At 64.5% G+C, this 55,435-nt stretch carries 57 protein-coding genes and 1 pseudogene (1 of these 58 cut by a window edge); 10 read left to right on the top strand and 48 right to left on the bottom strand.

Translation table 11 applies throughout. The features are described 5' to 3' along the window. The 26 genes from FFS35_RS15575 to FFS35_RS15450 all read right to left on the bottom strand — a co-directional run. Positions 1-187, bottom strand: partial view of a type II toxin-antitoxin system Phd/YefM family antitoxin gene (locus FFS35_RS15575; protein ID WP_010409116.1) — the 5' portion only. 80 nt of this gene lie to the left of the window's left edge; 187 of the gene's 267 nt are visible here — the first part of the coding sequence; the start codon lies at positions 185-187; its stop codon lies beyond the left edge, outside the window. A 268-nt stretch (positions 188-455) separates the two neighbouring features. Then, positions 456-932 carry a DUF736 domain-containing protein gene (locus FFS35_RS15570; protein WP_024310589.1) on the bottom strand — a complete coding sequence of 159 codons (477 nt, stop codon included), beginning with the start codon at positions 930-932 and terminating at the stop codon, positions 456-458. A gap of 187 nt (positions 933-1,119) precedes the next feature. Then, entirely contained in the window at positions 1,120-1,578 is a 459-nt protein-coding gene (locus FFS35_RS15565) for a hypothetical protein (RefSeq protein WP_052192542.1), read from the bottom strand. 321 nt (positions 1,579-1,899) lie between these two features. Beyond that, complete coding sequence (locus tag FFS35_RS15560) at positions 1,900-2,421, bottom strand: DUF736 domain-containing protein (RefSeq protein WP_033967161.1); 522 nt, start codon at positions 2,419-2,421, stop codon at positions 1,900-1,902. 165 nt (positions 2,422-2,586) lie between these two features. Further along, positions 2,587-3,114, bottom strand: a complete 528-nt coding sequence (locus FFS35_RS15555; RefSeq protein WP_033967159.1) for a hypothetical protein — start codon at positions 3,112-3,114, stop codon at positions 2,587-2,589. A gap of 113 nt (positions 3,115-3,227) precedes the next feature. Next, positions 3,228-3,746 carry a hypothetical protein gene (locus FFS35_RS15550; RefSeq protein WP_010409110.1) on the bottom strand — a complete coding sequence of 173 codons (519 nt, stop codon included), beginning with the start codon at positions 3,744-3,746 and terminating at the stop codon, positions 3,228-3,230. Between the two features lie 22 nt (positions 3,747-3,768). Beyond that, on the bottom strand, positions 3,769-4,026 hold the full coding sequence (locus FFS35_RS15545) for a hypothetical protein (protein ID WP_062126511.1): 258 nt from the start codon (positions 4,024-4,026) through the stop codon (positions 3,769-3,771). Positions 4,027-4,055: 29 nt separating this feature from the next. Next, positions 4,056-5,876 carry a reverse transcriptase domain-containing protein gene (locus FFS35_RS15540; protein ID WP_231729953.1) on the bottom strand — a complete coding sequence of 607 codons (1,821 nt, stop codon included), beginning with the start codon at positions 5,874-5,876 and terminating at the stop codon, positions 4,056-4,058. 827 nt (positions 5,877-6,703) lie between these two features. Beyond that, positions 6,704-6,898, bottom strand: a complete 195-nt coding sequence (locus tag FFS35_RS15535; protein ID WP_010409103.1) for a hypothetical protein — start codon at positions 6,896-6,898, stop codon at positions 6,704-6,706. Continuing rightward, positions 6,895-7,443, bottom strand: a complete 549-nt coding sequence (locus FFS35_RS15530; RefSeq protein WP_035386550.1) for a hypothetical protein — start codon at positions 7,441-7,443, stop codon at positions 6,895-6,897. The genes FFS35_RS15535 and FFS35_RS15530 overlap by 4 nt, the downstream gene beginning before the upstream one ends. 22 nt (positions 7,444-7,465) lie before the next feature. After that, the gene (locus FFS35_RS15525) at positions 7,466-8,587 is read right to left on the bottom strand and encodes a phosphoadenosine phosphosulfate reductase family protein (RefSeq protein ID WP_010409098.1); all 1,122 of its coding nucleotides are present in this window, start codon (positions 8,585-8,587) and stop codon (positions 7,466-7,468) included. Positions 8,588-8,593: 6 nt separating this feature from the next. After that, entirely contained in the window at positions 8,594-9,310 is a 717-nt protein-coding gene (locus FFS35_RS15520; protein WP_062126508.1) for a hypothetical protein, read from the bottom strand. A 44-nt stretch (positions 9,311-9,354) separates the two neighbouring features. Further along, a complete protein-coding gene (locus tag FFS35_RS15515) occupies positions 9,355-9,864 on the bottom strand; it encodes a hypothetical protein (protein ID WP_010409093.1) in 510 nt (169 codons plus the stop codon). A gap of 64 nt (positions 9,865-9,928) precedes the next feature. Then, positions 9,929-10,243 carry a hypothetical protein gene (locus tag FFS35_RS15510; RefSeq protein ID WP_010409090.1) on the bottom strand — a complete coding sequence of 105 codons (315 nt, stop codon included), beginning with the start codon at positions 10,241-10,243 and terminating at the stop codon, positions 9,929-9,931. A gap of 16 nt (positions 10,244-10,259) precedes the next feature. Beyond that, positions 10,260-10,553, bottom strand: coding sequence for a hypothetical protein (locus FFS35_RS15505; RefSeq protein ID WP_010409087.1), 294 nt, complete (start codon positions 10,551-10,553; stop codon positions 10,260-10,262). A gap of 77 nt (positions 10,554-10,630) precedes the next feature. Then, a complete protein-coding gene (locus tag FFS35_RS15500; protein WP_062126506.1) occupies positions 10,631-11,437 on the bottom strand; it encodes a hypothetical protein in 807 nt (268 codons plus the stop codon). Between the two features lie 11 nt (positions 11,438-11,448). Then, positions 11,449-12,453 (bottom strand): hypothetical protein, encoded by a 1,005-nt coding sequence (locus tag FFS35_RS15495; RefSeq protein ID WP_062126503.1) that lies wholly within the window; start codon positions 12,451-12,453, stop codon positions 11,449-11,451. Positions 12,454-12,503: 50 nt separating this feature from the next. Then, positions 12,504-12,863, bottom strand: a complete 360-nt coding sequence (locus FFS35_RS15490) for a DUF3768 domain-containing protein (protein WP_062126565.1) — start codon at positions 12,861-12,863, stop codon at positions 12,504-12,506. A gap of 43 nt (positions 12,864-12,906) precedes the next feature. Beyond that, complete coding sequence (locus tag FFS35_RS15485; RefSeq protein ID WP_062126500.1) at positions 12,907-13,872, bottom strand: hypothetical protein; 966 nt, start codon at positions 13,870-13,872, stop codon at positions 12,907-12,909. Then, a complete protein-coding gene (locus FFS35_RS15480) occupies positions 13,869-14,063 on the bottom strand; it encodes a hypothetical protein (RefSeq protein WP_062126497.1) in 195 nt (64 codons plus the stop codon). The genes FFS35_RS15485 and FFS35_RS15480 overlap by 4 nt, the downstream gene beginning before the upstream one ends. 1 nt (position 14,064) lies before the next feature. Next, the gene (locus tag FFS35_RS15475) at positions 14,065-15,762 is read right to left on the bottom strand and encodes an ATP-binding protein (RefSeq protein ID WP_062126492.1); all 1,698 of its coding nucleotides are present in this window, start codon (positions 15,760-15,762) and stop codon (positions 14,065-14,067) included. Positions 15,763-15,855: 93 nt separating this feature from the next. Then, positions 15,856-16,041 carry a hypothetical protein gene (locus FFS35_RS15470; protein WP_024310655.1) on the bottom strand — a complete coding sequence of 62 codons (186 nt, stop codon included), beginning with the start codon at positions 16,039-16,041 and terminating at the stop codon, positions 15,856-15,858. Continuing rightward, positions 16,038-17,312: a hypothetical protein gene (locus tag FFS35_RS15465; protein WP_024310654.1), complete on the bottom strand. Its 1,275-nt coding sequence runs from the start codon at positions 17,310-17,312 to the stop codon at positions 16,038-16,040. The genes FFS35_RS15470 and FFS35_RS15465 overlap by 4 nt, the downstream gene beginning before the upstream one ends. Further along, entirely contained in the window at positions 17,309-18,514 is a 1,206-nt protein-coding gene (locus tag FFS35_RS15460) for a DUF87 domain-containing protein (protein ID WP_010408937.1), read from the bottom strand. Before FFS35_RS15460 ends, FFS35_RS15465 begins: the two co-directional genes overlap by 4 nt. Before the next feature lie 16 nt (positions 18,515-18,530). Beyond that, positions 18,531-19,085, bottom strand: a complete 555-nt coding sequence (locus tag FFS35_RS15455) for a hypothetical protein (RefSeq protein WP_062126489.1) — start codon at positions 19,083-19,085, stop codon at positions 18,531-18,533. Positions 19,086-19,098: 13 nt separating this feature from the next. Beyond that, on the bottom strand, positions 19,099-19,767 hold the full coding sequence (locus FFS35_RS15450) for a hypothetical protein (protein WP_035386547.1): 669 nt from the start codon (positions 19,765-19,767) through the stop codon (positions 19,099-19,101). 173 nt (positions 19,768-19,940) lie between these two features. Between FFS35_RS15450 and FFS35_RS15445 the strand changes: the two genes are divergently transcribed. Beyond that, positions 19,941-20,123 (top strand): CsbD family protein, encoded by a 183-nt coding sequence (locus FFS35_RS15445; RefSeq protein ID WP_016510257.1) that lies wholly within the window; start codon positions 19,941-19,943, stop codon positions 20,121-20,123. 452 nt (positions 20,124-20,575) lie between these two features. On the opposite strand, the gene FFS35_RS15440 is transcribed toward FFS35_RS15445, so the two are convergent. Then, a complete protein-coding gene (locus FFS35_RS15440; RefSeq protein ID WP_062126483.1) occupies positions 20,576-21,883 on the bottom strand; it encodes a hypothetical protein in 1,308 nt (435 codons plus the stop codon). A gap of 75 nt (positions 21,884-21,958) precedes the next feature. Here FFS35_RS15440 and FFS35_RS15435 point away from each other — a divergent pair, with 75 nt between their 5' ends. Then, entirely contained in the window at positions 21,959-22,483 is a 525-nt protein-coding gene (locus tag FFS35_RS15435) for a hypothetical protein (RefSeq protein WP_016510268.1), read from the top strand. Positions 22,484-22,546: 63 nt separating this feature from the next. On the opposite strand, the gene FFS35_RS15430 is transcribed toward FFS35_RS15435, so the two are convergent. The 12 genes from FFS35_RS15430 to FFS35_RS15370 form a co-directional block, all read right to left on the bottom strand. Beyond that, the gene (locus FFS35_RS15430; RefSeq protein ID WP_037447358.1) at positions 22,547-23,065 is read right to left on the bottom strand and encodes a thermonuclease family protein; all 519 of its coding nucleotides are present in this window, start codon (positions 23,063-23,065) and stop codon (positions 22,547-22,549) included. After that, the gene (locus FFS35_RS15425) at positions 23,062-23,307 is read right to left on the bottom strand and encodes a hypothetical protein (protein ID WP_079247040.1); all 246 of its coding nucleotides are present in this window, start codon (positions 23,305-23,307) and stop codon (positions 23,062-23,064) included. The genes FFS35_RS15430 and FFS35_RS15425 overlap by 4 nt, the downstream gene beginning before the upstream one ends. Beyond that, positions 23,304-23,912, bottom strand: a complete 609-nt coding sequence (locus FFS35_RS15420; RefSeq protein ID WP_231729971.1) for a hypothetical protein — start codon at positions 23,910-23,912, stop codon at positions 23,304-23,306. The genes FFS35_RS15425 and FFS35_RS15420 overlap by 4 nt, the downstream gene beginning before the upstream one ends. Positions 23,913-23,964: 52 nt before the next feature. After that, positions 23,965-24,609, bottom strand: coding sequence for a hypothetical protein (locus FFS35_RS15415; protein ID WP_010408914.1), 645 nt, complete (start codon positions 24,607-24,609; stop codon positions 23,965-23,967). 51 nt (positions 24,610-24,660) lie between these two features. Next, a complete protein-coding gene (locus FFS35_RS15410; protein ID WP_024310640.1) occupies positions 24,661-24,852 on the bottom strand; it encodes a hypothetical protein in 192 nt (63 codons plus the stop codon). Positions 24,853-24,936: 84 nt separating this feature from the next. Then, on the bottom strand, positions 24,937-25,251 hold the full coding sequence (locus FFS35_RS15405) for a hypothetical protein (RefSeq protein WP_010408907.1): 315 nt from the start codon (positions 25,249-25,251) through the stop codon (positions 24,937-24,939). 40 nt (positions 25,252-25,291) lie between these two features. Next, positions 25,292-25,783: a hypothetical protein gene (locus FFS35_RS15400; protein ID WP_016510938.1), complete on the bottom strand. Its 492-nt coding sequence runs from the start codon at positions 25,781-25,783 to the stop codon at positions 25,292-25,294. 15 nt (positions 25,784-25,798) lie between these two features. Then, the gene (locus FFS35_RS15395) at positions 25,799-26,737 is read right to left on the bottom strand and encodes a zincin-like metallopeptidase domain-containing protein (RefSeq protein WP_062126480.1); all 939 of its coding nucleotides are present in this window, start codon (positions 26,735-26,737) and stop codon (positions 25,799-25,801) included. A 125-nt stretch (positions 26,738-26,862) separates the two neighbouring features. Further along, complete coding sequence (locus FFS35_RS15390) at positions 26,863-28,911, bottom strand: ParB/RepB/Spo0J family partition protein (RefSeq protein WP_037447387.1); 2,049 nt, start codon at positions 28,909-28,911, stop codon at positions 26,863-26,865. Positions 28,912-29,075: 164 nt separating this feature from the next. Then, on the bottom strand, positions 29,076-33,290 hold the full coding sequence (locus tag FFS35_RS15385; RefSeq protein WP_062126477.1) for a strawberry notch family protein: 4,215 nt from the start codon (positions 33,288-33,290) through the stop codon (positions 29,076-29,078). A gap of 58 nt (positions 33,291-33,348) precedes the next feature. Then, entirely contained in the window at positions 33,349-34,188 is an 840-nt protein-coding gene (locus tag FFS35_RS15380) for a toprim domain-containing protein (protein WP_010408880.1), read from the bottom strand. A gap of 456 nt (positions 34,189-34,644) precedes the next feature. After that, positions 34,645-35,274, bottom strand: a complete 630-nt coding sequence (locus FFS35_RS15370) for a ParA family protein (protein ID WP_082824894.1) — start codon at positions 35,272-35,274, stop codon at positions 34,645-34,647. 222 nt (positions 35,275-35,496) lie between these two features. On the opposite strand from FFS35_RS15370, the gene FFS35_RS20580 reads away from it, so the two are divergent. Continuing rightward, entirely contained in the window at positions 35,497-36,414 is a 918-nt protein-coding gene (locus FFS35_RS20580) for a lytic transglycosylase domain-containing protein (protein WP_171007652.1), read from the top strand. Here the strand turns inward: FFS35_RS20580 and FFS35_RS15360 are convergent. The 3 genes from FFS35_RS15360 to FFS35_RS15345 form a co-directional block, all read right to left on the bottom strand. Further along, entirely contained in the window at positions 36,381-36,656 is a 276-nt protein-coding gene (locus tag FFS35_RS15360) for a hypothetical protein (RefSeq protein WP_010408871.1), read from the bottom strand. The two genes, FFS35_RS20580 and FFS35_RS15360, sit on opposite strands and share 34 nt — an antisense overlap. Positions 36,657-36,992: 336 nt before the next feature. Next, a complete protein-coding gene (locus FFS35_RS15350; protein ID WP_231902858.1) occupies positions 36,993-37,904 on the bottom strand; it encodes a thiamine pyrophosphate-binding protein in 912 nt (303 codons plus the stop codon). A 252-nt stretch (positions 37,905-38,156) separates the two neighbouring features. Continuing rightward, entirely contained in the window at positions 38,157-39,296 is a 1,140-nt protein-coding gene (locus FFS35_RS15345) for a tyrosine-type recombinase/integrase (protein ID WP_010408866.1), read from the bottom strand. A 116-nt stretch (positions 39,297-39,412) separates the two neighbouring features. Here FFS35_RS15345 and FFS35_RS15340 point away from each other — a divergent pair, with 116 nt between their 5' ends. Both FFS35_RS15340 and tnpA read left to right on the top strand, forming a co-directional pair. Next, positions 39,413-40,435, top strand: a complete 1,023-nt coding sequence (locus tag FFS35_RS15340; protein WP_205499236.1) for a hypothetical protein — start codon at positions 39,413-39,415, stop codon at positions 40,433-40,435. A gap of 1,575 nt (positions 40,436-42,010) precedes the next feature. Beyond that, positions 42,011-42,430: an IS200/IS605 family transposase gene (gene tnpA / locus FFS35_RS15335; protein ID WP_010408862.1), complete on the top strand. Its 420-nt coding sequence runs from the start codon at positions 42,011-42,013 to the stop codon at positions 42,428-42,430. A gap of 363 nt (positions 42,431-42,793) precedes the next feature. Here tnpA and FFS35_RS15330 read toward each other — a convergent pair whose 3' ends face one another. The 3 genes from FFS35_RS15330 to FFS35_RS15320 form a co-directional block, all read right to left on the bottom strand. Next, entirely contained in the window at positions 42,794-43,909 is a 1,116-nt protein-coding gene (locus FFS35_RS15330; RefSeq protein ID WP_029623214.1) for a replication initiator protein A, read from the bottom strand. Between the two features lie 79 nt (positions 43,910-43,988). Then, on the bottom strand, positions 43,989-45,068 hold the full coding sequence (locus tag FFS35_RS15325; RefSeq protein WP_010408848.1) for a ParB/RepB/Spo0J family partition protein: 1,080 nt from the start codon (positions 45,066-45,068) through the stop codon (positions 43,989-43,991). Continuing rightward, positions 45,065-46,261, bottom strand: a complete 1,197-nt coding sequence (locus FFS35_RS15320) for an AAA family ATPase (RefSeq protein ID WP_029623213.1) — start codon at positions 46,259-46,261, stop codon at positions 45,065-45,067. Before FFS35_RS15320 ends, FFS35_RS15325 begins: the two co-directional genes overlap by 4 nt. Before the next feature lie 537 nt (positions 46,262-46,798). Here FFS35_RS15320 and FFS35_RS15315 point away from each other — a divergent pair. The 4 genes and pseudogenes from FFS35_RS15315 to FFS35_RS15295 form a co-directional block, all read left to right on the top strand. Beyond that, positions 46,799-47,125 (top strand): annotated as a pseudogene (locus FFS35_RS15315) (virulence-associated protein E); the annotation flags it as partial. Positions 47,126-47,538: 413 nt separating this feature from the next. Then, positions 47,539-48,120, top strand: coding sequence for a hypothetical protein (locus tag FFS35_RS15305; RefSeq protein WP_137787967.1), 582 nt, complete (start codon positions 47,539-47,541; stop codon positions 48,118-48,120). 3 nt (positions 48,121-48,123) lie between these two features. Then, positions 48,124-48,540, top strand: coding sequence for a hypothetical protein (locus FFS35_RS15300; protein ID WP_125962616.1), 417 nt, complete (start codon positions 48,124-48,126; stop codon positions 48,538-48,540). Next, complete coding sequence (locus FFS35_RS15295) at positions 48,540-49,760, top strand: S1 family peptidase (RefSeq protein WP_137787966.1); 1,221 nt, start codon at positions 48,540-48,542, stop codon at positions 49,758-49,760. Before FFS35_RS15300 ends, FFS35_RS15295 begins: the two co-directional genes overlap by 1 nt. A 363-nt stretch (positions 49,761-50,123) precedes the next feature. Here the strand turns inward: FFS35_RS15295 and FFS35_RS15290 are convergent, their stop codons facing one another. Next, a complete protein-coding gene (locus FFS35_RS15290; RefSeq protein ID WP_010408833.1) occupies positions 50,124-50,600 on the bottom strand; it encodes an Lrp/AsnC family transcriptional regulator in 477 nt (158 codons plus the stop codon). 151 nt (positions 50,601-50,751) lie between these two features. Between FFS35_RS15290 and FFS35_RS15285 the strand changes: the two genes are divergently transcribed. Next, on the top strand, positions 50,752-51,570 hold the full coding sequence (locus tag FFS35_RS15285) for an EamA family transporter (protein WP_245535648.1): 819 nt from the start codon (positions 50,752-50,754) through the stop codon (positions 51,568-51,570). Positions 51,571-51,792: 222 nt separating this feature from the next. Here the strand turns inward: FFS35_RS15285 and FFS35_RS15280 are convergent, their stop codons facing one another. Both FFS35_RS15280 and FFS35_RS15275 read right to left on the bottom strand, forming a co-directional pair. Next, positions 51,793-52,332 carry a GNAT family N-acetyltransferase gene (locus FFS35_RS15280; protein WP_007406889.1) on the bottom strand — a complete coding sequence of 180 codons (540 nt, stop codon included), beginning with the start codon at positions 52,330-52,332 and terminating at the stop codon, positions 51,793-51,795. Between the two features lie 53 nt (positions 52,333-52,385). Next, positions 52,386-55,079, bottom strand: coding sequence for a TonB-dependent receptor (locus FFS35_RS15275; RefSeq protein WP_007406879.1), 2,694 nt, complete (start codon positions 55,077-55,079; stop codon positions 52,386-52,388). Positions 55,080-55,435 lie beyond the last annotated feature (356 nt).

Raw genomic sequence — 55,435 nt, 5'->3', positions numbered from 1 at the left:
ACTCCTGCGGCGAGAGCGCGAGGTGATCGAGGCGGGACAAGCGTTCGAACTCGGAGGCGGGTAGCATGACCACGCGGGCAGCGCCGTTGCGCTCGATTGCGATCGGATGCGTCATCGCCTCGTCGTAATAGAAGCCGAACCGCTTCGACACGTCGGTCGATCTGGCCTTTTCGATTGTAGGGGTCATGGTTTCCCTCATCTTTCGTTACGCGGCCGGGGATCGATTAAGCCCTGCGTCCCTCCAGGATGGGACCCTCATCTGGTCCTGCCAATGTTGTAACGGCCATCTTTCTGTTACATGGGAATCCGTATCTTCCGTAAAACGGAAGACAATCCGTACACCACGGACCGCGCGGCTGCAACAGGCACTAACGGCAACAGGGACCGCTTCGGCGATGAAGCGATCCCCGTCGAGGTGGCGATACGGGCGACGCGTCAGCGCCGCCCGATGCCGGTCAGACCCTCTCGTCGACCGGCGCGGTGCTGGCACCCAGCCCGTCTCCGGTGTCATCGCCTGCGCCCGAGGTCGCCACGTCACGGCCATCGGCGGTGAAAGGCAGCGCGGGTTCGCCATCGTCCGCCTTGACCCCGAGCGCGGCACCGACGTCGCGGCGCTTCTGGGCGCGCTGCCACACGACGTTGTACGAGCCGTCGTCCTGGCGGAAGGCCGAGACCTGGAGCGGCGCGGCGAGCGACGGATCGTCGATGCGGCCGTTGAGGAACGCCTCGCCGGTGTTGTTGGAGGTGAGTTCAAAGAACGCGCCGACCTGCACCCACGTCCGGCCCGGGGTGAGCGCATGGATCTCGTAGCGCGGGGCGCGCGGATTGGACGACTGGACCGGCTTCAGCGCGATCGTCATCGCGACCGCGAGGGTGGAAATGCGGCCCATGAAGATGCCCGCGTCGTTCTGCTTGATCTGACCGATGTTCATGACGTGTCTCCTGATGTCGTGCTGGACCCCATGTCCTCGACACCGATCTTCAATCCTCCTCCCCTCCCCGGCCCTTCGGCCGGGCAGGGCGCGATGAGCGCCCCTCACCGACCGCGTTCTTCACGCGGACGGTGGTGCGTGCGGGACGCGGATCGGGCTAGGTCAGGAGGATGTGCCGATGGCGCTGTTAGCTATCGGTCTCAGGCTTTCCCGGGACGATGGAGAGCGCAGGCGGTTTGAAGCCACCCAACCGGAAGTGCTCACCGATCGCGGCGAGGTCACCTAGAGCATTGTATTCCTGAAGCGTCAGCACGACGCTTTCGTTGTCGTCGGCCGAGAATATCGCGCGCGGACCATGACCTGGCCAGACCCGAACCTCGGGCGAGAACGACCCGGGCGAGCCTCCCGACCACGTCCTGAACGGAAGGTCGTTGGTGCAGCAGAAGTCCTCGATATCCTCGATATTGCCGTTCTGGACCTCGTGAGCATGGAGGCGCAGGGGTTCGCCGGATGTAACGGATTCAAGCGGTTCTCCCCCCCATTCGGTCGAGAGGCCGTAGAAATCGGCGAGTTTGTACAGTTCGGGCAGTCGATCGGCGGGAAGTTTCCCCCCGATCGTAATGGAGACGGAGACGCGGTCGGCCATGTCGGGACCTCGTGATGAAGTGGACGTGCCGGTCCCGCGAGCGGTGTCATCACCATTCGCCCGGCTATCCATTCATCACCCCCTTCCCTTGAGCGTGGCCCAGGTTCGAACTGCGATATCCTGTGCTTATACGGCGATAAAGCGAAGGAATAGCTAAATTATCGATCCGATACGGTGTTGAATCGGGACTGGAGCCCATGAAGCAAAAAAAGGGCGACGCCGTGTGCCGGCGTTGCCCCGAGTTTCGGCGTGCGGGAGCGAAAGGGGGCGCGCCCGTGCGCCATGCGGTGCCGTGAGGGAGTGCACGGCACCGGGGGTGGATCAGGCGTCCTCGGCGACGCGCTGGCGGCGACCGCGGCCCTTGCCGACCGGCTCCTCGACCGGGGCGGTGGTTTCGCCCAGGCCGTTGTCGGTGGTGCCCGCATCGTGATCGGGGCCGTTGCCGACCGGGCCGCCATCGGCGCCGAACGGCGGCGACAGATCGTCATCCGCCTTGACGCCGAGCGCGGCACCGACATCGCGGCGCTTCTGGGCGCGCTGCCACACGACGTTGTACGAGCCGTCGTCCTGGCGGAAGGCCGAGACCTGCAGCGGCGCGGCGAGCGACGGATCGTCGATGCGGCCGTTCAGGAACGCCTCGCCGGTGTTGTTCGAGGTGAGTTCGAAGAACGCCCCGACCTGCACCCACGTCCGGCCCGGGGTGAGCGCGTGGATCTCGTAGCGCGGCGCGCGCGGGTTGGACGACTGGACCGGCTTGAGCGCGATCGTCATCGCGACGGCGAGGGTGGAAATGCGGCCCATGAAAATGCCCGCGTCGTTCTGCTTGATCTGACCGATGTTCATGACGTGTCTCCTGTGATGTCGTGCTGGACCCCATGTCCTCGACACCGATCTTCAATCCTCCTCCCCTCCCCGGCCCTTCGGCCGGGCAGGGCGCGATGAGCGCCCCTCACCGACCGCGTCTTCACGCGGACGGTGGATCGTGCGGCAGGCGGACGATGTCGGTGCTCAGTGGGCGAGCTGGTCGGTGAGCGCGGTGCCGATATCGGCGTGCGCCGCGGCGAGCGCGCCGATCGCGCGGCTGACGACGTCGGTCGCCTCGTCGCTCGGATCGATGCACCAGCATTTGCCGGCGTGGCGGATGTCGATCAGCCGGTCGGACTTGTTGTCGATCCCGAACGTGTAGCCTTGACGCTGGTCGAAGCCGGCGACGGTGACGTCGGTCGTTTTGGCCTTGATCGTGACGACGGGCGCGACCGCGGGGGTCAGCAGCACGGTATCGCGCGGCGTTTGCGCCTGTGGGACCAGCGCGGGTGCGGGCGGCTTGCCGAGCGTCGGCATCTTCGGGATCGGCACGAGGCCGTTCACCGCGTCCTGCGCCATGTCGGCCGCCATTGCGGTCGCCATGAAGATGGCGGTGCGCGCGAGATCCTGGGCGATGGCTTCGCGGTGCGGCTCGGTCAGCGTGGGCAGGAGGTGGCAGAGTTTGGTGTCGAGCGCGAAGGCGACGGGCTCGGCGTTGGGATCGATGCACATGATCGTGACCTTTCGGCAAAATGCCCGGACCCCATGTCCAGGATGCCGATCCGGTCCCTCTCTCCTTCCGGCGCAGCCGGTGCCGGCATCGTCGCGAGGCGATGCCGTGCCGTTCAGCGAGGCGGTCGCGGATGTCGCATGAGGCGCTTCCGGGCGGCCGACAGATGATCGATCGAGCGTTGCAGGAAGAAGGCGTGCGCGCTGTCGGATTCGAGTGTCCCCAACCGGCGTTCGAGCGCCGTGATACGGTGGTGGATCGCATCGATCGTCAGCATGATATCGTCGAACGAGAGCGCGACGACGGTCTGCGGATAGGGATAGGGCAGCGCCGGCGCGACGAAGGCGAGGAAATGGGGCTGCACGGGCAAATGGTGCAGGAGGGCGGTCGCGACCGCGCGGCGGATCTGGGAGGCGCCGTGGACGAGTTCTGCTAGCAGCACGTCCATCGCCATCGGGCGGACGATGCGCAGTGCGCCGGGGTCGAGGGTGACGGCGATCGGATCGGTCGAGGCGAGACCGATGACGCCCTCCGACAGGATGGCGAGAACGTCGCCTTCCTCGATGCAGGGACCGTCATCGAGACAGGCGTCATGCGCGGCTTCGCTGGTGTCGAAATAATGGACGCGATACATGGGCTGGTCCCTTTCTGCTGGGTCAGGAATATTCCGGGCGACGTGCGGGAAACCGCGTGGGCGGGAGGCCGGAGAAGCTGAAGGCGCGGAAGCGTCCGCCGGTGTAGGCAGCCGAATCCACCGGCGGGCGATGCCGCTGCAGGCGCTCGAGCAGCCGGTTGGCGCGGCGCATCGCCGCGACCGCGGCCTCGTCGTGGTAATGGAGGGCGATCACGCGGACGAAGGTGCCGGTGTCGTACCGTAGGGTAGGCAGGGTGGCGTCTACGAGAGAACACCCCACTGCCCCCCTCCGAACCGGACGTGCAACTTTCACTGCATCCGGCTCTCCGCTCCGGGCACTGTAGAACGAAAGTCCGGCAGCTTCCCTGCATGAAGGAGTTGATGACAGGGCGCGCAAAGCGGCCTCGTCTTCCGGGCCCGTTCGGCGTGAAGCCTCCGGAACACCGGCCCATCCCTCATGCGACGCACGGGGTTGCTGTGGTGAAGATGGAACGGTCCATCGGTGCCGCCACATGCGGAGCATGCTTGGGCGAGCACTCGGTCAGTCAGGTTGGTCCTGCTTAACCGAAGAGCTTCCGTGCGAGGCGTGTTGTCGACCGACGGCCAGAACACCGGCCTACGATCGAGTTCCGCCAGTCGCCAAACCGCGATCCTCCTCTCATCCCTCCCAACGCCGATACGCACTACGTACCTGCCCGGGCCAACCCTGAGGCGCCGGAGCGAAGCCATTAGGCTTGTCCGATGCTTGTGCGCGAGCGTCTTGAACAGACTACCGCGCCAGAGAAACTCGAGCTTGTTGAGTGCGCCTTTCACATCCACGGCCAAGGCATAGTAATTTGCAAAGCCGCGAAGTTCGGCGTTGTAGACCTTGACGATCTCCGCATCATCCATGTGAAGCAGGCCCGGACGGTGCACAGCCCGTCCCAAGTCGAACTGACCATAGCCGTGCCTCTGGCTGAACGATTGCACCTTGTCGCGCGGGACCAGCAACTGAATTTGATCCGTCACCGTCCGCTTGACTGCGACGATGCCCGTCCGTGCCCGTTGTTTGACGAGCCGGTCGGACGCCGTGCGAGTGCGCACGTCGTAGCCAAGGAACCTTGCTCCCTTCCGAGCCTCGCGGATCCCGCTTTTCAACGGGGACGTTCGGAGCTCAAGCTCGCTCGCGAGGAAGCCCTCGATGGCGGCCTTGATCTCTTCGGCCTCGGCCCGGCTGCCGATAACCCCCAGAAGGAAGTCGTCGGCGTACCGGACGTAGCGAAGGCGTCGAAAGTCTGGATCGAACGGGTCCGTCGCGGGTAGCTTGCGCATCGCCGCGAGCGTCTCCTTTATTCGGTCCAGCCATGGTTGGATTTCATCAACCTGCCCTTTGTCACGCAGCGCAGCCACGCGCTTCCGGGCGTACTCGGAACGGCGCTGAAGGTGCCTGTATTCCGCCGATTTGCGACGTTGGGCACCCTTGTCGAAGCCAGCGACGAGCCCTTCCACATAATGGTCAAGCTCGTGCAGGTAGACGTTCGCGAGCAGAGGCGAGACGATGCCTCCTTGCGGCGTGCCACTATAGGTTTCGTGGAAACGCTGCTGCTCCAGATACCCTGCCTTCAGCATCGCACTGATGAGAGCGGTAAACCGCCTATCATCAATGCGACGTTCAAGCAGGCTCAACAATTTCTCGTGAGAGATGTTGTCGAAGTATCCTTCGACATCGACTTCGATCAGCCACTTCACGCCCTTCCATGTCTTGCGGACATGGTCGAGCGCCGTGTGACACGACCGCCCCCGTCGAAAGCCGTGTGACCGATCAGAGAAGATCGGTTCATAGACTTCGTTCAGGATCATCCTGACCACTTCCTGCACCAGTCGGTCGGTTGCAGTCGGGATGCCGAGCGGTCTTGTTTTACCGTTGGTCTTGGGGATGTGGACGCGCCTGACCGGCTGCGGGCGATACGTGCCCGCCGAGAGTTGCGCGATCACCGCATCGATCCGGCTTTCGTCGAGATCGGTTACGGCCTCACGGTCGATGCCGGGGGTCTCTGCCCCACGGTTCTGTTGGATGCGGCCCAAAGCTTCCACCCACAAGGAGCGGGATAGCAGCAGTCGGAACACACCGTTCACACGTTTGCCGGTCAAGGCAATCGTTCCAAGTGATTCCAGCCTTTTCAAGGCGGCACAGGGTTGCATCAGCAGACCTCCGCCCTGGTTCGATGCTGGATCGAAGCTGCCGCACTTCCCCCGCTCGGTTGCGCTTTCGCTCGGGTCACCCCGAACTTATACGGCCGACCGTCCCTCACCGAGGCAAGGGCTGTCCCGGCAATTACGCCGGGTGTTCGGGTAATATTGCGGCTCCGCCGCCATACAGGTCGATAACTCGACCAGCTACAGGCGGTCCCGTAGTTACGCGTGAAAGGAGATAAGCTAACGGTCTTAGGTGGCCTTTTCATCTCTAGTCCTCCGAAGGAGGTCACGCCGACAAGGTTGGCCGGTCAAGTCGATGGTACGGACTTGGCCGCTTCTCGGGTCCGAGCTGGTAGAGTGGACCCGACGCGTCGGTGCGGGGTTTCAGTCGCTTTCCTCGCCGCCAAGGGTTTAGGCCGCGAGAGATTGGGCTTCACGCAGTGTAGCGTTCACCATAACCGTCTTGCCCTGACCCGTTGCTTCAATGCGACTATTCACTTTGGGCCTTTTCCGAGCATGCTATGGTCCCGTTCTCCTTTCGAAGTTTCAGCCCGAGGGCACCGGTAAGCTCGGTGGGCAGATGCCATTGCCAACAAGCATCACGTCATCAGACGCACTCCTTTCTCGCGCCACAACGGCGCACACCATCCCCCTTCCTCGGGGCCGCCCCAGGCACGGTCGATTTCGTAGAAGGCGAGGATGCTGCGCATGGGGTCAGCTCCGGTTGTCACCGGGTCGGATGATCCTCCCGGTTCATAACAGCCGGTCCCCCTTCCCCTTCCTCAGACGTCCGGTGCTTCGTCGGGACGCTGGTGGCGCAGCGCACGCGCGAGCGCCCGCTTGCGGGCGGTCGCCGCGGCGCGCGACGGATAGGCGCCCGAGAGGCGAGAGGGGTGTGACAAGCTGTTGTCGAACACGACCCAGCCCGTTGCGGTATGGGCGACGTGCATCCCGTCGCTGCGCGAGGGGGTGGTCATGACGGGCGCGCCCGCCTGATCGCGGCCTCGGCGATGAGCTGGCCGGCAAGCGTGTTGCGATGCGACGCGATCCGGCTGTCGGGCGCAGCCACGACTTCGGCCGCGCGTGTCAGCAGCGCAGCGAGGTCAATGTCCGACATCGGCGCCGGGTTGGTCGCGGATCGCGCGGGTTCTTCCCCGGCCTTGTCGAGCATCAGCACGAGGATCGAGGGCTTGATCTCTTCGTCGAGCGGTCGACTGTCGGCGACGAACTTGCCGCCACGCGTGATCGCGAACGCGTTGAAGGTGGGTGATACCCCGTTATCGGCGTTGGGGATCGTGGTGCCGCGGTCGTGGAACTGGATGTCGATGAAGCGGGGCGGGCCACCATAAGTGGATTCGAGAAAGCAGAAGGTGACGCGGCGACCCTCGCTGGTCTTCGCCGTGATCGTGAACGCGCCGTCGGGCACGTCGATTGGTTTGTGCGGCACGTCGTTGTAGCCGGCGAAGCCCGCGGCGATCGCGTCGGCGCGCGTCATGACGGGGAGATCGGTGATATCGGGCATGATGAAAGCTCCTTGCTCTGGATCAGGCGGCACGCTTCAGCGCGATCAGGTCGGAAAAGCGGTCTCGCACCGCGCCGGCATTGGGATAGAGATCGGCGAGACCGTGCCGCGAGAGGATCGGTGCGCGGGACGCGGCGATGATGCCGGCCTCCTCGATGGTGGGAATGCGCGGCGGCCAGCCTTTGACGTAGCGCAGGTCGGGCGGCATCGCGGCTTCGAGCCGTCGCCGCTCGGCGGCATCGGCCTTGGCGAGGGAAATCCGGTTCCTCAAATTACCCGGTATGTGACGCGGTGCGACGTCGGCGAGCCAGCGTGCGGGCTGGAACGAGAAGGTTGAGGTCGCCTCGAGGCCGACCAGGTGGAGCAGCGCGGGACGGTTCGCCGGTGCCGAAGCCGATGCCTGGGCGTCGCCGAGCGATTGAAGGACGCAAAAGCGGCACGACAGTCGTGACGACTGGTAACAGGTGTAGGCGACGTGCAGCGGGATGCCGAGCGTATCGTGCGCGGCGAAGACCTGTGGTGTCGTCCAGTGCGCGATCGGGTTCCACAGCATCATCGCGGTGCCGTGCGGATTGCCGGCAGCGGCGTAGCGCGCGTCTGCTTTCCATTCGGGTGTGCGTGACCGAGCGATGCTCTCGTCGCGGCGCAGTCCCAGCACGTTGATGATAGTCTGGCCGCGCAGCAGTCTGGCGAGGTGCGGCCCGATGACATGGGCCTTCATCTCTGAGGTGCAGAAGCGCAGCGCCGAGGATGACCAGGGACCGATCAGATTATAGGTTTCGAGTGCCTCGTAGCGCGCCTTGCCGTTGGCAAAGCGCGTGGCCCAGCGGTCGAACAGGTCGCCGGCGTTGCGCCGGACGATCGTCAGCGGGACGCCGGCGTGGGCCGCGAGATCCTCGACCGTCGCGGGCGTTTCGTCCCATTCGGCACGGCCGAGGTCGGCGTGAATGGCGATACGCCGCTCGCGCGGATGGCCGAGCGCATCGAGGATCAGGTTGACCGCGAACATCGCGGCCGAGCTGTCCTTGCCGCCCGAGAGGTTGAAGACGATCCATGCGCCGCGTTCGACCGCGTCGAGGATGGCGGGCGGCAGGGCGAGGGCCGGAAGGCCGGCGACCAGGCCGCGTCCGATGTCGATGAACATGGCCGTTCAGGCCGCGAGCGGCGCTGGCAGCGCCAGCCACTCGGGTTCGTCGTTGGCGATGACCGGATCGTGTGCGCGGGCCTCGGCTTTCGAGAACACGGTCGCGCTGGCGAGTGCCCCGAAGCCGTCGTCGTTGTTCCAGAAGACGGCGTGGCCGTCCTGGTCGCGCGAGGCGAGCACGAAACCGAAGCGACCCTCGTGACCATGGGTGTCGGGATCGGCTGCGGCGCTGCGCGCGGCGCGATCGAGGATGTCCTGGGTGCTGTGGAACGTCAGCCCCGCGTCGGTAATGATGACGCAGCCGCTTCCGAACTCGCCGGGGCGCAGCCGGTCGCAGTCGGAGATCCATGCGAACCCGCAGGGGAGCGCGGACTTGCAAGCGCGGAAGATGAGCTGGGCGACCTGTTCGACGCCGAATTGATCGCCGCTGAAGAATACGCGCGCGTTCCCGTCTTCGCCTTTCCAGTCGATGTCGATCGCGCAGTCGAGATAAGGGAAATGCCAATCGTCGAATATCTCGAGGAAGCTTTCGAACTTCATCGGCCCCTTCGCCGGGAACACGGCGTGAAACGCGGGATCGAGCGCGTCATATTCGTGGGCGAGGTCGGCATCGTCGCCGTTGGTGTCGAGGATATCGACTGCCTGTTCGGCAATGGTTAGCAACGCCGCGTCGGCGTGGCTCATGGTCAGCGTGAACGCGGCCTTGGTGTAGGTGTTCGCCATGGGAATGCTCCGAAATGATGGGAAATCGCTCTGTGCGGTCGCGCTCAGGCGTCCGCGGCCTCGGCGAGACGCGCGTTGGCGGCCGCGGCCTCGGCGGGGTAAGCCTGCGTGAGATTGCCGTGCAGGACCGCGAAATCCGGGATCGGGAAAAGACCGTTCGGCCCGGGCCGGGTAATCAGCAGCGCGCTGATGACGGCATCGGCCGGATCGGCATGGACGATGGTGGGCGTCTCGCCGTTATACTCGACCGGCGCGGTGAAGCCCGCCTCGCGCCAGGTGGCGAGTCCCTCCTCGACGCGTGTCGCATAGTCGGCGACGGCCTCGTCGAGCTCGTTCTCGATATGGAGGACGAGTTCGACATAGCGACCGAAATCGTGTCGGTTGGACAGGCCGGCGAGGCGGCATCCCGGGGGCGGCGGGCCGTAGCGTGCGATCAGCGCGGACTTGTAGACCGCGATTTCGAGGCGGTTGAGGCTGTCGAAGTTGGGCGACTGGCCGAGTTGCGCGCAATCCTCCTCGGCGGGACCGGCACCGAGATCGATAAAATATGGCATGGGGCTCTCCGTCGATCGTCATTGATCGACGCGCCCCATCCCCCTCCCCTTTCTTGTCGGGTACTCAGTCGCCGAAGAAGCGGCGCTTGATGGCGATCTGCGCCTCGCCATCGGACTGGCCGAGGGTCATCAGCCGGTCGGTCTCGAGCGTGATCGCGAGATCGGCGGGAAGATCGGCCCAGCGTGAGGCGATGGTGACCGCGGCGGCCGCTGTGGTCAGCTCGCCGGGGTGCGCGCCATGCCATGCGACGGTTTCGTCCTCACCCGTGAGATGCGGGTGCGGGCGCAGCACCTGGACGAAGAAGGTGCCAAGCGGGCGGTCCCACCCGATGCTGACGCTGGTGCCGGGTTCGATACCGGGAAACTGGTGGCGGCTCATGGCGATCCTTTCAGGGTCAGTGCAGCGAGATCCACTCGCCGTGCCAGGGGCGCGGGTGCGGGTAGAAGCGAAGAACGCCTGGAACATCGGTTTCGCCGCTGGCGAGGCGTTCTTCCAGCCAGAGGATGTAGAGCGCGGCGTCGGCGAGATCGCCGGCGAGCAGATCGTCGAGCATCGCGGCCTCGCGCGCGGTCTGTTCGTCGAGCGCGGACCAGTCCAGCGCATCGAGGAAACGGTCGCGTCGATCGGTGTAGCGCGCGATGCGGGCAGCGTCGGCCTGGACGCTGGCGATGGCGAGATGGATATCCACGGGCGGTGCTCCTTCCGGCATGTCGGTGACATGCCGCCCGCTCCCGCTCCCCTTCCCTCGCGCCGCTGGCGCGGGGATCATGCCGCGAGGATTTCGCGGATCGCGTCGCTCCGGCGCGGATAGGCAAGCCGGGGCAGATCGCGCGCGGTGCGCCGGGCGTCGCGCGTCAGCTCGAAGCAATAGGTGAATAGCGGGCTTTGCCGGTGCGGGCGGAGCAGATTGTCGGCACGGAGCCGCGCGAGCCAGTCGGCGGGGTGTTCGTGCGCCTCCGGCCTCGGCGCACCGAGCCGCACCAGCTGGTCGATCGCCCCGGCATGGCCGGATTCGAGGTTGCGGATCTTCGACAGCGTTCTCTCCGAGATCGTCTCGCCGGCGATGCGCAGCACCGTCCGCGGCCTCGTGCGGCCGCGATAGGCGCCCGACAGCGCGGCATAGACGACGCCGCAATGGCCGAAGGCGGGATCGGAGAAGCTGACGACAGCGTCGATCCGGGGCTTGGCGAGGCGCAGGAGGCGGAAGGCGCGCGACGTGAAGAAGCTTTCGCCGTTCGCGGCGACCGAGGGCAGGCAGATGAGCCGTTGCAGTACGCAGCCCCGAGCGGGATCGGCATAGCCGGTGTGCCGGGTGATGACCGCGCCGGTCGCCGGCACGCCGAACACGATGAGACCGACCAACGTGGATCTGCCCGGGTCGCCCGGACCGAACAGCCCGCAGGCGAGCTGGGCGGCGGGATAGCGCGGGAGGTAATGATGGTCGGCGAGGAATGCGCGGGCAGTATCATGGGCGACGACATCGACGGCGTAGCGGCGCGGGTCGATCACGCTGTCGCCGGCAACGAACAAGCTGCGCCGGTCGCGCCAGCGCTGGGAGCGGTCGGTGAGCATGGTTACCTCCGTCAGGCCGCGTCGGCGTAGATCTCGGCCGCCCAGGTCTCGATCCATCCGGTGGTGATCTCATCGTGATCGAGATCGCCGCTCTCGATCAGGGCGCGGATCTCGGCGCGAGCCTGCGCGATCGCGCGTTCCCAGGGGTCGGCGGTTGGTGGCGGTGGAGCAGACGCCGCGGCCTCGGGCAGGTGTCGCGGTGTTTCGAGCGTTCGCGCGCATTGCGTGCGATACCAGCGTTCCATGAAGTCGGCGCCGAGCGCGTCGGTCTTGGCGATGCGATGCCTGAGCGCGTGCTGTCGCACGCCTACGCCCCATCCCTGGCTGTCTATCGAGGCGATCCAGCGTGCGAACGGCGTGAGGTACGGCAGGGCATCGCCTTTCACCCCGAAGAGGTGCGCCTTGACGCCGATCGGCAGGATGCGGGTCAGCCGCTCGACGACGGCGATCAGCCCTTCGGGACCGTGGATCGGTCGCCGGCACATGCTGCCGATGCCGACGACGGTGCCGGGCAGGATCAGACCGCCGATCGCGTCGTGTGAACGGACGTAGTCGTCGGGCACGCGGCCCTGCAGCACGGGCATCAGCCGGTCGCGGATGGCCAAGTCGTCGGCGCGGGCAAAGCATTCTCGGTTGGTGGCGGTGGTGCGCGCGATGCGGTCGAGCACTTCCTCGCGGTCGTGGGCAACGCCCTCTTCGCAGCAGTAATCGACCGACGAGATGCGTCGGAACGGCCATGACGCGGCGAGCGCCATGTAATCGGCGATGCTCCAGGGAAGCCCGCCATAGCGGACCATCATGGTGTAACCGGCGGAATCGAGGTCGACGCTGGCGAGCGGTCGCGCGTTGGCGAGCGTTCCGGTGCGCCATCCCGACCACTCGCGCCAGCCATCGGCCTTGCGCCAGCGCGACAGACAATTGGCCGAGATCAGCACCGGTGCTTGCAGCGCGACCGCGCGCTGAAGGATAGGCCCGTTTGCGAGATGCGGCAGGCCGAGGATGATCTCGATCGTCATCGTCTAGCGGCCAGCTAGCTGATAGCTGTCGGCCATTCCGACAATACGCATCACAGATCCTCGCGCAGCATGAGCGTGAGAACACGGCGCGTGATGCTGGCGTCGGCGGGGTCTTCCGATCCCCATTCCAGCGCCACGTCATAATAATCGATACGGAAGTGTATCGTCTCGCCTGACAGCTCGAACTGGCCGCGATCGCGCTCGGGACAGTCGGCGGGGAAAGTGTAGCGGCGCAGCGCCTGCAGGACATGCGCCTGGGCGACGGCTTCCGAGGCGAGCGTGCCGTTCGACAGCGCGCCGAGGCACGCGCGCGTCATGACGATCTTCGCGGTGCGGTCGAACCCCTGGCGGCAACGGTCGTTGAGCCTGGCCACGGCTTCGAGGCGCGTTTCGGTGGCGGTCGAAATCATGTGATGATCCTCCGTTTGGTCGATAGCGATGGTGGCGGGGACTTCAGGCGGCGAGCGCGTCGCTTCGTCCCCGGCCTCGTTCGGGAAAGGCCGCATGGAAGCGGTCGAGCCAGTCGCCCATCGTCGGGCGCTCGCCGAGCGGGATGACGGCCGCGACATCCTGGAACCGGATGAGGTCGAGCGGCGCATCGCGGATGATCCGGTCGATCTCGTCAGCCGGCAGGAGGTGCTCGTCGCGGATGAAGGCGGTCATCGATCCCGGGCGCGCGCGGGTCGATCTGCGCCACAGGCCCTCGACCGTGTGCAGTCGCGGGGCGGCGCGTGCCTCGACCAGCACGATGAGTCGCAGGCACCATTGCGGGAGGCCGCGGATTTCGCTCGGATGGTTGGCGATGCACAGCCAGCACGCCGATTTGGGTGGCACCGGCAGACCCTCGGCCTGGATGCGGGCGACGCAGTCGGGCCGGTCCCATCGCCATTCGCGCAAGGGGTACTCGCAGTCGTACAGCGGATCGTCGATCGACAGCGCATGGTTGGCGCGCGCGGTGTCGCGCGGTCCGGCGTCATAGCCGATCAGGCGAACGACGCGCTGCCCGCGCGCCCAAGCGTCGACCGCTGGTTGCCAGGTCGACAGGAATTTGTCCTGCGGCGCCTTCTTGTATTTGAGGCTGCAACTCGACCCGCCGAGCGACTTGCTCGGCAGCGTGGCATTGGTCAGGCACATCTCGAGGATGCCGTAATAGGGCGGCCAGTGCTTGAATCGCTTCGGGACATAGCTGACCAGCTCGAAACGGATACCGCGGTCGCGCATCCAGGGCCGGATCACGTCGAGATATTCGTAGGTCGCCGGTTTCTCGACCGAGGTATCGGCGGTCAGCACGAGGTCAGGCGCTTCGCCGCGCGCGTGCTTCTCGATCAGCAGCGCGGTGCTGTCGACGCCGATGCCGTAGGCCAGCACCACTGGTGGCGGCGGCGCCAGCGGCACGACCGGAACTGGCGCGCCGGTCATGGCGCCTCCTCCGGTTCTAGATAGGTGTCATAGGGCGCACCGGCAGACTCGATCCAGCTACCCTCCTCGTCGAGATTCTCGATCCGTGCGAGCAGCGCCGCCTTCAGCTGGCGCGCATCGACGTCGTGGCCCTTGTCGTCGTTCGAGACGAGGCTGAAGGCGAGCGTGTAGGCGTGGTTGTAGCGCGCCATGTCACGCGTCCTCCGCCGCGGCCTTGGGCGCGGCGGGAACCGCGCGGGGCGTGATCGTCACGTCGAGCCGGTCGCGATTGATGACGACGGTGACCGTCCGGTCCTCGGGGACGAGGAAATAATGCCCCGCCAGCTTGTCGCGAATGCGGTTCTCAAGCGCGGCATCGTCGCCTTCGAGCAGGCCGATGATTCGTTCGGCGGCATCGGCCTGGAAGCGCTCGAGCTGCGTATCGTAGCTGTCGGCATCGCTGTCGTCGCTGGCATAGAAGATCGCGCTTTCGAGGATGTCGGCGACGCCGAGCGCGGTGATTTCGCTGCCCCGGCGGACGAAGACGGACGTCTCGTCGACCGAGTTGCACGACCATTGGTCGGGTGCGAAGGCGACATCCGCGTCGGTCGATACCTCGATGAATGCGCCGGCGTGGCTCATCGTCGCCTCGAGCGTGATAGCCTCGACCCAACCGTTTTCCGCCTCGGCGGGGGCTTCGCGGCTGTCGGAGACGATGAAGGTGCGGTCGCCCTGGGTGACGCGGAACCGCATATCCTCGACACGGGCGAGGATATCGTACCAGCCATAGCCCTTGAACGCGTCCTGGGCCTCGACCAGCGGACCACCGAACGGATTATGCTTCGCGATCGCCGCCTGCGCGGGTTGGCCGATCAGCGCATCGAAGTCGGGCATCAGCACCATGCCGGTGTCGGTCACGCGTGCGCCGCTCTCGTAGTTGCGCGAGCTGTCGGCCGCATAGGCGGTCCATGCGAACAGATAGGGCTCGGCTTCGGGTAGTGCGATACCGAGCGAGCGCGCCTCGCGCCAGTCATGCGCCGACAGCCGGTGCGTCCCCGCGGCCTCGATCGCGCGGTAGATCGCGAGCCGGACCGCATCGCGCAGGGCGGCGATGCCGGTGTTCTCGACCACTTCCTTGCGCGCCGGGAGGACGAGCTGGATTTGCGGCGCGTCGAAGATGTCGACCCGCGCGATCCAGTGGCCGCCCCGGTCGACTTCCTGAACATACGGCAGGTCGCACGGGATGGTCAGCCCGTGGAAGTTGAGGCGTCCGTCGCGCGAGGAATAATGCGAGGGGTGTTTCTGGAACACGCCGATGCGCACGCCGTACCATTCCTCGACATGGACCGCGTCCTTCAGCCAGTCCTCCTGCGGAAGGACCGCGCCGTTCCAGGTCACGGGAACCGGATAATGTTTGGCGGCGCGGGCCACGTCGCGCTCGAGCGTCTTCAGCCACTCGTCGGGCACGCGCACGGTGATCGCGGTGCCGCGCATGATCGGATCGGGTTCGATCGCGATCGGGCGGCTCGTCTCCCACGCCGAGGCCGGGATATGCGCCATCCAGCCCTGGCGGTCGGGTTTCGAGAAGGAGCGGATGATGACGTCGCGGCCTGCGAGGCTGAACACGCCCATGCCGGCGGGATCTTCGGCGCGGCGCGTCTCGTCGGACCAGCCCGAGCGGCCGAGCGTGACGATGCTCACCGGATCGGCGATGCCGTGGCCGTCATCGGTGATGTGCAGGAAGTGCTCGGCGCCGGCGCCGTTCAGCGCGAGCGCGACGCCGGTCGCACCGGCGCGGCGCGCGTTCTGGAGGAGTTCGCAGATGACGTCGAACGCGGTATTGTTGAACAGGCGCGTGACCTTGGCGATCGTCTCGGGGGCGACCGCGGTCGCGATGGTGGCGGGAATCATGGGAGTGCGCTCCTGGAAAAGGGCTCAGGCGTCCGTCACGCCTTCCCTCCCCGCTCCCTCTCTCCTTCATCGGCGCATCGGGCCGAGCCCTGGTCAGCCTGCCTTGCCGTCGCGGAACGCGCCGACCACGGTGCCCGCGTCCCAGTGACCGCTGAGGATACCGCGACGCGGGACCGAGTTGATCGCATAGCGCCGCGCCGCGAGGAGGCGGGCACGCCGGGTGTCGCGGTCGATCGGCGCGCCGGTTGCGATATCGCGGGCGAGGCGAAGCGGCGTCATGGCTTTTCCTCATCGATTGTGCCGGGGATGGCAACATGGTCGGTGACGCCCGTTCCCGAAGGATCGAGCGCGATAATTTCGGCGAGCGTCCAGGGGGCTGCGCGGCGCGGGCGACGCGAGAAGCGAAGCTCGTGCTTTTCGGCATATTTGTGGACCGCTGGATATTTGCGGCCGATCGCTGCCGCAACATCAGGCAGCGCGACGCCGAAGTCGTGCGCGATGCGCAGCGCCCGGATCTCCTCTTCGGTCCATTTCCGGTGATAGCCGTGGACAAGGCCGAGGATGTTCGCGCGCGTGAACAGCGAAGCCTTGGTGCGACCCATCTTCGTCGCCAGGGCGTCCATCGGCATCGTGCCGTAAAGGTCGCGCAGCCTTTCCAGATCATTGTCGCTCCACACCGGCCCGCCCCGGAACCCGTCGCGGTTGGCATGTGTGCCGCGCAACCCGAGATAGTCGGCGCGCCAGCGGATAGAGCATTTCGTGCGGCCGAGCCTGGTCGTGAGCGGGGTCAGGCTTGCCCCGTCGGCATAGGCGCGGATGAGCAGTGTGTCTTCGTCAGGGGTCCAGTTGCGGCCCCATCCCCGGCCATAGCCGAGCTTGCGCAGGTGCGGCCCGAAGCCAGCCTTGGTCCTGCGCGGAAAGCCCTCTGTGGCGAGAATGTCGATGATCGCGATATAACGAAGCCCCTCCCCGGCCAGCGTCAGCGCCCGCGTCGCCTCGGCCTCGGTCCAGTCAGCGGGCTTGTTGGGATGGCGCAAACCGAGCGCGTTGGCACGGGTCGCGGTGCCGGACAGCGGGCGTCCGATCAGCGTGGCGATCTGTGCGATCGGGATCGCCTGCGCGTAGCCGGCGCGCAGCTGGGCATCCTCCCAGTCGCTCCATTTTGGAGGATTTCCTTCGGTCAGCCCGAGCACGCCCGCGCGGGCATAGACGCTGGTGCAGGCGCGGCCGAGATCTCCAGCGAGATCGGCCGTGGGGCGAAGGCCATATTCGCGGGTGAGCCATGCGTCTTCGTCGGTCGACCACGGACGCGACGAATTGCGGCGCAGGCCCAGTTTGGCGATCTTGTCGCGCACGCCGGCGCGGCCGCGACCGAGCGCGGCGACGATGTCGTCGATCGCAGCGTCGTCGCAGAACATGCGTTCGACCGTGGCGATCTCGTCGGGGGTCCAGGCATCGTGCCGGAACGGCATCTCGCGCAGGCGCCCGCACGGCTCGGGCAGCTTCGGACACGCGACCAGCTCGACGATATCGGGCGCGAGGTCGGTCACAGCGACACCACGGCGACGTCGCTCAGCCGCGCGCGCAGCCGTGCATGCAGGCGGGCGATGCGGTCGTCGCCCTTGGGCATGGTGTCGACCGCGGCGATCGCCGACAGGAGGTTGAGCGCGCGGTCGGTGCGCTCGGCGTCGAGCGACAGGTGCCGTGCGAGGTCGCGCGCGGTGCTGGCGTTGGGGGAGATGCGCTTCAGCGCGTCCATGATCGCGGCCGCGTCGGTCGCAGCGGGATCGAGCAGGAACGCGTCGAGCGCGCGCGTGCCCTTGAGGGCGATGGCGGGGCCGTGGTCCGCGACCTCGGCCAGGCCCGCGAGATCGAGCAGCTTCGCCGCCTCGTCGGCATCGACGGACGCGGCGGCACGCAGTTCCGGGGTCTTGCCGAGATGTTCGGTGATGGTGGGATCGATATGCGCCAGCACCGGGGTTGCCGACAGCGCCGGACCCATCGCGAAGAAATCGCCGGGGGCGAGGTTGCGCAGCAGGTCGGCGTCACGCGCGGGAAAGCCGAGCAGGTCGGCCGCGCGCGCGATGTCGCGGTCGAAGACGTTGAGCCCGACCAGCACGTTCTGCAGCTCGGACACGACCGAGGTGGAGAGCTTCGCGAGGCGCTGGGTGGCGATGACGGGGGCGAGACCGCGCTTGCGGCCGCGCGCGCACAGGTCGGTCAGGGTGGCGACGCCGAGCCGGCGGGCATCGGCATCGAGCGCGGAACCGGCGACATGCGGTGCGAGCAGATGGCCCTCGTCGATGCACACCAGCATGGTATGCGCCCAGTCCTCGCGCGGTGCGCCGACCAGGCCGGCAAAGAACGCGGCTGCCTTGATGATCCGCTGGTCGGGATCGAGGTCGGTGAGGTCGATGTGCATCGACAGCCGATGTCGCCGGCTGCGCGTCGCCGCGGCCGTCAGCCCGTCGGCGGTGAGTTCGACCGCGCGGATCGTGGTCGCGCCGATATGGCGGGCGAGGTTCTCGAATTCCCCCTCGGGGTCGACGATCGCAAGCGTCGTATAGTCGAACGCCTCCTCGATGATCCGGCGCAAGGTCCTGCTCTTGCCCGCCCCGGAGCTGCCCTGGATGAGCAGGCGTCCGGCAAGCAGGCGATCGAGGTCGAGGCTGAGCGTGCCGGTCGAATGATGGCCGAGCGGTACGCGATTGTCCGCGGCCTCGGGCGCGCGAATCGGGGTGACACAGGTCATGGCGTGGTCCTCCGGGTCAGGCGGCGTCGGCATCAGGGGGCGCCGGATCGTTGGCTGGGATGGCGGGAGCGTCGGGATCGGGAGCGGGCGCACCATCGAGCGTCCGCCATTCGAGCATGTCGTCGCTTTCGCGCTCGCAGTCCTGGCAGGTGGTGGAATCGTAGGTGCTGAGCAGCACCCAGGCCTGTTCGGGCTCATCCCAGGCCGCGACGGCGTCCTTGGTGACGTTGTCGCTGCCGCAGTCGTCGCACACCGGCTTGACCCGGGAGGCGGCAGGCGAGCACAAGCGATCCCCGGTGCAGATCGACCAGTCACCGTAGAATTTGCCGTCGTAGGGCAAGCAGTCGCCGGCGAGCTGAATGGCGTGTTCGCCGTAGCCGTCGTGGAAATGAATTTCCGAATTCGGGAAGAACTTTTCCAGGACCGCCTTCGCGCCGCGGATCTTCACCTCGCTGCCATAGGTGGTGTGGACATAGTCGAGCGGTCCGATCGCGGGGCCTTCGCAGCCCCAGTCTTCGACGTCCTCGTCGGGCGTGGCGCGGCCGTGGAACAGATAGAGATAGACGCTCATCGTGGCGGTCCTTTCAGGCGCTGGGGAGGAGGTGCGCGAGCGCGCTCGCGTCGACCTGTTTGGAGATCGGGGCGGTGCTTTCGACGCGGACCGCGTCGAGGCTCTCGAACGTCTCGGGCATCTGGCGGCGTTCGTAACGGTCCTTGTCGACGAGACCGTGGATCGGCGCGCCCTCGTGGCGCGCGAAGCCGAGCGCATCGACGCTGACGACACGGCGGAAGACGCAGCCGACCTTGCCCTCGGGCACCCAGTCCGCCCAGGAACCCGACGCCGAGACGCTCTCGTACTGGCCGATGATCACCTGATAGGCGGCGCGGCGGCGGACGACGTGGCTGTCGTGGATCGACACTTCCTCGCCGGTCAGCGCGGTCCAGCGGTCGGGATGCCAGCAGCGCACCGAACGGCGCGCGTTCTCGACCTGCAGGGCGATGCCCGGAATGGGCAGGCGGCGAAACTCGCTGCCGAAGGCGTAGAGCACCAGCGCGTAATCGACGTCTTCCTCATAGTAAGGATCGTCGCGGCGCAGCGCCTCGGGCATCGCGGCCTGGCGTTCGTCCGACAGGACATATCCGCCATGACTGGGTGTCGATACGCGCCAGATGCCGGGCAGGACCTGGTCAGCGCGGTCGGGTGCGTCCCAGGGTGTCGTCTCAGGGCGTGGGCTGGGCTGGAACCGGGTCATCTGTCGTCTCCCTCAATGGATTCGACAGATTCCCTCTCTCTCTCCTCCCCCTCGGCAGACCGGGATGATGGCGGCAGGCAGGGTCGTTCATGGTGCAGCCGTGACTGGCCGCACGGATCGCGCTCACGCGCAAAGTGTTCTCAGTCCTGATATTTCACGACAGGAGATCGATCATGGGTGAAGCAACCGACAAGCTGAAGGCGGCAGGCAACAAGCTGGCCGGCAACGTCAAGGAAAGCATCGGCAAGGCGACCGATAACGCCAGTCTCGAAGCCGAGGGCAAGGCGCAGAAGGTCAAGGGCGCCGGTCAGGACGTCAAGGGATCGGTCAAGGGCGCGCTCGGCGACGATATCTGACCCCCCCGACCTTCGATGACACGATCGGGCCGCTTCGGGCAACCGGGGCGGCCTTTTCCTTGCGCGCCGGGAATCCGGGATTTCGAGCGCCACCTTTGAAGATCGACTTGAGGCTGCGCGGGCGCTCGGCTAGCCGTGCCGCGACCACGGTCATCCAGATCGCATCGCACCCCGTGGACGGCCTCGCGCCGCGCGCCTGATTGCAGCGCAGATGCTTCAGCAGGCCGTTCGACAGCGATCGCCGTCCACCCGCGCTGCGCAGCGTGACATGGTCGAACGTCGGGTAATCGGGATGATGGCGGGCGAGGCGCCGCGGGCTCGGCAGGGGCATCCCGCATCCGGCGCACAGCGACGACTGCGCCCAGCGCAGGATCCGCCGCTGGTTTCTGGCTTGGGTGGTCGATGCCATGATGCGAGAATGGTGGCCCTGGATTAAATTCCTGCCAACGACGTCATCCGATGTGCAGCTGGTCAAGCACGGCGGTTTCGAGACTGTCGCCTTCGAGATCCTCGGCATGGATCGTCACGACGGGGGCGATCTCGCGAAGTTTCTCGACCTGGCGCAGCTTCAGCCCGAGCGCATCGGCGTCGTCGCCGGTGACGACCTCGAGCGCCGCCTCGATCACCTCGCCGGTGGTGAAATCACGCAGGTCGAGAAGGAGGTCTGGACGCATCTCGCCGATCGACGTCGCGATATCGAACAGGAGCCGCTTGAACCCGACGCCGATGCCGCGCCGGCGAAGCCGGTACTGGAGATCGAGCAGGCCGACGATCGTCTTGCGTTCGGCGAGATTGTGGATCGCGACGAAATTGGCGGGGCGCGCGATCGGCTGCGCATAGGCGCGCAGGCACGCATAGCCCTCGCGCGGGTTGTGCTCGCCGACGACGGCCAGGACCAGATACGGCGGTCCGATGTGGCGCTGGTGGACGCCGATGTGGCGGATGCGGTTCTTGACGATCAGCTCGCGCCCTTCGGCAAGCGTGATGGTCGAGCCGGAGACGTCGATCGCATACAGGAGGAGGAAGGCCTGCGGGGCGTGCTCGCTCGGCCATTTCTTCGCCGCCTCGCGCAGTTTCGCGAACACGACGCCGCGTTCATAGGGGTCGATATGGGTGTAGAGATGGCGCGCGAGCGGGATGCCCGGTGCGATCTGGACCCGCTCGGCCGCGGCGCGCATCGCCGCGAACTCGCTCGCCATCGATGTCGTGCGCGGCTCGCCGACCTCGAGTGGTTCGACGACGTTGACCTGCGCCATTTCCATCAACTGCCACAGCAGGCGCGCGAGGCGCGGGATCGCGACGCCGCGGGTGCGATCGTCGGGTTCGCTGTCATCAGGGAGCTGCGCCAGCTTCTCGGGGGCGAGCCGGTGCGCCGAGAACAGCCCGTCGGGCTCGTTGATCGTGCGCGGGGTGGTGGTCGCCTTCTCGCGGATGCGGGGCGGCGCCTGCTCCCGGAAGAACGGGCAGTCGACGTCATGTTCGGGGCGACGCTGGCGGATGCTGGTGAGCCGGCGCAGGTAATAGGTTTCGGCTTCGGAGAGATAGGCCGGCGAGAGTAGCGGCGGGTCCGTCCCCTCCCCCAGGCAGTCGCAGGCTATCCACTGGTGATGATCGCGTGCCTTGACCACCATGATGACCGAGGCGCGGTGATCGCTGTCCTCGCCTTCGCCTGTGTACCAGCGCACCAGCGCCTCGCGCACCACGTCGGGTACGGGCGAGCGCAGGGTAAGACCCCGGGTATCGCGTGGGACGAGCCACATGGTGGTGAAGCTACTCCATAATGCTTGCCTTGTCGCCTTTGTTCACGTTACGTTCAATGAACAAAGGAGCTGGCCATGAAGCGTTCGGAATTTATCGGAGAGTTCGACCTCGATGCGGTGCTCACCGAATTGTCGGTCGATCTGGATATTCGCGTTACCCGGCGCATGCTCGCGGGGGCGTGCATCGGCAGCAATCCGGAGGATGCGTATCTCTCGGCGCGCGAGTTGCGGGAATCGCTCGAATGGATCCACGAGGGCGAGAACGAGGGCAAGGTCAAGCTGACCACGATCCTCAGCACCGCGTGCGACGATTTCCAGCGGTGCCTCTATTATTGCGTCGCCGGCAAGGGCGTCGTGACCATGCTCGACGATCTCGTCTGGCTGGAGAAGCTGCTGGAGGCGCGCGGTCGCATCGCCGGGCACATCTATCGCAACAAGCTGCCGGTGAAGCCGCTGGTCAATCCGTATGTCGCGGCCGAGCCGGATGGTCCGTTGGGCCGCTTCGACCCCGCGTTCGCGATCGGCGCGTCCTGGTCGCATGACCCGGGACCCGATTACGATTCCGACGATCGTGGCCCCGGTCCGAAGCTCAAGGGCTGACGACAAAAAGAAAAGGCGGTTCGGCAAGGGAGCATGCCGGACCGCCTCTTCCAGGGGGGGATATCAGTAACGCGCCTCGCACGCGAGCCGTTCCCCGCGCCGCCAGCGCGCCGGATCGATGAATTCTCCCGCATAGGCGCCGCGGCCCGCTGATCGCGCCTGTTCGGCCGCAGCGACATAGCGCGCGGCGCGCTGCGGATCGCCGCGCAGATATTGCGTCGCCGGCACCGCCAGACCCTGCAGGATCAGTTGCTCGCCCAGGTCGTAGCCGTCGACCGTGACGATGGCGATCGGACGGCCGTAGCTGCTCGCGCCGGTCATGCGGATCGTGGCGACACTGCTCTTGAGGATACGCGAGGCGGAATCCTGCGCGAACTTGCCGCACGGATAGCAGGCACCGTCCTTCGAGCACATCTGCTTGCGCTCGAAGGCGTCGGCCCCCGACAGGCGGAAATCGACCGAGACCGTGTCGCCGTCGATCGCCCGCCCCTCGCCGGTGATCGTCGCCCCGTCGCGGCCTTGGGGTTCCCCTGCCCCGCAGGCGGCGAGCGCGGCGATGCCGAGGAGCAGGGCGCCCCTCATGCGTAGCGCAATTCGACTTCGACGTTCGGCCCGTCGACGATGACCGGGAGGACGCGGAAGGGTTGCAGCGGATCGCCGGTGCGCACGATCGAGACCTGGCGTGCGCCGGCATCGAACATCCGCATGGCGACGCGCTGGGCATGGGCTCGGCTGCAGAGCTGCGACCGCTTCGGGCTGGGTGTGACGGGCGGATACGGGGCGGACATGGCGATGATCCTGACGTGGGGGATGTCGGCGATCAACCGAACACCGTCTTGTGGACGCGAGTTTCGGGCTTGGGCGGCACGAGTGTCCACGCCCATTTGCGAAGGTTACCGATCCGATATTTCGGGTAGCTGTTGCCGGGGATCGCGAGCGAGATCTTGCGGCCGCGCTTGTGGACGATGAACTCGTCTCCCTCATAGCCGTCAACGAAGGTGACCTTGCTCGGCAAGCGGATGTGCATGCCGTGTTCGAGCGGGCGTACCGGGGTCGCGAGCCGCTCGAGGCAGCGTCGGCGCCAGTCGAGCGCACCGGGATCGTCGGTATCGCCGAGCAGCGAGAGGATGCGCTCGGGGCATTCGGCCTCGCAAGGCCCGGCGTGTTCGGTCATATCCTTGTAGGCGAACACGAATCCGTCCTTGGCCCGCGGATTCCAGCTGACCAGGCAGACGGCCGCGAAGGCGGGTTCGTCGGTGCCGTCGGTCGACGGCACCACGGCCGCGTACCAGACCTTGTTGCGCAGGCAGGAAGAGGCGATGACGCGCAGCGCCTTGCCCTTCCCGTCGGCATCGCGGTTGTCGTAGGTGAATTGCGCGTCGAGATAGGCTTTGGGGCCTGTGTGCGGGAACATCGACGACAGCGGCATGCTTAGCCAGCCCATGATGGCGGTCCTTTCGCGTGTGTGGACGGGTGATCGATCAGCCGAACAGGCTGACCGGCTCGGCGACCGGCGGTGTGAGCCGCAATTCCTTGCGCAGCCGCACGGCGAACCGCTCGGGCGCGAGCAGGTCGCGGATCGAGGCGTAGCAGTCGCGCTCCCCGAGGTGATCGTGACGACCGCTGACGCGGCGGTAGATGACCTCGCGGTCGGCCATGGTGCCGTGGAGCGATAGCTGCATCCACAGCTCCTCGCCGTGGAGGGTGATCTCGCCGGACCGGGAGGCGTGGCTGCGGTTCGAGCGAAGGTCGTAGTGCGCGGGGTCGAGCCCCAGCGTTTCGGCGAGCCGGCGCAGCGCCTTGCGTCCGTCGCTGTGGAAGCGATCCTTGGCGGCCGCATCGTGCGCGACGCCGCGCACCGCGAGCGTCAGCAGCGCCGGGTGCTGTCGCAGCTCGGCGATACGGTCCATGCAGCGCCGCTTGAGGAGCGCGTCTTCGGACTGCCGCGCGGTGACGCTTGCGAGATGGCGGGCGAGCAGGATGACCGCGGGATCGGTCTCGAAGGCGATGCCGGCGTTGCGGCAGTCGTCGATCGCGCGGGTGATGGCGTGAAGGCTTGCTCCAATCGTGACCAGCGCGCTCGGGTCGAGCGCCTGCTGGTGGCGGAAGGCGACATCGTAGGGCATGAGCGATCTCCCGAGCGCCTCACGCGCTCAGAAATTCGCTCCCCCTCCCCTTCACGATAACCAGTTACGTAATTGCTCCGGTATTTCAGGATCGATGTCCTCGCCCGGTTGCATAGGCCGCAGACCCTGCTCCGCATCGACCGCGGCCTGCAGATGACAGGCGGCAACGGTCGCTCCGTCGTCGGTCGCGTCATAAAGCGCGAGCGCCTGCCGCATTAGCGCGAGCCGTATATTATCGCTCATGCCAGTCTCCCACTACGGTCTGCCGCCATGATTGCGTTCGGGGCAAACGAAAGCAGGCCCATAATGGTTGTAACGGCCGTGCGCTCATCGCAGCCTCCATCGGCCGACAAGGTCGACCATTGCGTCACGATAGCCCCACGCATCGGGATAGATCGCAGGCTCCTGCGCGAGCCAGGCCATGACAATTAGCATGTCCTCGGAAATGATCGCGTCGCAGTTGCTGAGGTGGAGGATGGGGAAGTGGCCGTTGTCGTCACCATTCCACCACGCCAGCAGGAAGTCCGCGACGCGCGCGGCCTGCCCGGTATCGGACGAGGCGACATCCACGAGGCGGCCGATCGCGGCGCCGACCTCGTCGAAGGCGAGTGCGCGGATGAGGGGGCGGCGTTGCGGTTGCATGGTGCGTATCCTGTCCTATCGGGTGGAAGCTGTCATGCGATCAGGATGGGGCGTGCTTCCCGGCCTGGGCGATCATCACGGCGACCGCCTCGTCGAGCGCGGCGTCATCGCCGTTGACCATGCGCGCCGACGGGGTGAGGCGTTGCACGCCGGCGAACACGATGGCGGGTGTCCTGCCCTTGAGCCGATAGCAGAACACCTGGTCGCCCTCGATCGTCACCAGCTTCGTCCGGCATTGCCGGCGCAGCCGCTTCGCCTCCTCGATCCGGGTGATGAGCGCCGCCACCTCGAATTCGAGGCAGTGCGGCATGACGCTGTCGCCGAGCCGCGAGACGGGCCGGTTGGCGGCGAGCCAGGCATCGACCGCCTGTTCGGTGACGCTGCCGACGGCATGGTAATCGTCCGCGGCGCCATGACCGCGGTTCGAGGCGAGGAAGGCGCGCTGCCCATCGATCCAGATCTCGGCCGAGTAGCAGGTCGTTTCCTCGGACAAAGCGTCGACCACCTTCAGCTTGCGCAATTCGATGTGCATGGTGCGATCTCCAGGTCATGCTGCGAGGGCTTCGGGTTGGTCGATCCCGGGCGCGCCACCCGCGGCGGCGTTATGGAGCCAGGTCACCGCCTGCTCGGCTTTCGCCGCGGCCTTGATGATCGCGCTTGAATCGCCCTTCAGGATCTTCAGCCAATGATCGACGTAGCTGGCGTGGTTGTCGTGCAGCTCGCCGGGCAGATTGAGGTCGGCGCAGACCAGGCACTGGCCGATGCAGGCGACCAGCTCCTCGAACGCATAGGCGTTGTCGCCGAACTTCTTGCCGAACTCGCGGTTCAAACGCTGCGGCGCACCCGAATAATGGACATATTCGTGGGCGAGCGTGCTGGCGTAATGATCGTCCGAGCGGAATGCCCCGCGCTGCGGCAGCTGGATATAGTCGCCGATCGGCGAATAGAATGCCTGATCGCCGCCATGCCGCACGGTCGCCGGCAGGCCTCCGAAGAAGGCATCGATCGCGGCGCGGTGCCGGCTCTCGATGCGCGGTTCGGGCGGTGCGGGCACCGGATAATAATACGCCGGGAGACCGTCGATCTGATCGACGTTGAACACCGTGTACGAGCGCAGGAACCGGATATTCTTCGTCGCCGCCTCGCCGGTGACGCGGTCCGCCTCGGTTTTCGAGAAGGTCGAATAATAGACGCTGTGCGCGCCATGCTCGCCGCGCCGTACCTGTCCGCCCAACTCGGTCGCCTGTCGGTAGGTCATCCAGTTGCGGCCAGAGAACCCCTGGGCGTCGCCGATCGCCCAGAGATAGAGCGCGTTGATGCCGGTGTAGGGCGTGCCGCAATGCCGCAGCGGTCGCCCCCCTGCCCCGGTCAGTCCCCAGGGGCGCGACCAGGGCAGGACGCCGGCTTCAAGCTTGGCGATTATGAGGTTGGTGATCTCGGCCGCGACATCGCGGCGTGGCGCAGTCGATTTGCGGTGAAAGGTCATGGGAAAGCTCCCTCGATGCGCGGGCCACGCGTGACGGTCCGCGGGTAAAAAGAAGGCGGCCGCCCCGGTGAGGGACAGCCGCCAAGGTGTGCCCGGGAGACGAACGGGCCGGGGGTATCGGGGGGCTATTCGGCCGCGATCAGCGCCTCGTCGCTGTCGATCCCGGCATCGTCGGCACCGAGATCATCGGTGTCGCCGTAGTCGTCGTCGTCGAAGCCCTCATCGCCGGGCTCGTCGTCGATTGCCTCGTCGGCACCGGCGACCGACACGAGATCGAACCGCATCGCGTCGGGCACCCAGGCCAGCGCCGCGTCCTTGGTCTCCGCCTCGGTGATCGCTTCGCCGGCGAACAGCTTCTCGCAGCTGGTCGAGATCTCGCCCTTCTTCGAGGCCATGTAGCGGGCCGCGAGCGGCGCGCCCCCGACGTTGGTGAGCAGCGCCAGCAGCGTACCCTTCGACACGCGGTCGAAGAAGTTCGCCGAGGTAGGGCGCCACCATTTGGCGGGTTCGATCTCGAGGATCGAGGCGAGCCGCGCATGGAGCGGGTTGGTGGTGACCGAGCTGTAATCGGGCTTGGCCTCGAGCGAGGTCGCCACCACGACCGCGAGCCAGGCCGCCTTGGCGTCGTCGCTGAGCGCGCGGAACGCCTCGAACCGCTCGACCGGGTTCGACCCTTCCGTCCACGACGTGTCGAGACCCTCGCGGGCTTCGGCGATCGCGACCTGCGCCTGCGTGGCGGGCTGATCCTTGGGCATCTGCGGGTCCTGCGGACGCCCTGCCCGAACCGTCGTCCCGTAGCGGCCGTAGCCGTGGCTGGGGTCGGCGAGGCAGAACAGCATATAGTCGAGCGCGAGCCCCGGATCGCCGAGGATCGAGGCGGCGAGGATGTCGCGGCGCTGGACCGCCAGTTCGTCATGGAGCCGCGCGCTGAGCGGCTTGCCGCCAGGAGCGACCGCCTCGGGCGGCAGGTCGGCGGTGCGACGCGACGACGGCGACGACGGCAGCGGCCGATCGTCCCCGGGCAGGCGGATCGGCGTTTCGCTGTAATAGGTCGTGTCGAGCGTCATCTTGCCGTCGCGGCCGAGCGTCAGGAAGACGCCGACCTGGCCCTTGACCTCGTCGGTCAGCTCGGGCGCCTTGTCGTGGATCGCCTGATATTCCTCGCGCAGCCGATCCGATTCCGCATCGAGCGCGGCATAGGTGTCGTCATCGATACCCTCGTCCTCCATATCGCTCTCGATGACCTGCACGCGCTCCTCGATCTTGTCGCAGCGCGTCTGTTCCTCGTCCGTCAGCGGCGCTGCCGGCAGCGTCACGCGGTGGAGGTCGGACGTGATGCCGTAGAGGCTGGTCGTGGCGACGGGGCGCACCCATGCGACGCCCAGTTCCTCGCCGAGCCGCTTGGCCTCGGCCTCCATCAGCGAGGCAGCGAGCGTCTGCGCGAGTTCCGGGTCGGTCCAGCGGTCACCGTCCTCGCTGAACAGTTCGCGCTCGATGCGGCCGCCCGCGGCGACATAGGCATCGGCACCGACCAGGATCGCGATCGGATCCGTCGCCTTCATCGTGTCGTTGGCGATCGCGCGACGGATCTGGTCGGCGTTGACGTAGGACGAGTGACCATACTGCTCGAACACGCGCTCCTGCTTGGCCTTGTCGGCCGTCGAGCCGTAGGCCTTGGCCATCTCGTAGGAGATCTTGCCCGCGGCCAGGGCTTCGAAGATCGGTTCGGCAAGATCGGCGAGGCGCAGCCGTCCCTCGATGAAGCGGCGGGTCTGGCCAAACCGTTTGGCGACCGCGTCGACGTCACCGTCGGTCTTGAGGAAGTGCTGGAACGCGACGCATTCCTCGGCGACGGTCATCTGCTCGCGCTGGAAATTCTCGGTCAGCGACACCTCGCGCAGGTCCGCCTCGTCGCCGGTGATGATCTTGACCGGCACGTCATAGTCGGCGGCAACGATCTCGCCGGCTTCGGCCAGCATCATCGCACCGAGATAGCGGCGATCGCCGGCGATTATCTCGAACATGCCCTTCGGGCGGGCGGCGGTCACCAGCAGGTTCTGCATGATGCCGCGAGCGCGGATGCTGGCGGCCATCGCCTCGATATTCTTGGGCGGGGTGGTGCGCACGTTCTTCTCGGAACGCTTCAGCTTCGCGAGTTTGACGGTCTGGGTCATCTATCGTCTCCATGAGCGGGAAAGTGTCCGGTGCACGGGTGTTTCCCCCGACCCGGACACCCTCCCCGCTCCTTCTCCCCTCTCGTTTCCCGCTTGGGCGGGAGGGCGACTGGGGCTCGCCGACAAGCGGCTACCTTGCTGCTAGCTGGCTGTTATCGTGCCGGTCAGGCCATCAGCTTTGCGAGAACCGCATCGGCCGTCTCGACGGGGATGAAGACGCGCGTCTTGTAGGCGATGATCTCTGTGAAGCAGCCGATCGACTTGAGCCACGCGAGCTGGTCGGCCGGTGCGCCGCTGATCTCGATGCGCGGCTTGGCGTTGACGCGTACGCGCTTCACCTCGCACACGAACGGTCGCCGGATCGTGACCGTCCCGCCCTCCATCGCGGCGCGCGCGACCTCGGCCGGGCTGAGCACGTCGTTGCTGTCGAGGCCCATCTTCGAGAACAGCGCCGGCACGTCGCCCGGGAACACCATGCGCCCGAGCCAGGAGCGACCCTCGGCATCGACCACGCGGTTGACCACGAGATGGTCGCTCGGCAGCGCCGACCAGATCGGCAGCAGAAGGCCGGTCGCGAGCCGGATCGTCTCGACGTCGAGCTTGCCGCGGATCTCGTCGACCTCGGCCGACCATTCCGCCTCGAACCGTGCGCGGCTGCATTCCTCCCAGGCCGTCTCGTAGAGATCGTCGAGTGCGAGATATTCGTGCCGGGTCGGACGCATCAGTTCGATGCGCGACACCGCCACCCCGTCCTCGGTCAGCCAGGAGCGCGCGTTGGTGCGCAGCGCGACCTTGCCCGACTTGCCGTTGCGCACGAACACGGCGGTCTGGTCGGTATCGGCGATGCGCAGCACGCGCTCGAGCGACATGGGGTTGCGGCGCCGGGTCACCTCGATCGTCAGCAGGTGCGAGGTCGCCTTGCTGACCGGGTCGGTGCGCAGGATCGTATCGTCGAGCACGGTCGCGGTCTCGACCGTCATCGTCTCGACGCCGACATCGAGTGTCCCCGCCTCGCGCGCGGCCGCGACCCGTGCCTCGACCAGCGCCAGGAATTCGTCAAAGATGCAGTTCTGGAGCCCGATCGGCAGCGCCAGCAACCGGTTGAGCCAGCGCTGGATGGGCGGGAGATCCTCCTTCAACACGCCGTCGGTATCGAGCAGTTCCAGGCCGGTGCGATGCTGGAAATCGGTGAGGTTGGTGCTGGTCAGCTTCCCCGCGACGAGCAGGTGATACCAGCTGATGAGCGCCGCCTTGGCGTAGTCGCTTTCGAGATTATCGGCCGGGTCGAACAGATTCTGCCCCCCGGTCTGGCGCTGGCCGCGCGTCAGAGCGCCGAGGCTGTCTAGACGCCGCGCGATGGTCGAGGTGAACCTGAGTTCGCCCTTGCAGTCGGTCGTGACGGGCCGGAACAGGGGCGAGCAGGCCTGATGCGTGCGGTGGGTACGTCCCAGGCCCTGGATCGCGCGATCGGCCCTCCAGCCCGGCTCCAGGAGCAGATGCGCGCGTTGCTGCTGGTTCTTCGCATCGAGGCTGGCATGATAAGACCGCCCGGTCCCGCCGGCGTCGGAGAAGACCAGGATGCGCTTGGTGCCTTCCATGAAGGCGGCGGAATCGGCCTGCGTGGCGCGGGCCGAGCGCGATTCGAGCTTCTGCCCTCCCCCGCTCACCGTGATGAGGCGCTTGGTGCGCCCCGTCACCTCGGCGACCATCTCGGTGCCGAACCGGGTGATGATGGCATCGAGCACGGCCGCGATCGGCGGCAGCGCGCAAAGCTGCTCGACCAGATTGTCGCGCTCGGCTTCGGCTTCGGGGTTGGTGACCGGGTGGCCGCTCTCGTCGAACAGCGGTCGCGAGCGCACCTCGCCGGTGTCATCGCGGAAGAAGGTCATCTGCTGGACCGGGAATGCCCGCGTCAGATAGTCGATCACGGCCTCGCGCGGGGAGAGATCGATGTCGAGGTCGGCGCGCTCGTCGGGCGACAGTTCGCCCAGGCGGCGGTCGAGGATCGCCTCGGCGGTGCTGACCAGCTGCAGCACGACCGACTGATCGGCCGCCAGATGCTGTTCGATCGCCGCGATGACGGTCGGGAGCTTCGCTGACAGGAGGAGCGCCCCGAAGAACCGCTGCTTGCAGCTTTCGAACCGCGAGCGCGCCGCGGCCTTCGCGCCCGAGTTGAGCGTCTTGCCCTCGTTGCCGTCGACGACGCCGGTGAGTTCGAGCGCCTTTTCAAGGCCGCGATGGATGATCGCCCAGGCATCGGCATAGGTGTCGTACACCGCGATCTGTTCAGGCGTCAGCTCGTGGCGGAGGATGTCATATTCGACCCCGGCGAAGCTCAGCGCGCGCGCGGTGTAGAGGCCGGTCGCCTTGAGATCGCGCGCGACCAGTTCCATCGCCGCGATCCCGCCCTGCCGGATCTGGGTGATGAACGCCTCGCGGTTGGCGAAGGCGGTCTCCGGCCCCCACAGGCCGAGCCGCACGGCATAGGCGAGGTTGTTCACCTCCGACGCGCCGGTCGCCGAGGCGTAGAGCACGCGGGCGTCGGGCAGGTGGTTCTGCAGGAGAACGCCGGCGATGCCCTGCTGCGAGCCCTTCTTGGTGCCCATCGACCCTTCGCCACCCGCGACGCCGCCCATCTCATGCGCCTCGTCGAACGCGATGACGCCGTCGAAGTCGGCACCGGCCCAGGCGATGATTTGATCGAGCCGGGTGGCGTCGCCGCGGTTGGAGCGCAGCGTCGGATAGGTCACGAACAGGACGCCCTCGTCCATCGTGACGGGCTCGTCGATCTTCCAGCGCGAGAGCGGCTGCACGTCGGCCGCGAGACCGCCGAGCGCGGTCCAGTCGCGGATCGCGTCGGCATGGAGCGCCTCGTTCTTGCTGATCCAGATGTTCTTGCGACGACCCGCCAGCCAGTTGTCGAGGATGACGGCCGCGACCTGCCGCCCCTTCCCTGCCCCGGTGCCGTCGCCCAGGAAATAGCCCTTGCGGTACGCGCGTCCGTCGTCGGAGAGCACCAGCCCCACGCCCTCCTTGTCTGGCTTGCTCAGGCCCGGGATATACTGGGTCCAGGCATGGCCGGCGTAAACGACGGTCTCGAGCTGCGAGGAGGACAGGAGGCGTTCGGTGACGGTGCGTTCGGGCAGCGACGGAACATGGACGGGGATCGGCGCGGGGATCGAGCCCATCGCGATCGATTCCACCAGCGCGGTCGGATGCTCGCCGGCAGCGTCGAACACGATACGGCTCGGCCGATAGGGCAGATAGACGCCGGACTGCTCGGCGAGTGGCGCCGGCGTCTCGAGTACCTGGTAGCCGACCGGGAGAACCTCGTTCCTGGCGAGAGCGCGGAAGATGCGCGGGGTGGCAGCGGGCTTCGATCTCACGCTGCGCAGGAGGGACAGCCCCCCGCCCCGCTTGACCGGCGCCGGAGTGGCGGCCTCCGGGATCAGATCCTGCCGGGGCGGGATGACCAGCGCCTCGACCAGGTCGCTTACGGCGCCGCGCTGGAGCGTGACCGTCGTGGTATCACCCACCGTCTTGTCGATGACATAGAGTCGCACCGCGACTCCGGTGCCGTGCTTGCCATAGGCATGGGTCAGCCGGATCGAGGTGCGCAGCGCGACGCTCGCCAGCGTCGTCGACCAGATCGTGCCCATGCGCGCGGAGTTGAAGAACCAGTCGGGCATGATCGCGACGACGCGCCCGCCAGGCCGCACACGCTTGATCGCCGCCTGCAGGTGGCGGACCGCAGCGAGCGCGTCGGCACCGCGGCCGAGCGAGCGCGAGAAGGGCGGGTTCATCAGGATGAGGCTGGGGCGCTCCGCGGATGCCATGACGCTGGCGATCTGCGCGCCGTCGTGGCCGGTAACGCTGGCTTTCGGGAAGGTGGCCGACAGCCGCTCGCGGCGCGCGGGATCGATCTCGTTGAGCTGGAGCGCCGCGATCGGCGGGAGGCCCGCTACCAGGAGACCGTTGCCGGCGCTCGGTTCGAGTACGATGTCATCCGCGCGTGCGTTCGCGAGCATGACCGTGATCGTGGCGAGATCGAGCGGGGTCGAGAATTGCTGCCAGTCGATCTGCTCCTCGCTGCGCACGGTCTGGGTAGGAAGGCGCGCCATAAGCCCGATCGCGGCGTCGACCGCCGGCGTGGTGCCTGCTGCGCATACCGCCAGCGCGGTCGCATGCTCCAGCACCTCGAAGCTCTCGCGCTGGGTCCAGTGACCATCGGCGTCGGTGCCGCCATAGGCGCGGATCATCGCGTCGTTGAGCATCGCTCGGGTGATCTTCGCGTCGCCGGCGATCGCGGGGAGCAGCAGGCGGGCGGCAGCGGTGGCATGGTCGGCGCGCGCGGGCGCAGGGTCGAACAGGTCGGTCATGGGGGTCTCCGGGTCTGTGGCTGCTCGTGCAGCTCACGACCCCGACCCCCCTTCCCTCTCAGGCTCCGGGTTTCACGACGTCGGCCCAGTCGCCATAACGTGAGGGTGGCGGCATCCGCTTCAGCGTCAGCCCGCGCGGCCGATAGGCGGCCCACGCCTTGCGTCGTGCGCGTCGGCCCTCGAAGTCATTGTCCTCGGCGAAGATCAGCGTGGTGACGCTATCGGGGATGTGGACACGGTCGAGCCGCGCCGCGCCGAGCGTCGCCCAGCACGGGATGCCGTGGATCTGGGTGAAGGCGGCCGAGGTCTCGAACCCCTCACCAAGCGCCAATGTGTCGGTGACGCGCATGCCCTGCCAGGTCGCACCTCCCGGCGTGCCGAGCGTCGCCTTGTCGAGATAGCCGCCATGCGCGAGGTCGAGGAAGATGCGCTGAATCGAGCGCAGCGTGCGCCCCTCCCGCGCCGCGATCAGCAGCGCCGGGAGGAACCGGGTATGCGGTTTCGGTCCCCACGGACAGCGCGGGTGGTAGCTCAGGTCGTCGAAGGCGCCGGTGATGCCGCGAAAGCGGAGATAGGCTTCCGCGGGCGTTCCGGCGATCGGCAACCCCTCGTTCCACAGCCGTTCGATGTTGGCGGGTCTGCCGGTGCGCTGTTCAGCGGGTGGGTCGTAGGTGCGTCCGGGTCTGATGCGCGCGATCTCGCGGAGCACGTCCTCGGCGGTGCAGCCGGCGAAGCAGTGAACGAGGATGCCGTCATGGCCCTGCCGGATCGAGAGGCTGGGATCGCTGTCGGCGTGGGCCGGGCAACGGCACATGGCGTTGTAGCCGTGCCAGGTGCCGCCGAGGGCGCCGACGATGTCCACGATGGTCTGGGTGGGTTTCAGCGCAACGAGGGGCATGACCGATCCTTTCTCGCTGCCTCTGACCCCCTTCTCTCCCTTCCTAGGTGACTCAGTAGCTGCTGGCTAGCAGCTAGCGGAAGATCCCCGTGTTAGCAGTTAGACCTCCGCTATCTAGCGTTGAGATGGCTGGTATCTAGCGGCTAGCTACCTTTGAGCTAGCAGTTTCTCATAAGCGTCGAGTGCCTTCTCGAGCACTTCTGTAAGAAGCAGACCCTCACGTTGAGCTATTTCGCGGATTCGATTGTCCCATTCGGGTGTGACCCTAGTCGCAAATTGTTGAGTGCGGTTAGTCTTGCGCGAACTGCGGGCATCAATGCGGGTTGCGGTTATCAGCGGTGCAGCCGGAGGGGCGGGGGCTACTTCGGGTGCATCCAAATTCTGGCTCGCCTCACTGATTGGTGGGGGTGAACCCAATCGAGTAGCCTTCTTTAGCTTCGAGATATCGGCCATCATTCACCCCGCTACTTTGTCGATTAGGGATTGGATCAGAGTATCAGCACGCTGGTTAAGGCCGGAGAATTTGGTTTCGGTAATTGACAGGCCTTGGTTCTGCGCTTGCCGGTATGCTGGTCGTTCCACGATCGAACCGTCGAGGACATTATACCCAGCTTCGGTCAAATACGCCCGCGCGTCATTTTCTTCAGCCGAAGTTCCAATGCGGTTGAGCGCAAAAACGAGCCGTCCAGTCGGGATACCCTCCTTAACAAGGGCATGGTATTCGCGGACGGCAGGCCTGGGATCGTCCAAGGATGCGCCGGTGGGTTGAACCACGAGTGACGATGACCGTGCAATTTCAAGTGTAGCTTTGCTGGTCCGAGCGGGGCCGTCGATGATAAGCAGATCGAAGCCGTCTGCAGCGGCCAGGGCCTGAGACGCGGTTTTGAATGCCTCAACCGACACAATCGGCTCGATGGAGATGCCAAGGCGTGCTCGGTGCCAATCGACCGAAGTGCCCTGTTGAGTATCGAGATCGGCGATTTTAACCCGCAGTTCGCCTGCCGCCGCCTCGCGAGCAAGGGCTCTTGCCAAGGTGCTTTTTCCTACACCGCCTTTTTGTGAGACGAATGCTACGACAGCAGCCATGACCGATCCTGTGATAGTTCGAACAACTGGATAGCTAGCCGCTCTCTAGCAGTTTGGCAACCGCTACCTATGTGATAGCTAGCTGATACCCAACCAGCAGATATCTGTGAGCTAGCTGCTACCCACGGGGGTTTGCCTGACCTAGTCTGGATCAAGCACTGGGAGATAGTGGAATTTTTTTCCACGTTGTGCGGTTGATCGAAACATGATGTTCAATGATCGATGAACACGCGATCGAACTCGAGCTTATGCGTAGTGGGTAGTGTTATGGCACTGCTATGGGCGCAAACATCGGCAGCTAAGCAGGCCGAGGTAATGACATTTGATGGGCAGGCAGTTGAAGCCGTCATCGATGTGGGCCCGAGAATGCGGGGTATGCCAACAGACGGAACGCCGCCAGTACCAAGCATGGAAGCCGTTTTAGGCAATGACTTCAGATCATTCGGCAGCCCCGTAATGGAACCCCAAGAGGAGGCAATAAGCACGTCGCATATATCGGTGCCCCTTTGGATGCAGACTGGCCAGGTTTCGGGGGGAGCTGGCCGGGCAGCGATGTCCGATATGGCAAGTTATCTCTACACCCCACAGGCTTGCTCAATCACACCCTACCGTCCACGCGGCGATTTTCCAGGCTGGCTCGAAGCTCGGCGGGCTCAATATTACCCCTTGATCCAGGCCGTGGCGTGCGAAGCTGGTGTGCCAGTCGGGCTTTTCGATGCACTGGTGGCCCAGGAAAGCCGCTATGACCCATTGATCGTATCACCGAAGGGCGCCGTTGGCCTTACCCAATTGATGCCCGGTACAGCGCGTGGACTTGGGGTTTTCAATTCGAGAGATCCGTTGTCGAACCTGAGGGGAGGGGCCAGATACCTCCGCGCGCATCTGGATGAGTTCAAGCGGGTCGATCTAGCCTTGGCCGCGTACAATGCAGGTCCAGGACGCGTTCGATCGATGCGCCGTATTCCGCCGTTTCGCGAGACGATGGACTATGTCGCAGCGATCACTCGAGGGTGGAGCACCGGATCGTTCAGGACAGCATCGATTCAGACCGCCGGTTTGGCAGTGGGTCGACAGGAATTCCGGGGCAGGGGGGTCCAGTTACTCGCTTACACATCTACAAGAGTATCGAACCCGAGGTAGTGCGCGTAATAGATCGCAATTCCGAGGATCGCCGGCGCGCCGAGCAGATAGTTGATCTGCCAACGTATCCACAACCGGGGTGCAACGAGTACCTTATCGAGGACGGTCGCAGTTGGGAGTTTCCTAGTTCCCAGACGATAATCGTAGGCGGTCTTTATCATCGCGAGGACAGCGCACAGCGCCACCATGACGCCGACCGCGGCATAGAGTGAAAGCCAGGCCTGAAGTGTCGCTTGGGGCATGCCGACCACCTAGCAGCAAGATGCTGACGGTCCATTAACCGCTGAATCGCGCATTAGTTACCAGGTGGGCTGCGTTTTCAATCGCAAGTTGGTGCTCAGCATGGCGCTACGGTCGCGATGACGCACGAAAAACGGCTGCACCGGGCACAAAGGCGGCAATTTCAGCGCAACGGTAAACGCTTGCTCCCCTCGGGAGCATCGCGACGCGAAGCGGCGCGTCCAACCTTGCCGCTTGGTCTTGCCGTTTGTGGTTTGTGCGGTCCGGTCGGTTGGGACTGTACTCGCCGTCAGGCGTTAGGGCGTTGGCCGACTAGGCCAACTCCATTCGTTCTCAGATCATATGAATCTAGGAGCGGTTGACCATTTTTTTGAGACTCTTGCTTCTCGATAGCGATGGCAAGGCTGTCCAGCACTTGTCGCAAGCCGGCGTCTTCGATCTCCTCGGCGACAACCTGGCGCGGGGAGCGCCAGAGGCGCATCACCTCGATCTGCTCGATCAGGCAGGACATCCTTGCCGAGCAACGCTTTGGCGACGCCGGCGCCAAGCAGGTCGGCGACCTCGGTCACCACGGCCGACGCGCCGCGGGCTCCCGCCCCAATCAGGATAGCGACCTTGGCGCCTGCATTCAGTACCTCCGCCGCGCGCGCGAGATCGGCGGGCTGCGGGACGACGATCGGATGTGCATAGCCGGTGCCCGAGCGGGTGAAGACGTGCGCCTGGCCCGGCTCCTCATATTTCGTATCCTGTATGTCCTTGGGCAGCACGATGGTTGAGACCGCGTTGCCCGCGACCGCGATCCGGATCGCGCGATCGGTCACATGGCGGACCTGCGCCGGCGCGCTCGCCTCCTGCACATAGGCGGCGACGTCGGCAAACAGTCGGTCGAGATTGAGCTCCTGCTGATAGCTTGCACCGCGCACGGTGCTCTCGGCCTGGCCCGCGATCGCGAGGACCGGGACATGGTCGAGCTTGGCGTCATAGAGCCCGGTGATCAGGTGGGTCGCGCCCGGACCGCCGGTCGACAGGCAGACGCCGAGCTCGCCGGTGAATTTCGCATGCGCCGTCGCCATGAAGGCCGCCATCTCCTCGTGGCGGACCTGGATGAACTCGATGCCCGAGCCTTCCTTCTCGGCGCGCTGGAGCGCCCCCAGCACGCCATTGATGCCATCGCCAGAATAGCCGTAGATTCGGCTCACGCCCCAATCCTTGAGGCGCTGGACGAAGAAATCGCTCGACATGCGGGCCATGCCGCCCTCCACTTTGGGATTTGGTTTCGAGCCGGAGAGGTTCAGTCACGCATGCTCGCGCTGACGAGAAGAACGTCGCAGTGCGCACAGGCGTTCCCGCCGGTCGGCGGCTTCGCCCCCATCGGTGCGCGCTAGGGCCGGCCCGACGGCGAGCTCGCTTCTTCGGTCGTTGAGGCATGTCGGTGTCGCTCACTGCCCAACCGCGCCAGGTCATCGGTTTGCGACTGTCCAAACGCGGACAGCTAAAACCTGTCATTCACCGCCGAAACGCTTCGCGAGACGCGCACTCGCTCCGCTCTTGGCCGCCAGCTTCGCGCCATAGCGCATGACCGTCTTGGGATCGCGCCAGCGATAGGCCTGCATGATGGCGGGCAGGCTCTCTCCTGCCGCAAAATTGTCTTGCGCCACGCCAACCCGGATCGAATGGCTCGACACGGCCGCGACCCAGCGCTCGAGCTCGGCCTCGCTCATCGCCCCCAGCAGTTTCTTGTCGAATGCCTGGCGGATCAACCGCTTGTAGATGAGCGTGATCGTGCCGGGGTTGAGCGCCTCCTCTCCCACACCGCGGATCGAGCCATCGAACCAGGTTTCGACGCGCCGGAACAGGGCCCCGCGCGCAATCCCGGCCTTGTCGCACCATTCAGCGATCGCGCGCATGGTCGCGGGCGAGAGATAGGCGAGAGCCCCCTGCCCTTCCTGATCGGTCTTGCTGCGGCCGATCTCGACCACCCCTGCCCCGTCGACGTCGGGCCCGTCGATATGCTCGATACGCATCGCCGCGAGTTCGGAGCGCCGGCAGCCGGTATCATAGTTGACCTGCAGTAGCGCGCGATCGCGCGCGCCCAGGAGATCGCGGCGCGTGGCCTTGAGGAGGACCGCGAGGCTCACGCCGCTCGCCGGCGCGTCGAGATCGCTGACATCGCCCTTGTAGCGGATACCCCGCGCCTGCGTCTGGCGGGTGCCGAGAAGCTTGCGCGCCGCCTTGTGCTCGAGCTGCACGAGCGGGGCTGCGGTCGGATCGTCCAGCCCCGCCATGCGATAGGCCCAGCCGATATTGACGAGATAGCGCGCGATCGTCGCGGCCGCCCTCTGCGGCGTCGCCCGCGTCGCCTCATCATGATCCTGACCCGACAGCGCGCGGACATAGGCCGCGACGGTCTCGGCGGTCGCCTCCCCTGCCCGCACTCGGGTGCGCCGGCACCAAGCATCCCAGAGCTTCATGTCGGAAAGGAACGCGCGGATCGTGTTCGGCGACCAGGCCCGCGCCGCGGCCGCGATGACCTGCGGATCGACCGCCGCCTTGTCGATAGCCAGCGCGCGGACCTCGCCCACGACGTCGTCGGCGCCGGCGGGCGGCGTGCTTTGCCTGCGGGTGAGGGCCGTTTTCGCCATGACGGCGAGACATAGCCCGGTCCTTCTCATAATAATAGGGTCGTGATAATCTCCCATTATCACGACTACGCATACGAGCCAATTTGACTGAGAGCAGCTCTGGGTTAAAAGACGGCGTGGACGCGCCTCTCTCGAACAGCCGCTACGGCCCCGCCTACAGCGCGAAGATGGTCTCCGCGATCGCCTCCTGCACGGCCGCCATTACGCGTCTCGATGCCCGGTTTTGCGTTAGTTCGGTGGCATCGGCCTGGGCACGCCGCGCCGCCTGGAGTGGCTACACCCGGGCCCTGCAACTGCAATCGGCCGAGATCGACGAAATTGACGTATTTTCCTGGGGCTGCGGGCTGCAAATCCCCGGCCGGCCGCTGCGGTCGACCAACCTCGACCTGTTCGATCGCTTTCCCGCCTGGGAAGCGGCGCTGCGCGATCCCGACCCCCTCGCCTGGCGCGACGCGCTCCCGACCGCGATCGGCGAGATCGAGATAGCCGCGGACCATTCGCCGCTGATCCGCGCGCTCGATCGGGTCCGCCAGCATGCGCGTCTCGACAGCACCGCCCTGCCCTGGCTCTCGCTGCCCTTCGCTCTGCGCGACAAGGGGATGGTGACCACTCCCCTGCCCTGCCTCGTGGGCGGCGTGAAGGCGTTTAGGCTGAAGCGAACTGTCGGAGACGAGGACTGGTATGCGGCCATGCGCAGCCTTGAGGCAAGCGCCACCGCAAACCTCGCACGGTTGCACGAGCTGGAAAAGCTCCATCGCGCGGCCCAGCATGCGATCGTCGCGGAATATCGACCTGGCCACCTCCCGGGGCTCGCGGCCCTCCTCCATCACCGGCCACTGCTCTCGCCTCAGTCGCTGGCGGAGCTGCTCAGCATGAGCGTTGCCGGCGCGAGCAAACTGCTGGGCCGTGCCGTCGACTGCGGCTTGCTCGTGGAGATCACCCAGCGGCGGACCTGGCGCGTGTTCCTGAGCACGGACCTTGCCATCGAGTTTGGCTTTGCAGCGCCCAAGCGTGGACGGCCGCGCAACGTGGTCCCTCCCCCGCCAGCGAGCCGCGAGCTGTCGGAGGTCTTCGATGCCTTCGATCGCGAGATGGAGAACATCGACAAGCTTCTCCAGCATCGCGCCGAGAGTTTGTGAACGACAGTCCGCAGGAGGATCTTTCGCTTGCCGCCCGGTCTGATGAACCGGTCTATCAACCGGAGCATCCTTCTGTCGAACGATTGGAATGTCGTCGGCTGGCCGGGGCCTCTCTACCGAGGTGCGCCGGCAAACCTTTCACCAAAGGGGTAGCTGCCTCCCCTCCCCTGTTCGCAATTCATAGCGCTGGATGCAGCAAGAACTGATTTGCCGGCGAGCGCGGTCTCGTTCCCCTTGTCCCAGTGGTGAAACACGAGCTCTGCAGTCGGCGGCTATCGTCTATCGATAGTTGAAGGCGGTAGCTGCAATGTCCAGTCCACGGGTTCTCTGACCCACAACGGCATGCTTCTCGTGATCAGGCTTGGCAGGAAGGCCCCACAGCGGCCTTCTGGGCGCTTTGCTTGCCGTGGGGATAGCCGAGAGCGGAAACACGCTGTGCGGGCTGCTGGCGGCGCTCAGTGCAGGTCGGACTTCGTTCGGGTCTTGGAAAATGGCTCCTGTCACGGTGCCCTCGGCGACCTGAGCGTAGTGAGGTGCTCCGCGATGGCTGGCTTGCAAGGAGTCTAGGCGCCGCGATAATCGACGTCGATCTGCGGTCGGGTGTGTGAGGCGACGCACGCGACGGAGCTTTTTGGGTGGACGACGTGCTTAGTGCGCGGCGATCGTCCCTTCCCCTTCTTTCCAATCAATTCTTCAAAAGAAGGGAGCGCCGCAGGCGTGTTAATCTCTTTAGAGAATAGGATAAAAAGTTAAGCTGTGGATGGATCTTTCGCGACTCGCCGATTCAGCGCGAGTCGGGAGTTCAGCGCCGTTCCCATTATACCGTTTGGCCGTTCCTGAAATACCCTGCGGGGCGTTCCCATTGAACCGTGATTCGGTTCCTCATGTACCGTGCCCCGTTCCTGAAATACCGTGGGCACGGCGCGGGCCACAGGACGTCTCCAAGGGAGTAAAACGCGTTTTACTCGTCCGCAAAGTGGCTGTTTTCCGTGCCTTTCAGGCATGTTACACCCGGCAGCGCTCGTTGTCGAACTATAGGCGTCAGGCGAGGCCGCCCTGTGTTCGGAGGAGTCGAGCGGCATTTCCGCGGCCCTCCCGAGTCCTTGGGCGAATCATTGACGGTCTTTTAGGAACGGGACCCTGCGGAACTGACCTAAAACGGCGATGATCTCGACGTTTTGTTGCCTTGAGCGCATCCCGCTCGGCTGCCTGGACCGCGAAGTTTCGAGGTTTCTCGGGAGCCGGCCAGTGATCTCGACGGTACATTGAGAACGGGGCTTGGCCAGGCGATGGGCGCCGATTGTGGATGTCTAGCGCTCCCGGAGGCGTTTGCAGTCGAAGCATTCACGGTATTTCAGGAACGGCATCGAAGCAGCGAGGATGACTCCCCCTCCCCTCCCCAGCCTCTTTGGAGCGTCGACAGTTTGACCTTTAGAGTCCTCTAGCAAGGAGGAACCCCTCCGACTTCAGTCGGATACTGGCTTCAGCCACAGACTCGCGTGCTAGCCTGTAACCTCGGGAAAAGCGGAAGCCGCCGAAGGCGTGAAGCTTCCGCTTTTCCCGAGGTTACAGGCTATGGCGTATCGGTCCGGTTGTCACACCACATTCCATCATCGCTACCATCTCGTTTGGGCGCCGAAGTATCGGTACAAGGTGCTGATCGGCGATGTTCGGCTACGGGTGCGCGAGATCATCCGTCAGGTCTGTGCCGAGATGGGCGTGAAGATCATCAACGGCGCGCTGTCGAAGGACCACGTACACATGTTCGTCGAAATCCCGCCGCACGTCTCGGTCAGCGACTTCGTGCGCCGGGCCAAGGGGCGCTCATCCCGCAAGATCCAACAGGAATTCGAGCACATCCGCAAACGATATTGGGGCCAACGCTTCTGGCAGCGCGGCTACTTCTCGACCACATCCGGCAACATCACCGATGACATCATCATGCGTTACCTCGACCGACATACCCACAAGGACGGCTTCAGCCCCACCGCTTGATCCTACCGGCGTCAGCCGGTCAGTGATTCAGCTATCAGATCCGGGCAATCTGATCACAAATCCCACCCTATAAGCGCCGTTCTCTAAGTACCGTGACGGCTGCCTGGAGAGGTGGAACGGGCGATCCTCCCGCTGGCGCAGCTGTGCCCGGCAAAGCTCATCCGAGAAGAAGGCTGGCAAAGGATCGCGCGTGGTTGGATCTTCGCAGCCCACGCACATTTGATGGGGCGCCATACAGACGGGTCCGGGGCCCGGCTCGCTACTTCGGGAACGGTCCACACGGATAAGTTGACGTGCGCGCGCGAGCCATTCTCGACCCTGTTCCTGAAAGACCGTTTTGGCGGATTGCGCCTACGGCGTCGATCAGTTGACCGGACGCTGCTTCGCGCAAAAGGTCGCGAATATCTGTGTGATGTTCTTCGCGTCGAACGCTATCTCGCGCTGCCGGAGGAAGTTCCGGAAATCGTCTCCAACGAGACCGTGGTCGCGTTGGGGGCTGGGCAGGTTGGCGCGGGCGATCGCACCGAATGCCGAATGCGAGATATGCCCGCTCGAGGGGAAGGAGATAGCCGGTTCCTCGGGCGCCTTTTCCTTGACGGCCGCAGGCGAGGCTTGGGCGAGGGCAGGGGAGGGCTTGCCCTCCTCGGACGGCTCGCGATCGCGCCTGGTCATGCGCAGCAGCGGTTCGGCATCGTCACGCTGTTCGATGTCCAGGGAGTAGCCTGGCAGATCGTTCTCCCGAGCGATCTTGGTCATCTCGAACTTGAAGCGCCGATAATCGCCTTCCGCGCCGGATTTCTCGAAGAGCGTTGGCATCGAGATGGCGAAACCGTCGCTTCCGGCCCCACCCGCATGTTTGCGCGCGACCCGATAGAGCCAGCGTTCGCGCCCGCCTGTGAGCGAGAAATAAGCCGGATCGATGGCGAGCACGCCGCCGTCCATCAACACCCCGTCGTAGAACCATTTCGCGAGGGTAATTCTCATTCCCCGCACGTTTCCGGACCGATCCTTAAGCTGGCTGTGACTGTCGATCCAGGAGAAGGTGGTCTCGACGGCATCTCCTGAGCGGATGTTCGTCTTCACCGTGGTCGATTGGAGCCTGTCGAGGGCATTGCCCAGAAGATCGTAAGCGCGTCCACCAACCTCGCGCTTCAGAGTCTTCAGCATGTCGTATGGGACGACGTGGAGCGTCTGCGGGATGTCGTTGGCACCTCGCCGCTTGTGCTCGATCAAAACTGACGCGCAGTAAATCAGTATGTCGAGGTCGTAGATAGTCGCCAGACCATATTCCGAATTAGCGGAGACATGGACGGTGATCTTACGATCCGGACTGACATAGTCGATCGGCTTGAGTCGCTTGCGCTTCGACAGCGAGAAAAAGGGCCGCTCCATCGTTTCGCGCTGATCCCGAAGAGGAAGCGCAGTCAGCTGAGGGAGAAAGAGGTCTACTTGACCGTCTTCGCGGTGATCCTGTTGCATCTCGTGTCCCGTGGCATCGGTAAAACGCATTTTACCGGGAGCCAACTAATTGAAAATAAAGCGTTAAACTAGATTTTACTCAATTTCGACTGAACTTCGCACTCTCAAGGGCAGGGCGGAGCGCTTCGAGGATCTCGTCGACCGACGCTGTGCCCTTGGGGTTGATGTTGATCGTAATTCCCTTGGCCCGTGTATCAGCAAGAACCTGTCCGATCTCGCGACCCGAGGCGGCGGTGAGGGCCGGCTTGGCACGGGGTACAGGCTTCTTCGACGCCGCGGGAGCCACTGCGGCTGCGGCCAGGCGCTCACAGACCTTGATACCCTCAATCTTGTCGCTTCCAGCGTCCTTCAGCGCCTGTTGCTCGGCACCGAGGGCTATAGCTGCGGCGATGATCGCGTCGCGGTGCTGTTCGTTCTTCAGCAGGGGCGAGAGCCGCATGCCGTGTCGGACCTTGAGGTCTCCGGGCTCGGCGAACGCTGCCACGACCTCGTCCGGCAACTCCGCGAGCTGGAGGAGGTTGTGGAGGTTCTGCTTGGCGATGGCCAAGCGATCGGCCATCTGCGTGCGAACCCCGTTGTAATATGCGTCGACAGCGTGCCTGTAATTGCGCGCACGCTCCAAATCGGTGACGTCCTCGCGCTCTCGATTTTCCAAATCGGCGAGCCGGAAAGCGGCCTCGTCATCGAGCGTCTCGATACGCGCTACGAGCTCGATTTCGCTATGGTTGTTGGCATTCAGCCAGGAAACCGAGAAATGCCGGCGGGTGCCGACGATCAACTCGTAGGGGGTCTCGGCGTTCGGCGTCCGCCGCACCACAACCGGCTCGCGGTTCGTCCCCTCCTCGCGGATGGAATCAATGAGCGAGGCACAGCGTTCGTGGCTCAGCGCCGCATGATCGCGAGCATTGCCCGGCCAGATGGAGCATTCCGAGGGCTTCAGACGGATAGTCGGACGTTTGACCGTGCGGGCGATTTCATCGAACGCAATACCACGCCGCTCCAGGAATGAGGGCGTCGAAGGTTCGTCGACCGGCTTATCGCGATCGACCAGCGCCTCGGCATCCGCGACTTCGGCCACGGACGTGGGGGCAGGGGTCGTGCCGATGCTTTCGATGGCATTCGCCAGTAGGCTGCGACGCCGGCCCCCTGCGCTGCTCATGCCGCCTCCGTCAGTCTGTCGGTGCCGACCTGCGCCATACGCGACGGCCACTGCTTGCAAATATCCTTTTCGATCTCGCGAAACACCATGTTGAGGTTGTCACGGCACCGCGTGTACGTCTGGTGCGACCCATATGGTTTGTTGATTTCGTAGATCGACGACATCGACAACCCGGCATTCTTGATCTCTTCCGACAGGAGTATCGGCGTCGACAGCATCTGGCCAGCGTAGGTCTTCTCCATGACCTGAAGCATTTGAGCCTCGTTGGTCCTGTTGGGCTGGAACATGGTGCAGACGACGCGAATGAACCCGTAGTCGATCGAAGTGTCGAACTTCGAGACGAGGTCCATCGCTTCGCGACAGGTCTGCATGAAGTGGATTGTCGAAAGATAATCGAGTTGCCGAGCCGGCACGGGGATCAGCAAGCCGTCCGCGGCCGTCAACGTGTTCACGCCCAAAAAGCCCATGGCAGGGGGAGGATCGAGGATAACGACGTCATAGTCGTGCCGGACCTCTTCCAGGCCAATTCTCAGCATGCGGAACGCGCCGGCAATGGCGGTAGGGCCCTCCTCGATGGTTGCTGTCAGTTCCCACTCGGTGTCCTGGAGGCCCAGGTTGGCGGGGCAGATATCGATATTCGGCCACGCGGTCTTTTGGATCGTCTTTCGCAGCGAATCGGCTTCGTCGATTCTGGGGGAGAGGAAGTTCGAGAGCGTGTGCGTCTCGTCCACCAATGCCTCTAGATTGACGTCGAACATAACACTCATCGACGCCTGGGGATCGCAATCGACAACAAGAACGCGATATCCCCGCAGCGCAAGGTAATCTGCAAGATGCTTGCCCGTCGTCGATTTGCTGACGCCGCCCTTGAAGTTCTGCACGGCGATGACGACCGCGCGCTCGGAGGGCAATTTACCCATCTTGATGCCGAGCTTCTCGCGAATGGCGATCAAATCTTCGACCGTGTAGAATCGGCGTCCGTTGGTGGCCGTCTTGGGGGCGGGCAAGCGTCCGCGCGCCTCAGCCTTGGAAAGCGCTTCCGGCGTTCGGCCGAGCAATTCAGCGGCGACTGTCGCCCCCATTGAAATGTTCAGCGTTTTGCGATCGGATGGATCAATGGCCGCCTGTCGCAGCACGGTCTTGGCATTCTCGCACGAGGTAATCATCGCATCGAGAATCTGACCCGACAGCATGGGCATGTCCCCTTTTTGAACCCAAACCGGCCACGGTTCGTGAAAAGCACCGCATAATGGCCCCTAATCCCGGACAGATATGCCAAATGCAGGGTGGTTAGTCAAATAGGGTGACCTGACCCGGCGTGCGCAGGGACAAGCCCTCTTATTGCCCCCGAGTCCCGGACCATCCGCGTGTGTATCATTTCGCCTATAAACCCGGACGAAAATCAAGATGAGTCACTCGCCAGCACGCGCCGCTTGAGGACTTATCCTCAAGTCTTGTCCGACTTTGAAGCTCAGACAACGGGCATTCACAGCAACGCGAATCATCTCAAAGATGATTGGCGGGCACAGCGTCAGAGATGGAACCTCTCAGTCCACGGCGATTCGGCTCGAGCCGGGACTATTCGCTCCAACAACTGCTTTCGAGACATGAAAAGAGTCGCGTCTCGCACGACCCATCGCGCGATCTGTTCCGTCTTGCTTCTCCGATAACCACTAAAACGGTGTTCGTGGAGAAGGGGAGGGGGGCCGAGGTTGTGAAAGGAGCCGATCATGGCCCTCACAGCCGAACGACCTTCGCAGCAACTCATCGATCTTGTTGGCGCACTTGGCGGCACATGGCACGGCAGAACCGCCATGTGCCTTTGCCCGGCGCATTCCGACAGCACCCCAAGCCTGTCGATCCGCCAGGGCAATCGCGGAATTCTAGTGACCTGCTTCGCCGGATGCGACCGGGAAGACGTTCTGCGTGAACTCCGACGCGTGCCCATTCGCGACCATTTCAGCTATACCGATACTCCTGCCGTCTCTTCCGGCAATGCCAGCCGGCTATGGGATGACGCCCTTTCCCTCGGAGGCACGCTGGCAGAACGCTATCTATAGCGGCCTGCAATGATGCTCGACCAAACGCGCAATAGAGGGGAGTTTTCGGCGCAGATTAGTTGAGACGGATGGCGTTGCTCGACGCACATTGCGTGAGACGCAGCGCACGATCGGTGAGACGGACGCACAATGCTGATACGCTGACGCAGGATGCCGGTTTGGCGCCATCACAGCGGCAACCCTGCCGCCCTCATCTCGTCGGTGAGTTCACGGGTCCGCACCGGGTCGAGGCCACCATGCAGCAGCTTTCGGAGCTCGGCGAGCTTGGTGTAAACCAAATCGGGTCAACCTCCACCAAGGCCTTTTTCAGCGATCTTCAACTGCTGTGACATCAATTTGAAGCAAACGTGCTGTACACATCGCATGTTAAAGCCTGGAATTAATATCAAAGCTAATCGGAGCCTGCGGTGATGGAAAGGCGCAAGTCACCTCGGCTACTAGGCGTTTTGGCTATTGCCTTGGCGGCGCTTGGCGTTGTCAGTTCCCTGGTTCTTCGTCAATCTGGATCCTATAGCGATAAGCGCGGCGAGGTCCAGGTGGTCACCGGCTCCTCTGCATTGCCTTCCCTGACCCCCAGCGCTATCTCCTCACGCGTGGCCGATACCACAGAGGAGAAGAGTAGCGCATTCGATATTTCAGGCGATCCGGAACGGGTCCGGCGTTCCCTTCACAGCCAAAGCCGCGATCTCGCATGGGCACCGGGTACCGAAGGCAAGATCAGAGAAGTATTTGCCTCGGCTGGCGCTCCCACGCAAATTTCCGTAGATTGTCGATCAGCCGGATGCGAAATCAAGGGTGAGCTTTCGGGCCTTAGCAGCTCAAACTTGCCGCAAGTGTTAAATCGGATCGCTGGCGAACCAGTCAACAAAGCTTTGCGCGCAAGCGGCTTGACGCCAGACAAAAGTCCAACATACAGCATTATTTCAAACGACCCGGTGAGGGTATCGTTTAGCAGAGTCGTCTCGCGTGATATCGCTCAGGTGGAGCGATAAGAGATGCCGTTTCGCTTTATCATACGATCCGTGGCTCTCAAGGGATTGTTTGTATTTACCGGCTGCATTCAACTTTCTGCATGCTCAGCTGTAGCGCCGTACGTAGCGGCATCTCCACCTACCGATATCGTGATCCCGGAACATTTAAATGGCCGGCTGTCGTACCGCGGCAACTGTACCTACCTTATGGTTTCTGGATCAAAGCGGACGCTGATCTGGCCTCATGGTCATGTGTGGGACAGCACCGCGAAGGCAGTGAAGGCACCCGATGGCCGCCTCTTCAAAAGTGGAATGCAGGTTACGATCCGCGGCGGTGATGGGTCGATCGAGTTCCTGCAAGGCGATCCAGAGGCATATCAGCAGCTCCAAGCATGTGGAGGTCCGTACGTAACCAGTAGCTATGTTGAAGGAGAAGGGTGATGAAGAAGCGTGCTTTTCGGCTTGGCGCAGCCTGCGTCCTCGCCTCGGTCGCGATTTCGGCAGCGCATGCCGTATCGAACACGAAAACCATTCGACTTGCAACGTTTGACGAACCGTTCAACGATCCTGACGATGCGACTGCCAAACAGCTCTCGAAGACGGAGGGCCTTACTGTTGCAGAGGCGTCGCGACGTTTGCGGATCATGGGAGAGTTGGGGCGTCTGGCGCCCGCGCTCTCGGCACGTTTTCCCAAAGGCTTCGCTGGGGCCGAAGCGACTACGGGATCCGACTTCCGTGTTGCTATCTATGGTGTAGCTGCGGACCTCGAAGCGATCGGTAACGCCGCACGTCAGTTCGCCGGCAAAGGTGAACTCGCCAGCGTTCTCGATGTTCGCACTGCACCAGTATCAGAGTCTGAGATAGGGGCGCAGGCGCGGGGATATCTCTCATCGCTCGGCTCAAACGCTACGATCGCCACCAATGCGCGAACGGGGCAAATCAAATTATTGGTGAAAGATCCCACTTCCGCCCTCGCGGCGATTGTTGGCGGACGATTTCGTGCGGCGCCTGGAACGCAGATAGAGCAATTCGACGGCATTGCTCTCACGGCAACGGAGGTTCCGGGCGGCCAGAACTATCGCGGCACGTTCTCTAACGGCGACATCAATGAATGTACGCGAGGCTTTAACGTCAAACAAACCAACGGCTCGCTCTATGGCGTGACGACCGCAGGCCACTGCGAGAATAATGGCAGGGATGAAACCACCGGGGTTTCACTCGCATTTCGCCAAGAATGGGTGTCAAACGGCGTGGATAGCCAGTGGCACACATTCTCCGGCGGAAACAACTATCTGGTTGTTCCGAAGTTCTATAACGGTGCTGGGGTCGTTACCGTCACTGGAGCGCAAGGTGTCGCGCAAGGGCAGTATATTTGCAAGTATGGCCGATCGACAGGTCAGACATGCGGTTACACCGACCCATACACCTATACGGATAGTTACGGTGCCTTCTATAGAATGAACAGTAACTCGACCTATCCGCGGCAGAGCCTTGAAGGCGATAGTGGTGGCCCGGTCTTCACCGGGTCGATTGCGCTCGGACAGGTTCACGGACGTGACGGGGGAAATCCGACGCCCGGCCCTGTCACTAACATGTATTTCACCCCGCTGACGGCTTGGGCACCGAACAACGTGACGGTCGGTGTTACCTGCTACTGCTGACGCTCCAAATTGAGCCGTCGTTGAAAGATTAAACAGGCGGAGACTGGCGCCGCTTTCTCGATAGGCGAGGAAGCGGCGCGCTATTAAGGCCCGCCCACGCATGAGTATATAGCGGCAGCCCCAAAACTTGCCGACGAGTTGCCGCAACCAAAATGACCTGTGAGGAGGCCGTTCCGGGAAAGGCGTCCATCAGGCTTGTGGCACGCTACAAAGTAATCAGAAAAACGACCGGGGCTGTTGAAAAATGCGCCGCTGGTGGCTGGGTCCGGTTGGGGGCGGAATGACACCCCAACGCGTAGCGATCCCGTCTCGCATGGGATGGCTAATTGGGAAAGCTCAGGCTCAGCTTAGGCCGGTCGCGGTTCATGGAGCGGCAGGTGCCTTTACCGCATCAAGGACGACAAGCGTCCGGTAGGTCGATACCGCATCGTTGTCGGCGAATAAGGAACGTGCGAGCACTTCATAGCTCGCCATGTCCGGCACGCTGACAATCAGGACGAACCCGCCATTGCCAGTGACGTAATAGCATTGCTGTACTTCGACGGTCTGGCGGAACAGCGCCTTGATTGGTTCGACCAGCTCGGAGCGATCATTTACGAGATGAACTTCGACCACGATGGCGATCCGAGGTCCTTCAAGCGTCGGCGAAACAATCGCCACGTTAGCGATGATCGTGCCATTAGCTTCCATTGCGGCGATGCGCCGCTGCACTGCGGCCGGCGAGAGGTTCACCCGCTCGGCAATCGTTCTTTGAGGCGTGCGATTGTCACGCCGAAGGATGTCGAGGATCGCCCGATCGAAGCGGTCGAGTGGATTAGTCCGATAATTTGTCTCGCTCATCAAGCCCCCCGTGAGTGGATGTCTCGTGCGGTAAGCCGAAGTTAAGCGCTCGCCTCACCCAAATGAGACTATAACCCACAAGATGATTGATGCAGCACCCGCCACCTCCAATCGTCCGTCTGCCCCAATGATCGGCGCAAGCGCCGTCTTGGTGTCCTTGGTCGCGCAGAATGTTGGCGCTGCCTTTGCCAAGCACCTGTTCCCGCTGGTCGGCGCTTACGGCACCACAGGCCTGCGCATCGCTCTGGCGGCGTTGCTGCTTTTTGCACTGCGGCGACCGTGGCGGAGGCGGCCCTCTCGCGCCATGCTGTCGGCGCTCATTGCCTATGGGGCGATGCTCGGGTCGATGAACCTGCTGATCTATCAGGCCTTCGCTCGCCTCCCCATTGGCATCGCGACCGGAATCGAGGTGCTTGGACCGCTGATGGTGGTGCTCTGCGGGTCACGATCGCGGCGAGACATTGTCTGGTTCGTCGCGGCGGTGATCGGCCTTGTGCTGCTGTTGCCGCTTCGCTCGGGCGCGGCGCTCGATCCGATTGGATTGGTTTTTGCAGGCGGCGCGGCGACCTGCTGGGCGCTCTACATTGTTTATGGGAAGCGCGTTTCCGGCGCACTCGGTGGGGATGCGGTCGCTTGGGGAATGATAGTCGCAGCCGCCATTTCCGTGCCGATTGGCGCGGCAACGGCAGGCTCTGCCTTACTGGCACCGTTGGTCCTAGCTGTCGGTTTCGCCGTGGCGATCCTGTCGAGCGCCTTGCCCTACTCGCTGGAAATGGAGGCGATGCGCCGGTTGCCGTCCCACGTCTTCGGCATTCTGCTCAGCGCTGCACCAGCTGTTGCGGCGCTGGCCGGCTTTGTCGTTCTGGGGGAGGTGCTGACGCCACTTCAATGGTTCGCTATTCTGCTCATCATGGCAGCGTCTTCAGGCAGCGCGGTATCGGCCACCAAGCAACCCGCCCTGACCATCTAATGCGGCGAGCGGGAGGCCCCCGTGCCGTTCCCGATTGCGAACCCCAGCCAGGATCACAGAAGGTGAGGGAGGGCACTTCACCTCTCGGGCGGCACCATTTCCCAAAACCTGTTCCCGATTGCGCTTTCTCGAAATGGACACCTGGCGACGGGGTTATGGGACTGGGGTCGTGTCGCCAAAGTCCTGAGTTCCGAGCGTCTCGTATGTCGCTATTTTGCGACATCACTGCAGTGACTTGCCCATCCGGACTAGCGGTACCGACACGCCATCTGCTGCTGCTGCAGCGATCGGCGCCTCCAGTCGCCGGTATCCGCACGCCGTGTAGAGCGGCTCCCCCGCCAGCGTAGCCATCATCTCTGAGCGAACGAAACCGGCGGTGCGCGCGGCGCTCTCGCACAAGTCTAAGATCATGCGGCCGAGGCCGCGCCGAACATAGCCAGGGTCAGTGTACATCGCACGGATCCGCGCCGCATCGATCGCCGGATCGAGGCGTTCGGGCTCTCGGGCCACGATGCTCGCGTCTCCTCCGAACAGCGTCTTGCGGTAACTCCACCCGCCACAGCCCGCGATCGTGTCCCCGTCGAGCAGCATGAAGTAGGTACCATCCCGCAGCAGTTGCGTGTCCAAACCCATTACCTGATGGCTGGCACGGATCTGATCAGGTGTCAGAAAACCTGATTGCAGCTGGTCGATGGCGCGGCGGATCGTGATCTTGAGGGCGTCCAGATCGTCGATCGTGGCGGTGCGTGGAGTAAGCTTCACGTCTTGTCCCATGAGAAGCGGTGAGACGGACCGATCCGCCTCACCGCTGCTTGTCAGTACTTCACGCGCAGACGCGTATAGTAGAAGCCGCCGTTGAATCCGAAGGGGCCGCCATTTCGCGGGTATACCTGACCATCAGAGGTCCCGCCGGTTAGCGGATAGATCTGCACGGTCGCGGTCGGAGCGAGCCGATCGGGCCGTTCGTCGGTGAAATTCTGCGCACCGACTGCCAGCGTGAAATGGTCGGCAAAGGTATAGCTCAGCTCGAGGTCGGTGGTGAACTTGCCGCCGAAACGCTGATTAGGCACGCCGTTGGTCTGACCGTAATCCTGCGCACTGGTGAACGAGCTATAATAGTTCTCGCGCACGTTGAAGCTCAGGTTGTCGAGCGACCAATTGCCATTGAATACCACACGGTGCTTGGGTGCTAAATTCTCGGCATCGATCAGCTGCGCCGCGCTGATGATCCGCGTGTTGTAGTCGACGACCTTGGTATCATTGTAATTGTACGCGATCGAAAAGTTGAGCAGTGCTTCGCTCAGCGTCGTGCGCCAGGTGCCGACGACATCGATGCCGCGGGTGCGCGTCTTGAACCCGTTGGTGAAATATTGCACCTGCCCGCCGACGCCGACTGGGAGCAGAGCGGGCTGCGCGGCGAGATCGGCCGCGGTGACGATGAACGGCGAGGTGAGGCCGATGCGGTTGCGCAGATCGATCTGATAGCCGTCAACCGTGATCGTCATGTTGGCGACCGGTTCCAGGATGAAGCCAGCGCCGTAGTTGGTCGACTTCTCCGGCGTCAGATCGCTCGCGCCGTAATATTGCGCCACTGCGGTGTTGGTCGGGTAGGTGCCGCTCTGGAATGCGACGCCGTTGTTGAACGAGGTCGTCACAATCGAGACGTTGGATTGACCGGGCGAAGGCGCGTGGAAGCCGGTGCCGATGCTGCCGCGGACAGAGAAGGCGTCAGCGAATTTGTAGAGCGCGTTGACCTTACCGACCCAGGCGTCGCCGAAGGTGTTATAATGCTCGTAGCGGCCGGCTGCACCGACCGTCAGCGCTTCGGTCAGATCGGTCTCGAGCCCGACGTACAGGCCATAGGCTTTCTGGCTGAACTTGCCCGCTGTCTGCGGGCTGGTGCCGGCATAGCCGCTCGCACCGACACCCTGCGCGGCGGTCGTGCCGGAGAAGGCGTACACGCCGGGCGCGGTCTGCGTGTAGAGCCGCTGCGCGACCGCGTAAGGACCGGCGGCATAGGATTGCTCGTCTCCGGCAGTCTGCTCGTAGGTTTCCTTGCGGAATTCACCACCGAACGAGATCGTCAGTGGCGCTGCGAGCCCGAGGTCAGCGGCATAGGTGAAGTCGGCGTTGGCGTTCACTTCCTTCTGGATCAGATCGCCGAAGTCGAAACTGGTCTGGGTCGCGGGACCGAAGGAGAAGTTGGCCGAGCTGTACATCGACAGCGCCAGCTTGTTTCGCGCCCAGGTGCCCGACAAGTCGTAGCTGAAGTCGCCGCTCGTCCCCTTGTAGCCGACTACGCCGTAGATCTCTTGCGACTTGCCGACGAAGCGCGGCGTGAAGCCTGCCGGATAGAGGTTGGCGAAACGGAAGGTGTTGGTGTCGCGCACGAAGCCGCCTGCAGGGCAAGTAGCGTTGCCGGTTGGACACGGCGTCAGGAAGAAGGTGTTGTTGAAGGCGCCGTTCGCGCCCTGGTTGCGCACCACGCCATTGGTGTCGACCGCGGTGCTCGATACGGGAGCGCGGTAGTTGAAGCTCTGGTTGCCCTTACTCTCGGCGTAATTGCCGAACGCGTAGAGCTTGCTGTTGTCGGTGACGTTGATCGCGGCGTTCACCACCGATTTGAACCCGTGCATGGGCGAATTGCCCCAGATCTGCACCGGTCCGGGAAAGTTCGGCAGTTGCGACGCGAGCGCGGGGAAGTTCTGCGCGAAATTGGCCGCCGACGGTCGCGTGACACCGCGGCTGGTCTGGCCCTCGTCGACGTATTCGGCGGTTGCGCTGATGAAGCCCCAAGTGCCTTTGAGGCCGGCGTTGCCGGCGATCTGGTAGCTCTCGCCGTCACCCGCGTAGTACTGGCCCGCCCGGCCGACGATCTCGATCCCCTGATCTTCGCGCAGACCGTAGTTCAGCACGCCGGCGATCGCGTCAGAGCCATATTGCGCGGTGGCACCTTCGCGCAGCACCTGCAGGCTGCCGATCGCGAGCGAGGGGATGGCGGAGATGTCCGGACCCTGCGCACCGCGCCCGAGCCCGGTATCGCTGCCGCCGTAGACCTGCACCAGCGCCGCGCGATTGTAGCGCTTGCCGTTCAGCATGACGAGCACCTGATCGCCCGCCAACCCGCGCAGCGACGGCGAGCGCACGAAGGTGGACGCGTCGGAGATCGAGTTCTGCCCGGCGTAGAACGAGGGCACGATGTTCTTCAGCTGGTCGATCATGTTCGCCGACGGCTGTGTCGTCAGTTCGGCCGCGCTGATGACGTCGACCGGTGATGGCGAGTTGGCCAGCGTGCGATCGGTGCGTCGCGTACCGAGCACGACGATGTCGTCGCTGGGATCCGCGGAGGCGGCAGTGCCGGCCGATGCCGACGCGTCCTGCGCCGCCTCCGCTTGCGGCAGGGTCGTTGTCGCCGCAGTTGTCGTCGCGACAGGCTCCGCCGCGTGCGCGGTACCGGCAGCAAGCAGCGCGAACGCGATCGCGCCAGCTGACGTGGTATGTCTGATCATCTGATGCTCCCTTGATGAGTGGCTCTCAGGCGTCCTTCCCCATGTTCCCGTTCCCGACCGCCGATTGAGCTCGGCGCGCCGGAACGCTTGATGATCAGCCCTGCAAATGTGGCGGTGTCGTTTGCTCGCATCGCCTGAAGCAACAATGGCCGCGTCGGCACTAGACTGACAAACAGAATCTTTCGCGTCTGCGCGCTTGAGGGTATCTATGTTGCAGAATTGATACAGGTAAGTGATGTAAGGGGCTCTGTTGCAAACATTGGTGACGGCCGGGCAGCGTCACCCCGTCTGGGGATCAGGCAGCATTGGCAAAATGCTGATTGAGCACGTCCATGGCCTCGGTCATGACCGAGGGG

The organism is Sphingomonas sp. 3P27F8 (genome assembly GCF_005502745.1).
Lineage (GTDB): Bacteria > Pseudomonadota > Alphaproteobacteria > Sphingomonadales > Sphingomonadaceae > Sphingomonas.
This window is presented reverse-complemented; position numbering and strand designations above follow the sequence as displayed.

Excerpts from the sequence above, each read along its gene's own strand:
- FFS35_RS15570 (WP_024310589.1), bottom strand. The coding sequence starts at position 932 with ATGAACATCGGTCAGATCAAGCAGAACGACGCGGGCATCTTCATGGGC.
- FFS35_RS15565 (WP_052192542.1), bottom strand. The coding sequence starts at position 1,578 with ATGGCCGACCGCGTCTCCGTCTCCATTACGATCGGGGGGAAACTTCCC.
- FFS35_RS15560 (WP_033967161.1), bottom strand. The coding sequence starts at position 2,421 with ATGAACATCGGTCAGATCAAGCAGAACGACGCGGGCATTTTCATGGGC.
- FFS35_RS15555 (WP_033967159.1), bottom strand. The coding sequence starts at position 3,114 with ATGTGCATCGATCCCAACGCCGAGCCCGTCGCCTTCGCGCTCGACACC.
- FFS35_RS15550 (WP_010409110.1), bottom strand. The coding sequence starts at position 3,746 with ATGTATCGCGTCCATTATTTCGACACCAGCGAAGCCGCGCATGACGCC.
- FFS35_RS15535 (WP_010409103.1), bottom strand. The coding sequence starts at position 6,898 with ATGACCACCCCCTCGCGCAGCGACGGGATGCACGTCGCCCATACCGCA.
- FFS35_RS15530 (WP_035386550.1), bottom strand. The coding sequence starts at position 7,443 with ATGCCCGATATCACCGATCTCCCCGTCATGACGCGCGCCGACGCGATC.
- FFS35_RS15525 (WP_010409098.1), bottom strand. The coding sequence starts at position 8,587 with ATGTTCATCGACATCGGACGCGGCCTGGTCGCCGGCCTTCCGGCCCTC.
- FFS35_RS15520 (WP_062126508.1), bottom strand. The coding sequence starts at position 9,310 with ATGGCGAACACCTACACCAAGGCCGCGTTCACGCTGACCATGAGCCAC.
- FFS35_RS15515 (WP_010409093.1), bottom strand. The coding sequence starts at position 9,864 with ATGCCATATTTTATCGATCTCGGTGCCGGTCCCGCCGAGGAGGATTGC.
- FFS35_RS15510 (WP_010409090.1), bottom strand. The coding sequence starts at position 10,243 with ATGAGCCGCCACCAGTTTCCCGGTATCGAACCCGGCACCAGCGTCAGC.
- FFS35_RS15500 (WP_062126506.1), bottom strand. The coding sequence starts at position 11,437 with ATGCTCACCGACCGCTCCCAGCGCTGGCGCGACCGGCGCAGCTTGTTC.
- FFS35_RS15495 (WP_062126503.1), bottom strand. The coding sequence starts at position 12,453 with ATGACGATCGAGATCATCCTCGGCCTGCCGCATCTCGCAAACGGGCCT.
- FFS35_RS15490 (WP_062126565.1), bottom strand. The coding sequence starts at position 12,863 with ATGATTTCGACCGCCACCGAAACGCGCCTCGAAGCCGTGGCCAGGCTC.
- FFS35_RS15485 (WP_062126500.1), bottom strand. The coding sequence starts at position 13,872 with ATGACCGGCGCGCCAGTTCCGGTCGTGCCGCTGGCGCCGCCGCCACCA.
- FFS35_RS15480 (WP_062126497.1), bottom strand. The coding sequence starts at position 14,063 with ATGGCGCGCTACAACCACGCCTACACGCTCGCCTTCAGCCTCGTCTCG.
- FFS35_RS15475 (WP_062126492.1), bottom strand. The coding sequence starts at position 15,762 with ATGATTCCCGCCACCATCGCGACCGCGGTCGCCCCCGAGACGATCGCC.
- FFS35_RS15470 (WP_024310655.1), bottom strand. The coding sequence starts at position 16,041 with ATGACGCCGCTTCGCCTCGCCCGCGATATCGCAACCGGCGCGCCGATC.
- FFS35_RS15460 (WP_010408937.1), bottom strand. The coding sequence starts at position 18,514 with ATGACCTGTGTCACCCCGATTCGCGCGCCCGAGGCCGCGGACAATCGC.
- FFS35_RS15455 (WP_062126489.1), bottom strand. The coding sequence starts at position 19,085 with ATGAGCGTCTATCTCTATCTGTTCCACGGCCGCGCCACGCCCGACGAG.
- FFS35_RS15450 (WP_035386547.1), bottom strand. The coding sequence starts at position 19,767 with ATGACCCGGTTCCAGCCCAGCCCACGCCCTGAGACGACACCCTGGGAC.
- FFS35_RS15445 (WP_016510257.1), top strand. The coding sequence starts at position 19,941 with ATGGGTGAAGCAACCGACAAGCTGAAGGCGGCAGGCAACAAGCTGGCC.
- FFS35_RS15440 (WP_062126483.1), bottom strand. The coding sequence starts at position 21,883 with ATGTGGCTCGTCCCACGCGATACCCGGGGTCTTACCCTGCGCTCGCCC.
- FFS35_RS15435 (WP_016510268.1), top strand. The coding sequence starts at position 21,959 with ATGAAGCGTTCGGAATTTATCGGAGAGTTCGACCTCGATGCGGTGCTC.
- FFS35_RS15430 (WP_037447358.1), bottom strand. The coding sequence starts at position 23,065 with ATGAGGGGCGCCCTGCTCCTCGGCATCGCCGCGCTCGCCGCCTGCGGG.
- FFS35_RS15420 (WP_231729971.1), bottom strand. The coding sequence starts at position 23,912 with ATGCCGCTGTCGTCGATGTTCCCGCACACAGGCCCCAAAGCCTATCTC.
- FFS35_RS15415 (WP_010408914.1), bottom strand. The coding sequence starts at position 24,609 with ATGCCCTACGATGTCGCCTTCCGCCACCAGCAGGCGCTCGACCCGAGC.
- FFS35_RS15410 (WP_024310640.1), bottom strand. The coding sequence starts at position 24,852 with ATGAGCGATAATATACGGCTCGCGCTAATGCGGCAGGCGCTCGCGCTT.
- FFS35_RS15405 (WP_010408907.1), bottom strand. The coding sequence starts at position 25,251 with ATGCAACCGCAACGCCGCCCCCTCATCCGCGCACTCGCCTTCGACGAG.
- FFS35_RS15400 (WP_016510938.1), bottom strand. The coding sequence starts at position 25,783 with ATGCACATCGAATTGCGCAAGCTGAAGGTGGTCGACGCTTTGTCCGAG.
- FFS35_RS15395 (WP_062126480.1), bottom strand. The coding sequence starts at position 26,737 with ATGACCTTTCACCGCAAATCGACTGCGCCACGCCGCGATGTCGCGGCC.
- FFS35_RS15390 (WP_037447387.1), bottom strand. The coding sequence starts at position 28,911 with ATGACCCAGACCGTCAAACTCGCGAAGCTGAAGCGTTCCGAGAAGAAC.
- FFS35_RS15385 (WP_062126477.1), bottom strand. The coding sequence starts at position 33,290 with ATGACCGACCTGTTCGACCCTGCGCCCGCGCGCGCCGACCATGCCACC.
- FFS35_RS15380 (WP_010408880.1), bottom strand. The coding sequence starts at position 34,188 with ATGCCCCTCGTTGCGCTGAAACCCACCCAGACCATCGTGGACATCGTC.
- FFS35_RS15370 (WP_082824894.1), bottom strand. The coding sequence starts at position 35,274 with ATGGCTGCTGTCGTAGCATTCGTCTCACAAAAAGGCGGTGTAGGAAAA.
- FFS35_RS20580 (WP_171007652.1), top strand. The coding sequence starts at position 35,497 with ATGAACACGCGATCGAACTCGAGCTTATGCGTAGTGGGTAGTGTTATG.
- FFS35_RS15360 (WP_010408871.1), bottom strand. The coding sequence starts at position 36,656 with ATGCCCCAAGCGACACTTCAGGCCTGGCTTTCACTCTATGCCGCGGTC.
- FFS35_RS15350 (WP_231902858.1), bottom strand. The coding sequence starts at position 37,904 with ATGGCCCGCATGTCGAGCGATTTCTTCGTCCAGCGCCTCAAGGATTGG.
- FFS35_RS15345 (WP_010408866.1), bottom strand. The coding sequence starts at position 39,296 with ATGGCGAAAACGGCCCTCACCCGCAGGCAAAGCACGCCGCCCGCCGGC.
- tnpA (WP_010408862.1), top strand. The coding sequence starts at position 42,011 with ATGGCGTATCGGTCCGGTTGTCACACCACATTCCATCATCGCTACCAT.
- FFS35_RS15330 (WP_029623214.1), bottom strand. The coding sequence starts at position 43,909 with ATGCAACAGGATCACCGCGAAGACGGTCAAGTAGACCTCTTTCTCCCT.
- FFS35_RS15325 (WP_010408848.1), bottom strand. The coding sequence starts at position 45,068 with ATGAGCAGCGCAGGGGGCCGGCGTCGCAGCCTACTGGCGAATGCCATC.
- FFS35_RS15320 (WP_029623213.1), bottom strand. The coding sequence starts at position 46,261 with ATGCTGTCGGGTCAGATTCTCGATGCGATGATTACCTCGTGCGAGAAT.
- FFS35_RS15305 (WP_137787967.1), top strand. The coding sequence starts at position 47,539 with ATGGAAAGGCGCAAGTCACCTCGGCTACTAGGCGTTTTGGCTATTGCC.
- FFS35_RS15300 (WP_125962616.1), top strand. The coding sequence starts at position 48,124 with ATGCCGTTTCGCTTTATCATACGATCCGTGGCTCTCAAGGGATTGTTT.
- FFS35_RS15295 (WP_137787966.1), top strand. The coding sequence starts at position 48,540 with ATGAAGAAGCGTGCTTTTCGGCTTGGCGCAGCCTGCGTCCTCGCCTCG.
- FFS35_RS15290 (WP_010408833.1), bottom strand. The coding sequence starts at position 50,600 with ATGAGCGAGACAAATTATCGGACTAATCCACTCGACCGCTTCGATCGG.
- FFS35_RS15275 (WP_007406879.1), bottom strand. The coding sequence starts at position 55,079 with ATGATCAGACATACCACGTCAGCTGGCGCGATCGCGTTCGCGCTGCTT.